Below are 56,383 nucleotides of genomic sequence, written 5' to 3'. Positions count from 1 at the left end.
GCGGCCGCTCTGAAGGCCATCGGGATCGACCTGGCCGCCGTACGGGAAGCAATCGAGGCGAACTTCGGTGAGGGTTCGCTGCGGCTGCCGCGCCCGGCCAAGAAGAAGCGCGGCCTGTTCGGGAAGTTCCATGCGGGCAGCGGGCACATCCCGTTCACCAACCGCAACAAGAAGGTGCTCGAGCTGTCGCTGCGCGAGGCCATCCGGCTCCGGCAGAAGTTCATCGCCCCCGAGCACATCATGCTCGGCCTGCTGCGCGAGGGGCAGGGCCTGGCCATGCTGATCATGGCCGACCGCGGCATCGACTTCGACCGCGTCCGCGACGACATGGAACGCTCGGTCGGCGCGACCACCGCCTAGGGTCTGTTTCGCCGCAGCCCCGGCCCCGCTGCGAAACAGACCCTAACCGCGGTAATAGACCCGGAGCTGGTGACCGTCGGCGGTGTGATGCCAGCCGACGTCGCCCAGCACGGTGATGTCCGGCCGTCGCTCGAGCCAGGCGGCGGCCATCGCGAACGCCTCGGCCGGCGTCTGCCCGACGAAGACGACCCGGCGCTCCCACTCCTCCCAGACGGCCGGCGACGGGCCCGAGACCACCGCGGTCGGCCCGATCCGCCGGCCGTTGCGCACGCCGCGCACGTACCAGTCGTTGAGCTCCTCGTCGTGCTCGACCGACCAGCCGTCGATGCGCCCCAGGTCGTTGACGATCGCGTTGCGCGCGCAATCGAGCGCCGCGTCCAGCACCGTGAACTCGACGACTTCGCCCTCGTACTCCACCCGGTACGCCATGCATGTGCCCCCACCGGCCGACCCAGGGGCACGATCTTAGGCGACTTTCCGAGTAAGTTTCAGATCATGCCTGCTCACGTCCTCGTCACCGGGGCGGCCGGCCTCATCGGCGCCGCTGTTCTCGACGTCCTGACCGCCGACGGCGTCGCCACCACCGCCCTCGTTCTCGAACCCTCCGACACCCGGGCCGGCCGCACCCTGGTCGGCGACGCCCGCGACGTCGCGCTGGTCGACGACGCCCTCGACGACTGCGACGCGGTGATTCACCTGGCCGCGATCCCGCAGCCCGGCCACGACCCCGACGAGGTGGTCTTCGGTCACAACACGCTGGCCACCTTCACGGTCCTCGACCGGGCCGGGCGGCGGGGCATCCGCAACGCCGTGATCGCGAGCAGCTATGCGATCGGCGGCCTACCGTTCGCGCGGCGGCCGCTGCGCATGCCGTACCTGCCGGTCGACGCCGCGGCGCCGTTGCAGATCACCGACCCGTACGCCCTCTCGAAGCGCACCGACGAGGCGACGGCCGACATGATCCATCGCCAGTACGGCACCACCGTGGTGGCGCTGCGCCTGCCGTTCGTGGGCGCGGCCGACGACCGCCTGGGCCCGATGGCCGAGCTCTTCGCCCAGGACCCCGGCCAGGGCGCGGCCGACGTGTGGAGCTACCTGGACGTCCGCGATGCCGCTCGCGCCCTGGTCATGGCGTCGCAGCCGGCGTTGCCGGGCAATCACGTGCTCTACGTCGCCGCCCCGGACACACTCGCCCCACAGCCCACCGAGTGGCTGCTCGACAAGTTTCACCGCGGCGTGCCCCGCCCCGCCTTCCCCGGGCGCGCGGTGCCGATCGACCTGCTGCCGGCCCGCGAGCTGCTGGGCTTCACCGCCGCGTACGAGTTCCCGGTCGCATGAGCGCGCCGACGATCACCGGTCTGCGGGTGATCGTGACCGCCCCGGAGGGGGTCAACCTCGTCGTCGTGCGCATCGACACGTCCGAGCCCGGCCTGTACGGGCTGGGCTGCGCGACCTTCCACCAGCGTTTCGCCGCGGTGGTCGCCGCCCTCGAGACCCACATCGCCCCGCTGCTGGCCGGGCGGGACACGTCGCAGATCTCCGACATCGGCCGGTCGCTGCACTACTCGTCGTACTGGCGGGGCGGGCCGGTGCTCAACAGCGCGCTCTCGGGCGTGGACATGGCGTTGTGGGACATCGCCGGCAAGCGGGCCGGGCTGCCCGTCTACGACCTGCTCGGCGGCCGGCTGCGCGGCGCTGTGCCGGTCTACCTGCACGCCTCCGGGGCCACGGTCGAGCAGACGCTGGACGAGGCGGAGGCCCTGGTCGAGGCCGGCTACCGGCATGTGCGGCTGCAGACCGGGCAGCCCGGCCTGGGTACGTACGGGGCCCCCGGCGCCCCGAACGGCTACCCCGGCACGCCGTACCCCGACGGCTGGAACGTCCACCACTACCTGGCCCGCACCCCACGGCTGTTCGAGGCGGCCCGCGACCGCCTCGGCGAGGACGTGGAACTGCTGCACGACGTGCACAGCCGGCTCACCCCGAAGCAGGCGGTCCTGCTGGCCCGGGCGCTCGAGCCGTACCGCCTGTTCTTCCTGGAGGACGTGGTGGCGCCCGAGCACTACGACCGCCTGCCCGAGGTGCGCGCGGCCTCACCCGTGCCGCTGGCCGTGGGTGAGCTGACCGCCTCGGTGACGGACGCCGCCCGCCTGGTCACCGCGGGCGGTGTCGACCTGCTGCGCTGCCACATCTCGGCGATCGGCGGTGTGACGCCCGGCCACAAGCTGTCGGTGTTGTGCGAGCTGCACGGCGTGCAGACGGCCTGGCACGCCCCCGCCGACGTCTCCCCCGTGGGCGCGGCGGCCAACCTGGCGCTCGACCTGACGAGTCCGGCCTTCGGCATCCAGGAGGGCCACGTCTACCCCGAGGTCGTGCACGAGATCTTTCCCGGTACGCCGGTGATCGCAGCCGGCTACGCCCGGCCCTCCACGGCCCCGGGCTGGGGCATCGAGCTGGACGAGGCCGCCGCGGCCGGGCATCCCCCGGTGCTGCACGCCCACGAACGCTGGGCGGCGACGGTCCGCCGCCCGGACGGCTCGATCGAAGCTCCCTGACCGGGCTTCAGCCGCGGCCGCGCAGCAGGTCCAGGACCTTCGCGGCCGCCGCCGAGTCGGGCAGGCGGATCTCGCGGCCGGGCTCCGCGCTCGCCGAGACCGCGACGGCGACCTCGCCGATGAGGTCGGCCGAGATCCAGCCGGGAGGGGCGTCGCCGGCCGATCGGGTGCGTACGGGCCCGAGAACCAGGGCGAAGACGCGCTGCCGGTCCGCCGCGTCGATCGCCTGGAGCGGGCGCCCGCCCCAGTACCCGCCGATCGGGGCGACGACGTCGTCGAGCGGCTCGCCCAACCCGGCCACCAGCCGCTCGGCCCCCTCCAAAGTCGTGTAGTCGTGCACGACGACCTGCAGCCGGTCGCTCGCGGCAGCGCCGAGGATCCGCCGGAACTCCGCCGCTCGCCGCTCGCTCCGGGTGGGCACGACAACCTGGGCGCCGGCGGCCAGACAGGCGCGGACGACGCCCTCACCGACTCCTCCGGTGCCGCCCGGGATCAGAACTCGCCGGCCAGCCGACATGGCACTCCTCCGTCGCAATTCGTTGGTCAAACCAACGTTGGTTTGGCCAACGTAGCACTTACTGTTGGTCCGGCCAACGGCTAGGATGACGGGATGCCCGAGACGGACGACACACCGCAGCCACCGGCCCGGCTGCGCGCGCTGGCCAGCTGGCAGGCGAACAAGGTGTCGACCCTCGGCGCGCGGCTGTTCGCCCGGCGGATGAAGCTGAGCGCCCGCGCCGACTTCGCCGTCCTGGCCGCGCTCGAGGAATGCGGGCCACTGAGCCAGGCCGACATCGGCCGGCGCCTGGGCCTCGACCGCAACGACGTCAACGGCATCCTGAACCGGCTCGAGGAGGACCGTCGCGTCGGCCGCGCACCCGACCCGGCCGACCGCCGCCGCAACGTCGTCACCCTCACCGGCGACGGCCGCCGCTACCTGGACGAGCTCCAGAAGCACACCGACGTCGTCCAGGACGAGCTGCTGACCGCCCTCAGCGCCGCCGAGCGCCGCCAGCTCGAGGCCCTGCTGGCCAAGCTGCTCGGCGCCCACCGCCCGGAACCGGCGTGACCGGCGGCACTTGTTATTTCAGATTTGAAAGAGTTATCGTTCTTCCATGGCCGACCCGCTGACCGAGAGCCAACAGCTCGCCTGGCGCAGCTTCGTCGAAAGCTCGTGGGCGCTGCACACCCACCTCGAAGACGACCTCCGCGCGCAGACCGGCCTCAGCATGAACGACTACCACGTGATGGTCACCCTCTCCGAGGCCCCGGAACGCCGCCTGCGCATGGGCGAGCTGGCCAGCCGGCTGGTCTTCTCCCCCAGCCGCATCACCTACCAGATCAGCTCGATGGTCAAGCGCGGCCTGGTCCGCAAGCAGCCCTGCCCCGAGGACGGCCGCGGCCAGGAGGCCGTGCTGACCGACGAGGGCATGGCCGCCCTCGAGGCCGCCGCCCCCATGCACCTGATCACCGTCCGGGACAGCTTCATCGACCGCCTCGACCCCGACGAGCTGGCCGTGATCCACCGAGTCTTCGACAAGGTCCGCAAGGCCTGACATCGGCCGGCCCGGACGAGGTTCGCCTCACCCTGGTATTTCAGTTTTGAAAGAGTTACGGTGTAGCCAGTCCAAGCCTGGAGGCCTGCCATGCCCGCCATTACCGTCGACGACGTTCTGGTCCTGCCGCGGGTGCCGCAGCTCGACCCGAGCACCAGCTTCCGTCCCGTCCGCCGCCTGACCACCGCACCCAGCGGTTACGAGGGCGAGGGCTTCCCGGTGCGCCGCGCCTTCGCCGGGGTGCCGCTGAACGAGCTCGACCCGTTCATCCACCTCGACCAGATGGGTGAGGTCGACTATGCGCCCGGAGAGCCGAAGGGGACCCCCTGGCACCCGCACCGGGGGTTCGAGACGGTGACTTACATGATCGACGGGATCATGGACCATCAGGACTCGCTGGGTAGCGGGGGCACCATCGCCAACGGGGACACCCAGTGGATGACCGCGGGGCAGGGCATTCTGCACATCGAGGCGCCGCCGGAGCATCTGGTGACCAGCGGTGGGCTGTTCCACGGGCTGCAGCTGTGGGTCAACCTGCCCCGGGCGGCCAAGATGATCACGCCGAAGTACCAGGACATCCGTGGGCGCGAGGCGGGGCTGCTCACCACGTCCGACGGGGGCAGCCTGATCCGGGTCATCGCGGGTGAGGTCGGCGGGCACGCCGGGCCGGGCTCCACGTTCACGCCGATCAACCTGGCCCACGTGACGTTGCAGCCGGGCGCCCAGCTCGACCTGCCCTGGCAGCCCGAGTACAACGCGCTGGTGTACGTGCTGGCCGGCCGGGGCACGGTCGGCGCCGAGCAGCGGCCGATCCAGATCGGGCAGCTGGCGAGTCACGGCAAGGGCGACGCGATCCGGGTGACGGCCGACGCCACCCAGGATTCCAACATCCCGGCCATGGAGCTGTTCATCATGGGCGGCCGCCCGATCCGCGAGCCGGTGGCCCATTACGGCCCGTTCGTGATGAACACGCAGGCCGAGCTCAAGCAGGCCTTCGAGGACTTCCAGAAGGGCCGCCTCGGCGTCATCCCGGCCGAGCGCGTTCCCCACACCGACTGATCAGCCATGCGAAAGGCCCCGCTCGGAATTTCCGGGCGGGGCCTTTTCGGTACGGAGGTCAGGCGCGCGAGCGGGGCAGGCAGTCCTTCTTGTATTTGAGGCCCGAGCCGCACCAGCAGGCGCCGTTGCGCTCCGGGGGCCAGGGAATCTGGTTGGGGGCCGTGGTCAGTTCCCGGGCGTACGCGGTGCGGGTGCCGGCCTCGGCCGGGTCGCCGTGCTTCGACAGGCCGTCGACCGTGGCCGGGAGGACGGCCAGGCCGGTGCGGCCGGTGCCGGTGAGGCGGACCAGCTCCTTCTCGAGGCGGGCGCGGTGCTCGTCCCAGTCGGCGCCGTACTGCTCGGCCAGGGCCGGCCACTGCTTGAGCAGGCTGTCGAACTCGGCCTGGGGCCAGAACACGAGCTCGGTGGTGGCGGCGGCCGCGGGGGCGGCGCCGGCGTTGGCCAGCCTGGTCTCGAGGCGCTCGGCCAGGTTGTCGTGGTGGTCGTGCTGCAGGCCGAGGGCGTGGCGGAGGCGGTGCCGCTGCTGCAACAGGAAGAACAGCGTGCCGGCGTCGTCGGCGCTGGCCGGCTCGTCGGGCTCACCGGGCGTCGCGGCCCGCTCGGCCAGGGACAGCTTGACCGCCTCGGTCAGCCATTCCTCGGCCTGGCGGGAGCGCTTGCCGACGACCAGCGCGGCCGTGATGAACGCGGCCGCGTCGGGCTGCGTGGTCAGCTGGGGGCGCAGGGCGTCGAGCTCGGCCGCGGCCTCGTCGTCGCGGCCGGCCCGGAACAGGATGCGGGCGCGGACGGCGCGGGTGTTGGCGACCTGGCTGTCGTCGCGGTCACCGAACGCCTCGATGGCGCGGTCGGCGTAGCGGAGGGCGGCGTCGAGCTTCGAACGGCTCTCCGCGATCTCGGCGGCCAGCGTCAGGGCCTGGCCGGCGTCCTCCGGGTCTTCGAGGCGGCCGGTCTCCACCGCGTCGGCCACGTCGGCTGCTACGCCGAGGGGGTTGGCCGCGCCCAGGGCGGTCTGCCGGATCTCTTCTAGGTCTGCGCTGGTCAGCACCGTTTTAGTCGACACGCCGTCAATGTACTGCGACTTGTGCATCTGTGGCTGTTGATCTGAGTCTCACTTACGACCCCCCGAACGCGGGGCTCCGAAAACTGCCCGAAGCATCTAACCTGCTCCGCATGGCGCTGATCGAGCGATTCGCGGAGCTTGTCGTCCGGGGCGGCATCAATGTTCAGCCGGGTCAGGGCGTGGTCCTGCACACCGACACGGCCCATCTGGAGATCGCCCGGGCGGTCACCGAGGCGGCGTACGCGGCCGGCGCGGCCTGGGTCGAGCCGGTGTGGAGCGACGGCCCGATGCGCCGGTCGGCGGTGACCCATGCGAGCGTCGAAGAGCTTTCCGCCGTACGCCCCTGGGCCCTGACCCGCATCGACGAGTGGCAGCGGGCGGGCGTCGCGTGGATCCGGCTGCTCGGCGAGGCCGACCCGCATCTGCTCGACGGTCTCGACCCGGCCCGCGTGGCCGCCTCCCCCACCGAGGAGGCTCAGGCCATGCGCCGGGCGGTCTTCGGCGGCATGCGCTGGACGGTGGTGGGCGCCCCCAACCCGGGCTGGGCCCGCGAGGTGTTCGGCGAGCCCGACGTCGACCGGTTGTGGAAGGCCGTCGGCACGGCGATGCGGCTCGACCTCGACGACCCGGTGGCCGCCTGGCAGGAACGGTCGGAGGTGCTCGCCGGTCGTGGTCGCCGCCTCGACGCGCTGAGCCTGACCGAGCTGCGCTACCGGGGTGAGGGCACCGACCTGACCGTGGGCCTGCTGCCGGACTGCCGGTGGACGGGTGGCGGCCTGGTCGACGCGGCCGGCATCCCGTACCTGCCGAACATCCCCACCGAAGAGGTCTTCACCAGCCCCGACCGTCGCCGGGCCGAGGGTGTCCTGCGGGTGACCCGGCCCGTGGTGATCTCGGGCCAGGTGATCACCGGTTTGCGGGTGACGCTGACCGGCGGGCGCATCACCGAGGTGTCGGCCGACGAGGGGGCCGAGGTCGTGCGGGCCCACCTCGAGACGGACGAGGGCGCCCGCAGCCTGGGTGAGGTGGCGCTGGTCGACCGGGACAGCCGGATAGCCCGTACGGGCGTGGTCTTCCACAACATGTTGTTCGACGAGAACGCGGCTTGTCACGTGGCGTGGGGGCAGAGCTTCCCGTTCGCGGTCGACGGCGCCGCCGCGCTGACCGAGCAGGAGCGGGCCGCCCTCGGCCTGAACATGTCGAGCGTGCACACCGACGTGGTGATCGGCGGCGAGGGCATCACGGTCACCGGCCGTGGCCCGCACGGCACGGTAACGATCATCCGGAACGACGAATGGGTGCTGTGAGTACGGCTACACCATGAACAGCATGGCGCCGACGCCCAGCAGCACGAGCAGCAGCACCGCGATGAGCAGGCCCTTTTCGGCGGCGGCAGCGGGGTCGGCGGTGGTCACGACTTCGGTGATCGGCTCGGCGCTCATGGATGGATCTCCTCCGGATGCGGCGTGGCGCGACGCTCCTCGGCGTGCGCAAGCGGTGTCGGCGGCTTACATTCGGGGGCGTGCCTCTGCCGGACTGGTTCCTCTCGCAGGAGGAGCGGGGCAACCCGGACTCCTCCATACCCACCTGGTCCACCGGAAACGCGGCCAAGCCACTGATTCACGGCAAAACATATTTTGACCGTCTGGTAACGGAGGTGGAAAGCCTCCGCGAGGGTGACCACCTCTTCTTCACCGACTGGCGTGGCGACCCCGACGAACTCCTGCGCGACGACGGCCCCACCATCGCCGAGCTGTTCTCGACCGCGGCCAAGCGCGGGGTGGTCGTGAAGGGTCTGCTCTGGCGGTCCCACCTCGACAAGCTCGCGTACAGCGAGGAGGAGAACCGCACCCTCAGCGACGACATCCGGGCCGCCGGCGGCGAGGTGCTGCTCGACCAGCGGGTGCGTCGCGGCGGCTCGCACCACCAGAAACTCGTCGTGCTGCGCCACCCGGGCCGGCCCGAGCTCGATGTCGCCTTCGCCGGCGGGATCGACCTGTGCCACAGTCGCCGCGACGACGAACGCCACCTCGGCGACCCGCAGGCGGTCGCCATGGCCAAGGCGTACGGTCCGAATCCGCCCTGGCACGACGTGCAGCTCGAACTGCGCGGACCGGTGGTGGGGGTGCTCGACCTCACCTTCCGGGAGCGGTGGAACGAACCCGACGATCTCGACCAGCACGGTCCGATCTCGACGGTGACCGACAAGTTGAAGCACGCCGACATGAGCGCCGACCGCCTGCCGCCGCAGCCACCCGACCCGCCCGAGTGCGGACCGATGGCCGTACAGACGCTGCGGACCTATCCGTCGATGCGCCCCACGTACGACTTCGCGCGCAACGGCGAACAGACCGTGGCCCGCGGCTATACCAAGGCAGTCAAGCGGGCCCGGCGGCTGATTTATCTCGAGGACCAGTATCTGTGGTCGACCGAGGTGGCCCGGCTCTTCGCCGACGCGCTGCGGGCCAATCCCGACCTGCACCTGATCGCGGTGGTCCCCCGGTATCCCGACGTCGACGGCCGGTTCGCGCTGCCGCCGAACCAGGTCGGCCGCGAGAAGGCGATCTCGCTGTGCTCGAGGGCCGCGCCCGACCGCGTGCACGTCTTCGACCTCGAGAACGAGGCCGGCACGCCGATCTACGTGCACGCCAAGGTGTGCGTGGTCGACGACACGTGGTGCAGCGTGGGCAGCGACAACTTCAACCGTCGCTCGTGGACCCACGACAGCGAGCTCTCCAACGCGGTCCTCGACGAGACGCCGGACGAGCGGGAGCCGCGCGACCCGGCCGGGCTGGGCGACGGCGCCCGTCGTTTCCCGCGCGAGCTCCGTCTCGCCCTGATGCGCGAGCATCTCGATCGTGCGGATCTCGACGTGCTCGACGCCGAGGACGCCGTACGGGAGATGACCGCCGCCGCCGACCGGCTGAAGGACTGGCACGACTCGGGGCGGAAGGGGCCCCGCCCACCGGGCCGGCTGATGCCGCACTCGACCGAGAAGCTGCCCTGGTTCCATCGGTGGTGGGCGACCCCGGCCTACCGGCTGATCTACGATCCGGACGGGCGGTCGTGGCGCGACCGGTGGGCTAACCGCTGGTGAGCTCCCAGCCGCACGGCAGCAGGATCGGAGCGTCCGGGTCCCCGCCCGCCGCGAGACTGAGCCGCCACGCCTGCATCGGCGGGCGTCCGGCGTCGAGCCAGCGATCGAGCACAGCGGTCGCGTCGGCGGCGTAGCGGCTGGCCTCGTCGCCCCCGGCAACCACGCTGCCGTCGGGCAGGATGGCCGCGCCGCCCGTGCGTTGCTCGTCGAGCAGGACGAGGCAGTTCTGCTCGCGGCGGGGCACGGCGGCGTAGGTGGCGCGCCGGTGCCAGACTCCGGCCGCGTACCAGAGGTCGCGATAGACGAGGGGCTCCAGCGGCGGGTCGAAACGGCTTTCGGCGTACGGGACGAGGCGCTTGATCGTGCGGGGCGGAGCCGGCGCCGGGAACGGGTGGGCGGCCGTGAGCGGTCCGGCCGCGGTCATGAAGCTGGACGGGCTGACCACGCGCGCCTGCCCGTCCCGGGTGACCCGCAGGACGGGGTGGGTGCCCGCGTGCTCGACCGGGACCACCACCACGCCGTCCGGCGTGCCGTCCAGCTGCTCCAGCCAGCGCGGCGAGACACCGGCGACACCGACCGTGACGATCACCCGATCCACCCGTACGCCGGGAATGCCCTGGTAGCCGTCGCCGAGCACCACCCGTACGCCCTCGATGCCCGCCCGCGCCAGCGCCGAACGCGCCCGCGAGGCGACGTCCTGCTGAACATCCACACTGATCACGGACGCGCCCAGCCGGGCCAGCAGGGCCGCGTTGTAACCGGTGCCGGCCCCGATCTCGAGAACCGTCTGCCCCGGCCGCACATCCAGCGCCTCGATCATCAACGCCATCAGCGACGGCTGGCTCGACGAGCTGACCGGCGTGCGGCCCTCCACCTTGGTGACCAGCACGTCGTCGTCGTACACGAGCTCGAGGAAATCGGCGTCGGCCGGCTCGGCCCAGGTGCCGTCGCGCCGCTGGAACCCGTCGGGAACGAAAACCTCGCGCGGCACCTCGGCGAAGGCCGCGGCCAGCCGCGGCGAGAGGTCCACTCCCCCGCGCCGGATCCGTTCGAGAAACGCCTCCCGCGGCCCCATCCTGTTCACCATAGATCCGGCAGCAGGGAGGTCCGCGAGATCAGTGGCTCCAGCCCGTCGCTCCGCGGTGACCGCCGGGCCACCCCGGCCAGCAGATCGGCCAGCTGAACCCGCGGGTCGTCGCGGGAATCCACCATGATCAGACCGGCCAGCGGTGACACACCGCCGACGGCGAGCGCCCGCTGCAGGCGGGTCAGCCGGTCGGCGGTGAGGGCGCTCTGCTCATCGTGGGTGACCAGCACCCGCCGCCGCCCCGCACTCCAGAACAGCACCGTCTCGGCCAGCGCGGGCAACAGCGGCTCCAGCGGCGGCGGGATCGTGCGGTCGTCGTCCTCGAGCCTGGTCAGCAGGTCGCGCACCCGCTGCGCGGTGATCCCGTCGAGGCCGGCCGGCGTCTTCCGGGCCCGGTCGCCGGGCGGCGTTTCTTGGGCTCGGTCGCCGGCCAGTGCGTCGCGGGCTCGCAGGAACCGTTCCACGGCCTGGTTCGCGGGCCCGCGCCGTTTGGCGCGGACCAGGTCGGTGAAGCTCGCGAGGAACGTATTGCCGTCCTGCCCGGCGTCGCGCAGGGCCCGATGCAGCGCGACGGCGGCCGGCCGCCGATCCTGGGTCAGCCGGGTACCGGCGGCATACGACGGCTCGGCCAGCAGCAGGTCGATGACGCGAGTGACCACGAAGAACTGCTTGTCGATGAGGTGCACGAGCGCGCGCCCACGCAAGGCGCCGAGGAAGAGCTCCAGTGCCTCCCGCGCCCGCGGCCCCCGCAGGAACGGCCCGGACTTCAGCTCGTGGGAGCTCGACCGCAACTCGGCGATCAACTGCCGGGCCGCGCCGGAGCTCAGGTCGACGCTCGCATGCGTGATCATCGGGGTCGACGGGTCGAGCAGGTTCGTGCCCGAGAACCCGGACTCGTCGCAAGCGATCTCCACCACAGGACCGGCCACCGCACCGGGCGGCGGCAGCCCTCCCTGCAGCGGCGTTCTCATCCGCGGGCGGTAGCCACGGCCGCGGTCAGGCTCTCGGGCACGTCGGTGGCGTGGTAGGGCCACTCGGTGGGCTCGATGTTCTCGAGGAACTCGGAGTAGATGAGCGCACTCCGCAGATCCGCGACCGGGCGCATCAACTCGACGGCCCGTTCCGGGTCGGAGCCCGGCACCGTCTCGCGCCAGCGGTCGGCCCAGGCGGCCAGCAGCCCGTCACGTCCGGGTAGACCAGGTCCGCGCTCGCTGCCGTTGGTGTCGGCGTCGGTCAGGCGCAGGATGTCGAGGGCCGGGTGGCCGAGGACGCAGTCACCCCAGTCCATGATCGTGATCCGGCCGGCGTCGTCGGTGCGCACGTTACCGGGGTGCAGATCGCCGTGGACGAGCGTGTCGGGCAGGCCGCAATCGGCGATCTCGGCGAAGCGCCGGGGCAGATCGGCGATGAGCTCCCGCAGCCCCGGGATGCCGTCGTAGTAGGGCTCGGCGATCCGGACGTATTCGCCGAGCGTCTTGTCGAGGCGTGCGTCGGGGATTCGCGCCAGCGCGTCCGTGTCAGTGGCGAAGTGAGCCTGGATCGGGTGGAACGCGGCGGCGATCCGGGCGCAGAGGTCGGCGCCGGCGCCGTAGCGGTCGTCGCCCGGGGCGTGGGCCAGCAGCATGCGGCCGTCCTCGCCCTCGGCGATCAGCCGCGGCACGAGGCCGGGCGCGACGCCGTCGATCAGCCGGATGGCGTGGGGCTCGTGCGCGAAGAACCGCGGGACCTGTTTGAGCCAGGCCACGGGGTTGCCGTGCTCGTCGTCGAACCGCCAGATCGCCGACAGGTTCCAGGTGCGGCATTGGTGGGCGGTGGTGCCGGGGACGATGCCGGCGGCCCACTCGATCGACGCGGTGGGCCCGCCGAGCTCGGCGTAAGGGGCGCGCTTGGCGTGCGGTTGGCGCCAATCCCCGTGGTACGCGCGGTCGCCCCGGCCCGGCGTCGCGCTGCTGGACGGCGTCGCGCTGCCTGCGCCGCTCGACATCGTCGCGGGGGCTGCGCTGTTCGGGCTGCTCGGGATTGTCGCGGTACTGCGCTCTTCCGACGTACGCGGCCTGATTTTTCGGATATTTGCGGCTTCGTCGGTGAGTTCGGCGAGATAGGTGACGTGGCCGCCCGGCGGACCGGCGGTGTCGCTGTGCAGCAGGCGCAACACCTGCAGGCCGGGACCGAAGTCGTCGACCGGTTGCCACCACGGACTGGCCGGCTTGAACGGCTCGGTCTCGCCCAGCAGCTCGCCATCGGGGCTGACCAGCACTAACGTCACGGTTCTCGTCACGAACGCCAACCGTAGCCCAGCGTATCGATTCGTTCGCGCGAATTTCCGTCCGTCGGTACGATGCGCGAATGTTCGGACGCGCCGCCACCACCCTGCCCGAGCTCTGCACCGGCCTGGCCGAGGCGGTGATCCGGCTCGACACGAAGGCCTCGACCAGGAACTATCGCGCCATTGTGGACCGCCTGCTCCAGGCCGAACCGGGCGAACTGAACGAGGCCCTGCCGCCGCTCCTCCCGGCCCTCGAACAGGTCGCCTTCGGCAACGGCGCGCTGCTGGCCACGCTGGTCGCGGGCCTGATCGAGCAGGGCGCCGACCCGCTGCCGGTGCTGCCGGTGCTGGCCGACCGGGTCTCGACCGGGCTCGAGCTGGCCGCCCAGTTCGGCGTGCTGTCCGAGAAGCTGGACGGCCCGGTGACCGCCCCGACGTCGGCCGACGAATACAAGGAGCTGCGCGAACGCCTCGTCCGGGCCGCGCCCCAGGCCGGGCTCAGCGTCGGCGAGGCCGGCGAGATCGCGCAGGCCTGGTTCACCGTCAACGACTGGATCCCCAGCCTGCTGCTGCCGCTGCAGCAGAAGGGCGCGCGCCAGGCGCTGCCCGGCCGCGACCGGCTGACCGCCGCCGCGGCCTCGATGACGACCCACGTCGAGGACGCGGTCTGGCTGTTCGGCCTGCTCGAGGTGCTCGACGACGAGCCGCTGCTGGTGCTGCACCGCCCGACCAGCCGGGCCTACGACCTGACCATCAGCGGGGTGAGCGACAACTTCCAGCTGCACACGCTGCTGGCCGCGACGCTGATCGGCGACGAGTCCCGTGGCCTGCTGCCCGGCGAGCCACCGGAGGCAGCCTGGATCGCGGCCGCCACCGACGGCGACCTGATGCCCGCGAACGGCATCCGCGGCCAGTTCTACCTGGCCGACGCGACCGGCGAGACCATCTGGAACGAGGGCCGACCGGCCGACATCCCGCTGCTGGGCGACCACCGGTTGATCGTGCTCGACCCCCCGCCGTACGAACGCAGTTGGAACCTCGGCCGCGCCTACCCCTTGATGCTTCCCGAGGTGGTGCTCAACCGCATCCTGCCGGCCGACGAGGCTACGCAGTGGGCGTCGCGGGTGGCTCCGGCGGCCTGAGCTCCCGCCCCGCCGTGCTGTGCACGTGCGCCGGGATCTCCCCCTCGTGCCGGTCGCCGGTGGTGACCGTGCCCGAAGGCTCGAACATGAGAATGGACCCGCCCGACGACGACGGTCGATGCTCGACCCCCTTGGGGACCACGAACACATCCCCGGGCCCGAGAGACACAGTGCGCTCCCGCAGCGCGATGTCGAGCTGCCCGTCGAGCACAAGAAAGAACTCGTCGGTGTCTTCGTGAACATGCCAGACGTGCTCACCGCGAACGTGCGCGATCCGCACGTCGTAGTCGTTCATGCGCGTGACGATCCGCGGGCTGTAGACCTCGTCGAAGCTCGCCAGCGCCTTGGTCAGATTGATCGGCTGATCCATCCACTCAGCCTGCTCCCCCCGAAGCCGCCGCGCCAGGCCACAGCCCCGACCTTGACGCGGTCGAGCACCTTCCCCAAGCTTGCCGCGCCGGGCCACAGCCCCTGAGCGTCACACGCTCGATCACCGTCCCGAAGTCGCCGCGCTGTCAAGCGTCCCGCGGTCCTGCACCTTTCGAAGCCGCGTCAGGCCACAACCTCGAGCGTCACGCGGTCGAGCACCTTTTCGAAGCCGAGCGCCCGGTGAGCGGCGACGTCCGCCGTCAGCACGAGGACGTGCTCCGCGACCTGAGCCGCCTCCGCGCAGGCAGCGGCAAAGACAGCGCCGGTGTCACTGTCCGGCGCATAGGACGCACTGACCCGGGTCATGCCGGCGACGACGCGGCTGCGACCGGCCATGGCCACGGGCCGGCCATCGACCTCCCACAGCGTCAGGCCGCCGTAGCGCAGCGGTTCGTCGATGACGTACGCGAGATCGCTGGTATCCCCCGGACTGGCCGCCATCAGCTCGTGGAACCACCCGACGACCAGCTCACGGTCGGCCTGGGTGGCCCGGCGCGATCGTCCAGGCTCCCGCACGCCTTCCCGCAGCCCGATCAGCCGGCAGAGCGCAACCCGGAACCGTTCCTCGAGCACCACACCCGTGCGCTCCCGCCAAGCGGATGCGACCCGCTCAGCGTCCCGCCCATCCACACCGAGACAACGAACCCCGGCCAGCACATCGACCAAGGACGGCAAAGCCTCGTCCGGTACGAGCGTGAGAACCGGCGGATGATTCGGCGCTCGCACAAACGCCGCTCCGACCACTCCGAACTCGTCAGTCCACCACCCGAAACCACGGTCGTCACCAACCGCCGGCCGACGCCCCTTCCCAGCCCCGACACCCCCGCCCTGGCCCGCAACACCGCCGTCAACTCCGGCCGCGCCACGTCCCGCGGCCCCGCCGTCAACTCTCGCCGCGCCGCGGGCCGAATTTCCGCCGCCGGGTGTGGTCGCTTCCAGGTAGGCGGCCTCGGTCAGCAGGATGGTGTGGCCGACCGGGTCGGTGGCAAGGAAGTCACTGGCGGCAGCCAGAAACACGCGCACGTCGAGGCAGGTGGACCAGGGCACACCCCATCCTGGATGGCCGGAAGTCCCCGCGCAACGGCCTCGCAAGTCGCGTCCGGCCCGCACACGCGGCACTTGCCGCCGGCCCGCCACGCTCCCCGGCGCAACGCCTCCGACCGCCCCCGCCTGCCAGCCGCCCAGGTCGAGAAACGCCGTCGGCCGCTTGCCATCCGGGTCGAGGAAACGCCGCCACCCGCCAGCCGCTCCAGTCGACGGAACGCCGCCACCCGCCGACCGCTCGGGCCGACCAAACGCCGCCACCCGCCGACCGCTCGGGCCGACCAAACGCCGCCACCCGCCGACCGCTCGGGCCGACCAAACGCCGCCACCCGCCGACCGCTCGGGCCGACCAAACGCCGTCGGTCGGTCAGGAATCGAGAAGCGTCGCCCGGGCCCTCTCTCCTAGCGTGACCTGCACAGACAACGCTTCGAGGAGGAGTCACTGATGAACAAGTGGATCCGGCAGTTCCACCGCTGGGTGGCGGTCGCTTTCACCGTCACCGTGCTGGCCACCGTGGTCGCGCTCGCCCAGGAGGAGCCGCTCCTGTGGGTCTCTTACACTCCGCTGCTGCCGCTGGCCCTCCTTTTCTTCTCGGGCGCCTATCTGTTCGCGCGCCCCTATCTGGTCAAGCGCCGCGCCGCCGCTTCGCAGGGCTGAGGCTCTCTTTCGGCGGCAGCGTCGCGACGTGGTCGTACGCCTCGGCCAGCCACCGATCCAGTTCGGGATCGTCGAGCCGGTCGCCGGCGACCAGGATCCAGCCGGGCATCGAGCGACCACCCGACTCGAACGGCCGCACACCCACCCGTTGCAGCGCCGCCGCCACTCCCTCGGGCCCGAGGCGCACGATCAGTTCGTCGCCGGAGACGCCCACCGTCATGTTGCCGTTGGTGAAGAACGCCAGCCCGCCGAACATCTTGCGCTCGGTGACGGCGGGATCGGTCAGCTTGTCGCGGAGCCGCTGCGCCAACGTCTCGTCATAGGCCATCCGCGTGTCTCCGGAACTGGTCTTCGAGGTAACCCGCGACCGGGCGGCCGTGCAGGCGCAGGCGGGCCATGCCGCCGTCGGGAAAGATGTCGAGCCGGACGTGGGCGGCGACGCGCCCCGCGCGTATCGGGAAGCGGTGTGGTGTGTCGGGGCGCAGCGCGACCCGGGGCAGCAGGTCGAACCATTCCTGACCGTCCTCGCTGCCGCGCAGCGAGGCCCAGCCGGGGGCGTTGCCCTTGAAGTGAGTGGTGTCGAGGTCGGCCAGCACGATCTCGGCCGGCGCGGCCAGGCCGACCGTCACCCAGTCGTTGGCGTCGTCGCGGCGGCGCGACGTCTCCCAGCCGTCGCCCATGTGCTGGGCCAGGCCGGGCATCAGCATGTGGCCCGGATGGCCGTAGAACATGTTGCTGCACCCGGTTATGCGGGCGCCGTGGGCCAGGGCCGCGACGTCGAAGACCTCGGGCAGCAACCGCGGGTCGGGCACCGAGGTGCCGTGGACGCGCAACCGGGCGACGCCGCCGTCGGGGAAGATCGTGAGCCGGACGTGGGTGAAGCGCCGCTTCTCGGTCACGGCGAACAGGTTGCGGCTGTCGCCCTGCAGCGGCGACCTCGGCACGAGCGGCGTCCATTCGGCGGCGAGCAGCTCGGCCGGGCTGGGATAACCGTCGACGGCCAGCCCGTCGACCGCCGCGTGGGGCGGGTAGTTGCCGGTGAAGAAGGCGGTGTCGATGTCGACGCCGCGGATGACGCCGGGCGCGCCGAGCCGCACGACGGCCGTGTCGTGGCCGGGTTCGCGGCGGCGCCGGGTCTCCCAGCCGTCGTACACCTGGCCCTTGTGGTCGAAGGTGCGCGGCGCGAAGACCGGCGGCTGCGGGAGGACCAGGTGGTCGGCCGCGGCGAAGAACTCGTCGTCGGCGTGGACGACACCGCCGCCGAGCGCCCGGGACGCCAGGTCGGGCAGGGTGACGAACTCTTCCATCAGGCAACCCTCCGGCTCAGGAACCGGCCGCGCGCGGTGCCGCCGGTGACGGCCTGGCCGCGCAGCCAGGTGGTGCGGACGACGCCGTGCAGTTTCTTTCCCGCGTACGGCGTCACGGGGTTCTTGTGGTGCAGCCGGGCCGGCTCGACGACGAAGGTGTCGTCGGGGTCGAACGCGACCAGATCGGCGTCGGCGCCGACCGCGATGCGGCCCTTGTCGTGCAGCCCGACCAGCTCGGCCGGGCGCCGGGCCATCCACTCGGCCACCGCCGCCAGTGAGTGACCCCGCGCGCGGGCCGCGCTCCAGATCACCGGCAGGCCCAGCTGCACCGACGCGATGCCGCCCCAGGCCGCCGCGAAGTCGCCGGTGTCGCGCCTCTTGAGCTCGGGCGTGCAGGGCGAGTGGTCGCTGACGACGCAGGTGATCAACCCGTCGGCCAGGGCCAGCCAGAGCTGGTCGGCGTTGGCCGCGTCTCGGATGGGTGGGCAGCACTTGTACTCGGTCGCGCCGTCGGGGATGTGGGCGGCATCGAGGGTCAGGTAGTGCGGGCAGGTCTCGGCGGTGACGCGCAGGCCCTCGGCCTGCGCGGCCGCGATCAACGGAAGGGCCGACGCGGCCGAGAGGTGTAGGATGTGCACGCGGCCACCGGTGGCGCGCGCCGCCTCGACGGCGGTGGCGACCGCCGCGTGCTCGGCCTCGGCCGGCCGGGAACCGAGGAACGCGGCGTAGCCGGCCGGGCCGGACAGCTCGCCGAGATGCTCGGGATCCTCGGCGTGGACGACGAACTGGGCGTCGACCGCCTCGATGGCCTGGCGCAGCTCGGCCGCCGACACGGGCGGGAACTCGGGCACGCCGGAGTCGGCCAGGAAGGCCTTGAACCCGAACACCCCGGCCGCGTGCAGCGCCGGCAGCTCGGCCGCATTACCGGGCACGGCGCCGCCCCAGAAGCCCACGTCGACGAACGTCTGCCCGCTCGCGGCCGCCTGTTTGATCCGCAGGGCCTCGACGTCGACGGTCGGCGGCAGGCTGTTGAGCGGCATGTCGACGATCACGGTGACGCCCCCGGCCGCGGCGGCCCGGGTGGCTGAGGCGAAGCCCTCCCATTCCGTACGCCCGGGCTCGTTGACGTGCACGTGCGTGTCGACCAGCCCGGGCAGCAGCGCGGTCTCGCCCAGATCGGTGTCGACGGCCGCCTCGAACTCGTCGTCGTAGCCGCCCACCGCCACGATCGTGCCCGCCGCGACCGCCACGGCAGCCGCCCGCTCACCACCCTCGGTAACCACCCGCCGCGACCGCAACACCAGCTCGACCATGAGCAGAAGCCTAACTTTCCCGTACGACAGAAAAGTGGAATTCAGCGGCGACTCTGTCGGATCACCACCACTCCATTGAGGACGGGAGGAGCGCGGACGATGCCAGCGGTGAGATCCGCGGAACGTGGTGACCGGTGGTGGTCGAGGCCCATCTCATGGACCTGCGGGGCAAGGCCGAGAAGCATGTCTGCACCTGCCCGGAAATCCGGCCGCTACCGTGTGACCATGCGAGCACCCATCCACGTCGGCGAGTGGGACGGGCCGGCCACGGCGTTGCCCGCAATCCTCGTGCACGGCACTTTGAGCTGGGCTTCCTGGGCGTTCGCAGGGCAGCGGCCGCTCGCGCGCGACCGGCGGATTCTGCTGCCGGACAGGCGTGGCTTCGGCGACAGCCCGGAGCCGGCTGGAGGCACGAGCGACTACGCGGTCGACGCCGTGGACCTGCTCGAACTGATGGCCGCGGCCGCGCCGCACGGTGTGCACCTGGTCGGGCATTCCTGCGGCGGCACGGTCACGATGCCGGCCGCGGCGGCCCGGCCCGACCTGGTGCGGTCGCTCGTCCTGGTCGAACCGTGCGCGCACACCGTCGCCGCTTCGGTGCCGGTCGTCGCGGCTACGATCGAGGACGGCCGTCGTTTCATGGCCGGGGCGAAAGAGCACGACCCGTCCGCGTACGTCGAACTGGCGTACCCCACCGGCCCGCGCCCCGAGCCGGCGTCGTCCCTGCTGCGCGCCGCCCGCACCGCCCTGAGCGAGCGCCCCTGCTGGCTGGCCGAAGTGCCGGTTCAGGCGCTACGTACGGCTGCCTTCGGAAAGCTGGTGATCCTCGGCGGCTGGGAGTCGGAAGCGCCCGGCCACCGGCCGGGCATGGCAGCGGTGATGCGCGCGGTGTGCACCTCGGTGGCCACCCGAATCGGCGCCCGCCTGGCCGAGGTGCCCGGCGCCCGGCACGAGCCGCAGCGTGAGCAGCCCGCAGCCTTCAACGCCCAGCTGCAGGCGTTCTGGAAGTCGCACGAAGGTCCGTAGACGGCGCCGAGCTTCCGGGCGTCAGAGGAACGCCAGCAGCTCGTCCCGGCTGAAGGTGACGTCGGTCAGCGCGCCGCAGTTGAGGCCGCGTAGCAGATAGGTGGCCAGCGCGCGGGCGGTGGCGGGCTCGTCGGCGATGCCGCCCTCCTGCCGGTCGAGGTAGCGCCGCAGCCGGGTGACCGCGGCGTCGCGGCCCTCGCGGAAGAACGTGTACGTGGCGGCGTAGCGGGTCGGCAACTGGGCCGGGTGCAGGTCCCAGCCCTGATAGAAGCCGCGTTCCAGGGAACGGCCGACCAGGCGGTGGTGGACCTCCCAGGCCGACTGCACCTCTTCGCGCGAGCCGACGGGCAGGATGTTGGTCGAGCCGTCGGACAGGCGAACCCCGGTCTGCGCGGCCGCGACCTGCATGACCGCCTTGGCGTGGTCGGCCACCGGATGGTCCATGGCCTGGTAGGCCGCGGCCACCCCGGCCGCGGCGCTGTAGTCGTACGTGCCGTAGTGCAAGCCCGTGCAGCGGCCGCCGGCCGCGGTGAGAAGCCGCGCCACGGTGGCTGTGCCGTCGGTCGCGAGCACGGCGGCGGGCAGCTCGATCTGGATCTCGAAGCGCAGCGTCCCGGCGGCCAGGCCGTACCCGTTCTCGAGCCGTTCGAGCAGCGTGACCATGGCCGTCACCTGGTCGGCGCCGCTCACCTTGGGCAGCGTGACGATGAAATCGGCGTCCTGATAGGACGACAAAAACAGGTCGAGCGTCCGCAGCGACCGCCGTCGGGTCGCGGCCTCGAGCGACTTGACGCGCAATCCGAGGAAGGGCGGCCGGTCACCCGCGCGCAGGATCGTCGCCGCCTTGCGGACAGCCGCATCCTCCTGGTCGTCGTCGCGGACGCCGTAGCCGTCCTCGAAATCGACTCGCAGGTCTTCGATCGGCTCACTCGCCAGCTTGTCGCGGACGCCGGGCACCGACCACGGGAAGTCGTGCAGCTTCATCACCCGCAGCGCCTCGGCCCCCCACTCGCGGAAGCCGTCGAGGCGGTCGGCCGGGATGTAGACCGTGTGCACGGGCTGCCGATCGGCGCTCTCGCCCGGGTAGCGCGCGGCGAGGAACGCGTCGTGCGCTGCCAGCAGCCCGTCGGCCTCGTCGTAGTCGGCGCCGGTGAGCCGCATCAGCCGGCCGATCCGACGGGGGCGGTGGTGGCTCGCATCAGTCGATCGAGTCGTAGGCGGCGGTCGTCAGGAAGTCGGCGAAGTCGTCGGCCAGCGCGACCCGCTCGAACAGCTTGCGGGCGTCGTCGAAGCGGCCGGCGGCCCACGCGTCGTCGCCGATCGCCGCCCTGATCCTGGCGAGTTCCTCGTCCTCGATCCGGCCGACCAGACCGGCGGTGATCTCGGTGCCGTCGGGCAGGCGGACGCCGTTGTGGATCCACTGCCACACCTGCGACCGCGAGATCTCGGCGGTGGCCGCGTCTTCCATCAGGTTGTTGATCGCGACAGCGCCGTTGCCCCGCAGCCACGCCTCGAGGTATTGCAGCGCGACGGACACATTGGACCGCAGTCCGGCCTCGGTCACCTCCGGAGTCGCGCCGACATCGAGCAGTTGCTCGGCGGTGACGGTGACCTCGGGCCGTAGCCGGTCGAGCTGGTTGGGCCGGTCACCGAGCACCCGGTCGAAGATCTCGAGACAGACCGGCACCAGGTCGGGGTGGGCCACCCACGAGCCGTCGAAGCCGTCGCCGGCCTCGCGTTCCTTGTCCTCCCGCACCTTGGCCAGCGCGACCTCGTTGACCGCGGGGTCGCGGCGGCTGGGGATGAACGCCGCCATGCCGCCCATGGCGAACGCGCCCCGGCGGTGACACGTGGAGACCAGCAGCTCGGTGTAGGCGCGCATGAACGGCGCGGTCATCGTGACCGAGGCGCGGTCGGGCAGCACCATCGAGGGGTTGTCGCGGAAGTACTTGATGATGCTGAACAGGTAGTCCCACCGGCCGGCGTTCAGGCCGGAGATGTGCGGGCGCAGCGCGTACAGGATCTCGTCCATCTCGAACGCGGCCGGGATCGTCTCGATGAGCACGGTGGCCCGGATCGTGCCGACCGGGATGCCCAGCGCCTCCTGCGCGTACGTGAAGACGTCGTTCCACAGGGCGGCCTCGCGGTGGGATTCCATCTTGGGCAGGTAGAAATACGGACCGCTGCCGCGATCGAGCAGCTCCTGGGCGTTGTGGAAGAAGTACAGCCCGAAGTCGACCAGGGCGCCGACGGCCGGCTCGCCGTCGACCGGCAGATGGCGCTCGTCGAGATGCCAGCCCCGCGGACGCATGACGATCGCCGGGTAGGGGCCACCGTTCAGCTCGTACGTCTTCTGCGGGGTCTCGAGCGTGACGGTGCGCCGGATCGCGTCGTACAGGTTCTGCTGGCCGTCGACGACGTTGGACCAGTGCGGGGTGTTCGCATCTTCCAGGTCGGCCAGCCACACCTTGGCCCCGGAGTTGAGCGCGTTGATGGTCATCTTCCGCTCGGTCGGACCGGTGATCTCGACCCGGCGGTTCCGCAGGTCGGCCGGGGCGGGCGGCGCGCTCCACTCGGCGGCGCGGATGTCGGCCGTCTCGGGCCGGAAACCGAAGGATCCGCCGGCCGCGATCTCGGCCCGACGGGCCGCCCGGGCCCGCAGGAGGTCGTCCCGCCGGGGCCGGAAACGCCTGTTCAGCTCGGTGACGAACGCGACGGCCTGGTCGGACAGGATCTCGGTCATCGTCGGCGGCTCCCCTCGTTGGCGGCTGCTCCCCCAAACCGTAGTGGAGGCGGAAGGCTGCGCAACCGCTTGTGGATAAACCGGTGCGCCCACCCCCGCGGTCCCTGCGGGGGTGGGCACACCGGGGGACGAGTGCGGTCACGGCTGGGGACGGGTGGCCGTGCCCGCACTCGCGATCAGAAGTTTCCGTACGAGTCGCACTTGGCCTTCTGGACCAGGCAGTCCTTGACCCGGTGGCCGAGGGCGGCGTCGTCCCACGCGAGGAAGGCGTCGCCGTGCATCGAGCTGGCGTTGCCCGAGCTCAGCTTGAAGCCGGCGCTGGAGCCCGAGGTCGGGTAGCCGATGACGAAGGCGATCGACGGGATCGCGACCGGGAACTTGCCGCTGCACTTGCCGGACGAGTCGGCGCCGCCGGTGTGCGACTTGTGGTCGGGGCTGTCCAGGTGCACGCCGTCCCAGCAGTCCGGGAAGGTCAGGTGGAACGTGAGCTCGGCCGTCTTGGCGCAGACCGGCCAGTTGCCGTCCGCGCTGCGGCCGATCTCGCCGCCGGCGCCCGCGCACCAGAACTGGCCGTTGGCGCCCTTCGGCGTGGCGACCTGCCGCTTGGCGTCACCGACGACCATCCGGAAGCCCTGCGGCAGCGGCATGGTCTTGCTCGGGTCGGGCAGCCGCGAGCCGTAGTAGACGGTCACGCCGTGCGGCTCGATCTTCTCGCCGTTCTCGTAGAGGCTCGGGATCCAGTACGACGAGTGGTCCTCGTCCGGCTTGCAGCTGGAACCGGTGTTCTTCAGCAACGTGTCGGTCGTGGTGAACGCGTCGGTCGACTTGTTACCGAGGAACGAGTGCATGTGCGAGCCGCCCGGCAGGCCCGGCAGCACGATCGGGTCGTCGGCCAGCGCGTGGCTGACCTTGCAGGAGGCGTTGAACTCGGCGACCCGCACCGGGTTGCCGGTGACCGGCTTCATCTTCATGGCGTTGAACTCGGCGACCTGGGCCTGCCACTTGGCCTGGTCCATGACGACCCAGCCGGCGCCGGTGTTCGCCGGCGGAGTGCTGGCAGTGGGGGCGGTCGTGGGAGCGGTCGTCGGCGGCTTCGTGGCCGGAGCGGTCGCGGGCGGCGTTGTCGTCGCCGTCGCGCCCAGCGTGAACCAGTTGATGTTGACGAAGTCGCCGCCCTGCTTGCTCTTCATCACCGCGAAGAGCTTCTGCTTGCCGGCCGGCGCCTTCACCGTGGCGGTCGTGGTGACAAACTTCTGCCAGCCGCCGGTCCGGGCGACCGGGATGGTGGCGAGCAGCGTGCCGGTCTGCGAGCCCAGGCGCAGCTCGACCGAGCCGCCTGCCGCGCTGTCCGACGCGATCCGGGCGGTGACCGTGCTGCCGATGCTCACGCTGTCGTAGCGCAGCCAGTCGCCGTTGGCCAACCAGCCGACGTTCTTGCCGCCGTCCTGGTCGCCCGTGTTCTCGGTCTGGGCGCCGGACTGGGCCGCGAACGCCTCGGCCTGCAGGCGCCCGGCGACGACGGTCTCAGCCGCGTTCGCGTTGGCGATGTAGATGCCGCTGGCGCCGAGCGCTACGGCGACGGCCGCGCCGAGGGCGGCGCGGGTCACGCGGCGACGGGTCTTGGGGTTGGGCGGGGCGACGTGGAGGGGTTCCGTCCGCATTTCTGAATCTCTCGTCTCTGCCGTTCTGGTGATTCGTGGGGGGCGGCTTCACCAGGAGTATGCACAGCTCAGAGACTTGTTTCAATCCGCGGAGAAAGAACTAGGAATGGCATTCGAAAGCGCCGCAGGTAGCCGCGATTCCTATTCTCGATAACGCTTTTCGGGGGAATCTTCCTTAAGTGTTTCTTAAATTCGCTGAGGTTTCCCCCGGTCGCGGGGCGTGATGGAGCTCAGGTGACCCGCTCCATCAGGCGCCGGTGGGCGCGGACGGCCTCACGCGCGAGCGTTCCGGCGTCGGCGTGCACCAGCTCGCCGCGTTCCACCACCGGACGCCCGCCGACCAGCGCCAGCTCGACCGGAGCGGCCGGGCCGAACACCAGCGCGGCCAGCCGGTCGTCGATGCCCGCGTGGCCGAGGCCGTCGAGCCGCCACAGCACCAGATCGGCCAGCTTGCCGGCCTCGATCGAGCCGAGGTCGTCCTGCCGCCCCAGGCAGCGGGCGCCGCCCATCGTGCCCAGCCGCAGGGCCTCGCGGGCGTTCAGGGCGCCCGGGCCGCCCCGGGTGCGGGCCGTGTACAGCGCCTGCCGGAGCTCCTCACCCAGGTGGCTCGCCTCCTGCGAGGCCGAGCCGTCTACACCGAGGCCGACCGGCACGCGGTGGTCGAGCAGCTCACGCACCCGGGCCGCGCCCGCGCCGAGCCGGGCGTTCGAACTCGGGCAGTGCGCCACGCCCGTTCCGGTCGCGCCCAGCTTGGTGATCGCCGAGTCGTCCAGATGCACGCCGTGGGCGAGCCAGACGTCGTCGCCGAGCCAGCCGAGCCGCTCGGCGTACTCCGTCGGCGTGCAACCGAACCTCTCCCGGCAGAAGTCTTCTTCGTCGTCGGTCTCGGCCAGGTGGGTGTGCAGGCGGACGCCCTTGCGCCGGGCCAGTTCGGCGGCCTCGCTCATCAGGCGCTCGGTGACCGAGAACGGCGAGCACGGCGCCACCGCGATCTGGAGCATCGCGCCGGGCGACGGGTCGTGCCAGCGGTCGATGGCGTTCTCGGTGGCGATCAGGGCCTCGTCGGTGCTCTCGACGATGTTGTCGGGCGGCAGGCCGCCGTCCTTCTGTCCCAGGTCCATCGAGCCACGGGTGGGGTGGAAGCGCAGGCCGACGCGCCGGGCCGCCTCGATCTCGGCCTCGAGCACGTCGCCGCCGTCGCGCGGGAAGACGTAGTGATGGTCCATCGACGTGGTGCAGCCGGAGAGTGCCAGCCAGCCCAGCCCGGCCCCGGCCGCGGCGCCGACCACCTCGGCGTCGAGCCGGCCCCAGATCGGGTAGAGCGTCTTGAGCCAGCCGAACAGGGTCTCGTCGACCGCCAGGCCGCGGGTCGCCCACTGGTAGAGATGGTGGTGGGTGTTGATCAGGCCGGGCGTGACCAGGCAGCCCGCGCCGTCGACGCGCCGCCCCTCGCCTTCGGCGGCCGGCCCCGCACCGACCGCGGCGATCCGGCCGTCGTCGCCGACCACCACGTGACCGTCGGCGTGATAGCTGTCCGACGCGTCGACGGTCGCGACGGCGACGTTCTCGATGACGATCACGGGTACCACTCCGTGATCGCGGGCGGGACGTCGTCGCGGGTCACCGTGCCCTCGATCAGCCCGTACGGCCGGTCGCCGGCGATGAAGACCTCGTTGTCGTTGGCGAGCTCGAACGGCGAGAGGTCGACCAGGTAGTGGTGCTTGTTGGGCAGCGCCAGGCGGATCTCGGCGATCTCGGGCTGATCGGTGAGCACCTGGGTGCCCATCGCGTACAGCGTCTGCTGCAGCGAGAGGCTGTGCGTGGTCACGAACGCCTTGGTCAGCGCCTCGACCACCCCCGTGTACGACTTGTCCCAGTCGGTGTCGTCGTCCAGGTGCCGCCAGCGGGCGTCGACCGCGGTCGCGAGGATGCGGTCGGTGGTCTCGGGCAGCGTCGTGTAACGGTCGCGCTGGAAGCCGTGGAACTCCGAGTTCGCCGAGTTCAGCAGCACCAGGCCGGCGAGGCCGGTCACCACCTGGGCCTGCTCGACCGTGACGGTCACCTCGGCCGTGCGGGTGTGGTCGCCCTGGCGGCGGAACGAGTGCGGGCCGAGCCTTTCCCAGCTGAACGACTCGATGCCGACCCGGGCCGCCCGGATCTGCGTGTGCGTCTCGACGAAGTGGCGGGCCAACAGGAGCGCGAACTGCTCGGGCGCGCCGACGCCGTGCTCCTTCGCGAAGGCGTACACCGTGTTCTTCATGGTGTCGGTGGGCAGCACGCCCGAGTTGTCGCCGGTCAGGTGGGTTGCCACGAGGTCGCCGGAGAGCGCGACGCTGACGTTGAGATCGGCCAGCGTGTGCGTCTCGCCGTCGCGGGTGACACGGACCAGCCGCGTCTCGGCCTTGCCGTAACGGTTTTCTCCGAGCACGATCGCCACGCGCGTTCAGCTCCCTCGATAGGTCGTGTATCCGTAGCGGCTGAGCAGCAGCGGCACGTGGTAGTGCCGCTCGGGGTCGCGGACGTGGAAGGCGACCGTGATCTCCGGGAAGAAGCAGTCGGCGCCCAGGTAGGGCTCGACGTAGAAGGACAGCCGATAGCCGCCCGCCTGCCACTCGTGCAGCGGCACCCGGTAGCGCAGCCGGCCGTCGTCGTCCGTACGCCCCTCGGCGATCGTCCCCCACCCCTGCGAGTCGCGTCGCTCCAACCGCACATAAACATCGCGGGCGGGCTCGCCGCTCACCGTGTCGAGGATGTGCGTCGAGATCTTGGCGTGGAACTCGGGGGCCGTGCCGTCGTCAGAGGGCATCGAGCACCCGTTCGAGTCGCAGCAACGCGATCAGGCGCAACTGGTCGGCGACGATCGCACGCTCGGTCGTCTCGTCATGGGTCAGACGTTCCCGCGCGGCGGCGAGGATCTCGTCCTGCGTGCGCCCGCTCGCGAAGATCAGAAAGACGTGGCCGAACTTTTCCTCGTACGCCCGATTGGCCTCGATCAGCGCGGCCCGGGTGGCCTCGTCAGCGCTCCGGGCGGCGGCGGACTGCTCACGGCGGGACCACGCGGCCTCTTGCGACTCGCCGGCGGCGCGCTCGCCTATCCGCGGGTGGGCGGACAGGCCGGCCAGCACCTCGGCCCAGCTCAGGGCGCGGGCAGCGGCATCGGCCGCGGCCAGCAGGTCGGCGCGCGACTCGTAAGGCCGTTTCGCGGTGATCGCGGCGCCCCAGGCGGGCGCGGCGCAGCACGCCTGCAGATCGTGCTCGAGACGGGCGGCGGGCAGCGAGTTGAACACCTCGACCGCGTCCATCGGCACCCCTTCCTGTTTCTGTCGATCAGTCAAGCAGCCGGGCCGGGACTCCGTCGTGCACTTTGTGTTCCGCCCACCCTGCCACGCCGGCCCGACAGTTTCCCGTTGTCCACAGTCCGGCGTTGTCCACAGGCGCCGGGCCGGTCCGGCGAAATTGTCGGACCGGTAGGCCAGGATGGTCCCGTGCTGATCGCCGACGACGCCCTGCCCGACCTTCCGATCCGCGAGGTGCTGCCCCGGGTCCGGGCCGCGTTGTCCGGCGGGGGCGCGGCGGTGCTGGTGGCGCCGCCCGGCACGGGCAAGACGACGCTGGTGCCGCTCGCCCTGCCCGGGCGCGTGGTCGTGGCCGAGCCCCGCCGCCTGGCCGCCCGGGCCGCGGCCCGGCGCATGGCGTCGCTGCTGGGCGAGCGCCCCGGCGAGCGGGTGGGCTACACCGTGCGCGGCGATCGTCAGGTCTCCCGCCGCACCCGGGTCGAGGTCGTCACGACCGGCGTCCTCGTGCGCCGCCTCCAGCGCGATCCCGAGCTCGCGGGCACGGCCGCCGTGATCCTCGACGAGTGTCACGAGCGCCATCTCGACACCGATCTGGCGCTGGCCTTCCTGGTCGAGGCGCGGGCCGCCCTGCGTCCCGACCTGCAGCTGCTGGCCACCTCGGCCACGGCCGACGCCGGCCGGCTGTCCGAGGTGCTGGGCGGCGCCCCGGTGGTGACCGCGACGGCGCCCCTGTTCCCGGTCGACGAGATCTGGGCCCCGCCGGCCGGGCCGATCACGCCGCCGCTCGGCCTGCGCGTCGACCCGCGCCTGCTCGACCACGTCGCCGCGACGACCCGGCGCGCGCTGGCCGAGGGCGAGGGCGACGTGCTCGTCTTCCTGCCCGGCGCCCGCGAGATCGACGCGGTCGCGGGCCGCCTGTCCGGGGCCGCGGCCGAGGTGATCCCGCTGCACGGGCGCCAGCCCGGTGCGGTGCAGGACGCCGCTCTGCGGGCGGGTCCGCGGCGCCGGGTGGTGCTCTCGACGGCGGTCGCCGAGAGCAGCCTGACGGTTCCCGGCGTCCGGGCGGTGGTCGACGCCGGGCTCAGCCGGGTCCCGCGTATGGACCATGCCCGCGGCCTCGGCGCCCTGGCCACGATCCCGGTGTCCCGCGCGGCCGCCGTCCAGCGCGCGGGCCGGGCCGGCCGTGAAGCGCCCGGCCGGGTCTACCGCTGCTGGTCCGCCGCCCAGCACGACCGTCTGCCGGCCCAGCCCGAGCCCGAGATCGCCGCGGCCGACCTGACCGGGTTCGCGCTCGATCTGGCCCTGTGGGGCCATCCCGACGGCTCCGGGCTGTCGCTGCCCGACCAGCCGCCACCGGGGGCGCTGCAGGCGGCCGTGACGACGCTGCGCGACCTGGGCGCGGTCGACGCCGGCGGCCGGGTCACCCCGCGCGGCCGGGCCCTGGCCGACGCGGGCCTGCATCCACGGCTTGCCCGCGCCCTGCTCGACGGCGCGCCGCTGGTCGGGCCGCGCCGGGCGGCCGAGATCGTGGCCCTGCTCGACGACGAACGCTCCCTGACCGACGACCTCGCCGCCGCCTGGCGCCGGGCCCGCGGCAGCCGGGACCCGGCCTGGCGCAGCGAGGTGAGCCGCCTGTCGGCCGCCCTGACCCGCAACCCCGCCGACGAGACGACTCCCGACGTCGCCGACGCCGCAGCCGACGCCGAATCGGGCGCCTCGTCGAACGACGGCGGCAAAGCCCGCGCCGGTGCGGGCGACGACGAGGTTCACGCAGCGGCGAACAACGAAAGGCCCACTCTCGCGGGCGACGTCCGCCAGTCGCGCGCGGGGGCCGACCGCGGCCGATCGCGTGCGGGGACGGCCGGGTCAGGGAATCTGCCGGACGATCTGGCGGCGGGGCTGGTGGTCGGGCTGGCCTATCCCGAGCGGGTGGCTCGGGTTCGCGAGGCGGGCGGCCGGGATTACCTGATGGCGGGCGGAACGGCGGCCGAACTGACCGGCGGCAGCGGGCTGGCCGGTATCGAGTGGCTCGCCATCGCTTCGGCCGACCGGGCGGCGGGGGCACGGACGGCGCGCGTCCGGGCCGCGGTGCCGCTCGACGAGGCGACGGCGACCGAGGCGGCGGCGACGCTGCTGACCGAGGCCACCGAGATCGGGTGGGTGGACGGTGACGTCGTGGCCCGCACGGTGCGGCGGCTCGGCGCGATCACGCTGGTGGAACGGCGGCTCGCCAACCCGGATCGGGAACTGGTGCGGGCCGCCCTGGCCGAGGGTCTCCGGCGGGAGGGGCTGGGGCTGCTGACCTGGTCGCGCGGCGCTGTCGAGCTGCGGGAGCGACTGGCCTTCGCGCAGGCGGCGCTCGGCGATCCCTGGCCCGATGTATCCGACGAGGCCCTGCTCGACCGGGCCGACGACTGGCTCGAGTTCGGTTCGGCCCGCCGCCGGGCCGACCTGGGCCGGATCGACGTGGCCTCGGGGCTCCGTCGTCTGCTGCCGTGGTCGGTGGCCGGTCGGCTCGACGAGGTGGCGCCCGAGCGGCTGCCGGTGCCCAGCGGGTCGCGGGTGCGGGTCGACTACTCCGACCCCCAGTCGCCGGTGCTGGCCGTCAAGGTGCAGGAGGCCTTCGGGTGGCGGGACGCCCCGCGGCTGGGCGACGGACGGATCCCCGTCCTGCTGCATCTGCTCTCCCCCGCCGGGCGGCCGGTCGCCGTCACCCGCGACCTGGCGTCCTTCTGGGCGCAGGGCTATCCCCAGGTGCGCGCCGAACTGCGTGGCCGCTATCCCCGGCACCCCTGGCCGGAAGACCCGACCACGGCCGAACCCACCCGCCGCACCAAACCTCGAGCACGTTGACGCCGCGCGGGATGGGAGTGCGATGAGCTTTCTGGTCGAGGTGGAGCATCGGTTCCGGGCTGTGCAGGGGCTGCCGTCGCCGGTTCGCGCGCTGAAAGGACTGCCACTGCTCGCGCCGGGCGCCGGGGTGGAGGTGATCGTCCGGGCCGGGGTCGCCTTCGAGGACGAGCAGCTGACCGAACGCGGATGGTTCTTCGACACCGACGCGGCTACAGCCGAGGTGGTGAACTGCTGTTCCGGGCTCGACGAGCGCCCATGGACCGAGTTGTTCGAGTTCCGGCCGACTTTCGAACTGGTGGCCCGTCATCTGTTCGCCCGCCTCGCGCCGCGGCTGCCACAGCTGGCCCACGTCGCGATCCGGGACGTCGACTTCGGCGTCACGACGACGTACCGGCCGCCGGGACCGTGAGCCGACGGTCGATTCCCAGCGCTGAAACCACCATCGAGGCGGCAGTGAACGGGCGGAACGGTCAGTTGGCCAGGTGGGCAGCCGACGAGGGCGGCACGGGCTGGGCCGGGATCATCGAGGGCTTCAGCCGGTGCAGGGGGCCGGGCTGGCCGAACAGGTAACCCTGGCCCACCAGGCAGCCGAGCTCGGCCAGCGCGTGGGCGCGGGACGGGGTTTCGATGCCCTCGGCGACCACGACGATGTTCAGGTCGGTGCAGATGGTCAGCACCGACCGGCACAGGGCGCCGGCCCGGTCGGGGGCGATGTCGACGTCGGTCAGGGTGGCGTCCAGCTTCACGATGTCGACCGGCAGCGAGTGCAGCTGGGCCAGAGCGTTGAACCCGCTGCCGAAGTCGTCCAGCGCGATCCGTACGCCGTAGGAGCGCAAGCGCTCCACCACGGCCGCGGCGGCCGCCAGGTCCTGGATGCGGCGGGTTTCGGTGATCTCCAGGACCAGGCGGGAGGCGGGGACGCCGCTGCGGGACAGGGCGGTCACCACCGATTCCTCCAGGCCGGTCTGGCCCAGGCGGGCGGCCGAGACGTTCACGTGCATGTCGATGGGACGGCCGTAGACACCGGCCAGGGCGGCGGCGTCGGTGCAGGCCTGTTCCAGCACGAAGTCGTCGATCGCGGCCACCAGGCCCGTGCGTTCGGCCACCGAGACGAAGACGTCGGGGTGCACGGGGCCGGCCACCGGCGAGGTCCAGCGGGCCAGGGCCTCGACCGCCACCGTCGCGCCGTCGGCGAACCGCACGATGGGCTGGTAGAAGACCTCGAAACCGGCCGCGGCGGGGTTTCCCGAGGCCAGGGCCTGGGCCAGCAGGTGTGGCAGGTCGGCGTTCGGGCCGCCGTCGTTCGTGCCGGCATAGCGGGCCATAGCGCCCTTGCCGCGGCGCTTGCTCGCGTACATCGCGGCGTCGGCCCGGCGCAGCAGCGCGTCGGCTGTCATCGGCTCGCCGGGCTCGGGCACCACGAGGCCGATGCTGGCGCCGACGCCGACCGTGTGGCCGTCGATCATGAACGGCTCGCGCAGCGCGGCCAGGATGCGGTGGCCGGTCGGTTCCGCCTCGGCGGGCGTCCGGTCGAGCAGCACCGCGAACTCGTCGCCGCCCAGCCGCGCCACCAGGTCGTCGGGCGACACGCAGCGCTGCATGCGTTCGGCGATCGCGTGCAGCACCCGGTCGCCCATGGCGTGCCCGAAGCTGTCGTTGATGAGCTTGAAGTCGTCCAGGTCGGCGAAGAGCACCGCGACCGGTCGCGAGCCGAGCGACTCGGACAGCCTCTCGCGGAACAGGGCCCGGTTGGCCAGGCCGGTCAGCGGGTCGTGATAGGCCTGGTGGCGCAGCCGCCGCTGCCCCTCGGAGACCCGCTCGAGCAGCACGGTGTTGTCGACGATCGTGAACATCTGACGGGCCACGACCAGGCCGAGACCGAGCCAGCCCAGGTACGCCTCGAACGGCGACAGCGGCTTGCCGGCCCCGCTGTTGATCGCGATCATCACGCCGGTCGCGGTCACCGGCACGTACGGAAGAAGCAGGTGCAGCCACTCGCGCTCCCCCGCCTCGACGGGCGCGGGCAGGTCGGCCGGCCGCGACGACAACGCCGCAACAGCGAGCAGCGCGGGACCGAGCAGATGCCCGGCCGACTGCCACGGCGACAGCGGCCCATCGGCCAGGTGCACGAGCCGCAACGTGTCCGAGACGCCGAACGCGACCAGGGCCAGTCCGCCCAGCGCGAGCGGACGGCGAGCCACCCGCGAGTCGGGCCGGGTGAGCAGCAGCAACATCACCATGGTGGCCAGCACCAGGTCGCTGATGGCGTAGCCGGCGGCGGCCACGATCAGGCCGGTGGGTTGCCCGGACCAGTGGAACCAGTCGCGCGGCACCGTCGACCAGACCAGCGCGAGCAGTGAGCCCGCGATGAGCACGCTGTCGATCAGCAGGGCCACCTGGTCGCGGCGGGCCGAGGTCGGCACCGGACGGGGCCGGGTGTACGGCGCCTGCAGCAACGCGACCACCAGGCAGGCGGGCAGCAGGAAGAACCCGATGTCGGACAGCATGGTGACCGGCCGATCGGGAAGCATGACGTCCTGCAGCAGCCACCACAGCCGGATCAGCGCCCAGCCGGCGAGCCCGAAGCCGAGGAGCAGCCGCCACCGCCGCTGCAACCCGTCCCGGCTGCGCGCCGCCGCGAAACAGATCCACGCCGCGGCCGCCCCCGCGACCAGTTGCGTGAGATCCGCGTACAGACGCCGGCCCGACGGCTCGATGAGCTCGCCGGCCGCGGTCACTCCCAGGACGATCGCCAGCGTGACGAACAGTCGCGCCGTCATCATCACCACCCAGTTGAGCCGCGGGCCCCCCGGTCCGCGACCGGTGTAACCTACCGCAGCTCCCGGCGCGGCAAAGAGCGCTCAGTCGACCGAAGTCAGATCGGCGACAATCACCGTCACGTTGTCCGGCCCGCCGCCCCGCAACGCCAGGTCGATCAGGCGCTCACAGCACGACTTGGGGTCGGCGGCGGCGAGCATCTCCTGCTCGATGGTCTCGTTGGTGACCACGGCGGTCAGGCCGTCGCTGCACAGCATCCACCGGTCGCCGGCCTCGGGCTCCACGATCACGTAGGCCGGGCTGACCGGCTCGCCCTGCAGCACCCGGGTGACCACGGAGCGTCGCGGGTGCCCGGCGGCCTCGTCGGGCCGGATGAGCCCCTGGTCGACGAGCATCTGGACGTACGTGTCGTCCTTGGTCAACTGGTTGAGGCGGCCCTCGCGCAGCAGGTAGGCGCGCGAGTCGCCGACGTGCGCCATGGCGGCGCGGGTGCCCGAGAACAGCACCGCGGTGAGGGTGGTGCCCATGCCCTGCAGGGAGTTGTCGGCCTCGACCTGCTCGGCGATCCGCCCGTTCGCGACCTCGAGCGCCTTGTGCAGCGCGTCCATCTGGTGGTCGTTGTCGATCGGGACGTCGAGCGGCGTCATCGCCTCGATGGCGAGCCGGCTCGCGAGGTCGCCGGCGGCCATCCCACCCATGCCGTCGGCGACGACGAGAAGGCGGTCACCGGCGTAGTAACAGTCCTCGTTGTTGCTCCGGACATGTCCTTGATCGGTGCCGGCGGCCCACCGCAGGTGCAAGGTCATGGCGTGCAGCTTCCCAGATCATCGCAACCCTGTCTGCACGCGGTCCGCGGCGTTTCGCCGGAAAAGGGCATCAGCTGGGGCTCAGTGGTCGCCCGAGGCATCGTGGATCGACCTCCGTCACGCGGCGTGTCGGTGCGATCCATGACAAAGCGGAGTCGGTCACCGCCCACCCGCGGACCGCGACAGCGCTGTCGGGCGGCCGTACCGGTTCGGGGCAGAGAGTCTTGGATCGCACCTGATCATTGGGGATGAACTTAACCAGTCCACCATCTTCGAGCACTGTCGTCGAGGTGTCGTCGACGGCGATCAGCTGTCCGCGTAAAACGTGAGTCGGTTTGCCCGGCTCCTCGACCTCGACGGCGCTGTTCGGCAGCACCGGCGCCCGCAGGAAGACGACGCCGATGGCCAGCGGCGCGAGCAGGGCCGCCCCGACCGCCGGCCAGTGCGTGACCAGCCGCGCGGCCCGCGCCGGCACCGGCCCGGTCAGCAACGGGCCGAACAGCGGCGGCAGCCCCAGCAGCAGGGCCGTCGACGTCTCACCGATCCGGAACGCCTGCACCATGCCCGGCCAAACGAAGATCAGAATCAGAGCGCCCACCAGCACCGGTACGCCGATGGTGATCCACACCATCAGCCAGCGCTCAGTGTGGAAACGCTGCGCGGCGGTCAGCCCGAGAATCGCGACGATGAGCATGCCGAGCAGTGGGAGCAACCGCAGCTGCCAGGTCAACGCGGCCAGCATCGCGGCCAGCAGCACCACCCAGTCCGGCATGCGCAGCGCGGTCACGGCCAGCAGCGAACGGCCCGCGTCCTCGGGCGCGCTCACCAGCAGCACGCTGCCGAGCAGCCGCAGCACCAGCACGACCGCCGGCACACTCCAGATCAGCGTGATGAAGAGCGCGCTGATCATGCCGAGCGGCGAGATGTACTGCACCAGCAGCAGCATCGTCGGCAGATCCTGCCGGCTCAGATACCAGAGCCGCAGCACCAGCAGCACGAGCGGGAACGCGGGCAGGATCGTGAGCAGGTAGTTGAGCTGCGCTCGACGACGCCGCGCCGGGATCGGCCCACCCTTGACGTAGATGCTGTTCTCGCTCATCCGAAGACGTCCTCCCAGGGCAGCTCCCGGATGTCCGGCCGCACGACCCGGGGCTGCTCGGCCACGGCGATCGGCGCCTTCTTGTTCTGGTCCACCTCGGACTGCAGATTGCGGTCGTAAGCCTCCTCCCACCGGGCGTCCTTCGGATCGGTGTACGAGCGGTAGAGGGTCAGATCGACCAGCTTCTGCAACGCCGGGTTCTCGCCCGCGTTGACGCCGTACGCCTCGGTCGGGTCCAGTCCGACGTCCCAGTGGTCGAAGTCGTCCGGGAACCTGTCCTTGAAGCCGGCCAGGATCGCGGCGTCGGTCGTGACCGCCTGCACCCGACCCTCACGCAGGTCGGCGATGCACTCGCTGATCCTGTTGCGCGGCACGACGACCGCCTCCTCCTTCTTGGGAGCGTCGAGGCTCGTCGACGACGAGATCGAGCAGACCCGCTTGCCCATCAGGTCGGCGATCGACGAGACCTGGGGCAGGGCGCCGCGCATCGTCAGCACCGACTGTTCGGTGTAGAGATAGGGCGCGGAGAAGCGCACGCCGTCCGCGATGCGCTTCGGCGTGATGCTGAAGCTGGCGATCACCAGCTTGACCGGCACCCGCTCGCCCTTGGCGTTGGTCGCCTGCATCCGCGGCCGGTCCTCGCTCTCGATCGAATAGAACTTGACCTCCGACCGACGGAAGCCGAGATCCTCGGCGATCATGTAGGCGATGTCGATGTCGAAGCCGCTCCAGCGCCCGTCCGCGCCGCGAAGAGCCAGACCGGGTTGATCGTCCTTGACCCCGATCGGCAGCTCGGTCCACGTCTCCACACCCGCTTGTTCCCGCAGGTCGGCCACGGACGGTGGCCCGCCGACGAAGAGCCGCACCATGGCCAGCCCCAGCGCCAGCACAATGGCCAGCCCCAGCGCGGCCAGCCGGAACGCGGCCAGGTTGAACCGCGGCGGCTCGATCAGCGGCTCCGGCTCGGGCGGCGGCAATCGCTGCTCGGCGGCCTCGCGCTCGGCCAGATCCTGCACGGCGATGTCTTCCGCCGTGCCTTCCGGCCCTGGTGGCGTACGCCGCCGCACCGGCCACGTGAATCGGCCGGCCACCCCGCTGCGATCGGAACCCATGGGCGCCTATCGTGCCGCATGAATGTCACGGCCGAGCACCCCTGTCGGGTTTCACCCGCCCGTTCCGGGTAGTCGAACGGCCATGAAGGGTCCCCTGCTCGCCGCGGTCGTCGCCGTAGCCGTCGGCGTCCGTGTCATCCGCTCCCGTCACCGGCGCTTCCTGCACCCCGACGGCCGCTCGTTCACCGGCGAGCTCATCGTCTGGGGGACGGGCCGCACGGAGGGCGCAGGCCTGCTCGACCGCCCCGGCCGGCACTCCGCCGTCGTCCGGATCTCGAAGGGAGCGGGCACCCGCGGCGGCCGGGCCGACATCCGTGGAGTGGCCGTGCGGGTGACCGGCGACCATCCCATCGACCTGCTGCTCTCCACGTCCGGCGAGGGCCGCTTCACCCGGCACCTGCCCGCTCCACGCCGCACGTTCGACACGTTCTACGGCTCGATCGTCGCCTACCGGACCGGCAGCACCCGCAAGATCTATCTGGGCGCCCGCGCCGACGAGCCTCTGGGCCGCGCCCTGGCTGAGATCGACGGCGGCTCGCTCGTGCTCCTCGCCGACGACCGCCCGTTCGGCCGGGTGACCTTCGGCGGCCGGCTGCCCGCCCGTACGGACGCCGCTCTGGCCTTCGACCCGATCCGCAACACAGCCCCCGACCTGTACCCGACCGGCGCCATCCACACCACCCGAGCCCTCGCCTACCGCTGGAGTCAGCGCTGGCGCGGCGCCACCCCGGCGGCCCCCGACGCCGACGCAGTCGAACGAACCGCCCTGCATCGCTGAGCACCCGGTCGTGGGCCTTGCTGCCGGGCGAGCGCAGGCGCACGGTGAGCACAGGTGTGCCGGGAAGTCTGGTCGGCGGTCATATCCGCGTCGGCTGACAAGGGCTCCCGATGAATGCTTCTGCGCTGCGTGCCGTCAATCTGACCAAAAGGTACGGTCGTGTCACGGCCGTCGACGACCTGTCTTTCCAGGTGCCCGCAGGCGAGGTGTTCGGGTTCCTGGGCCCCAACGGCGCGGGGAAATCGACCACCATCCGGATGCTGCTGGGTCTGGCTCGCCCGGCCGGGGGCCGTGCCTGGGTGTTCGACACCGACGCGGCGGATGTCGCCGCGGCGCACCGGCTGCTGGCGTACGTGCCGGCGGACGTGGCGTTGTGGCCGCAGCTGACCGGGGCGGAGATCTTGCACCTGCAGGCGTCCACCGGCCCCGGCACCGACCTGGCCTACCGCGACGAGTTGGTGGAGCGGTTCGCGCTGGACACCGCCAAGCTTTCCCGCACCCATTCGACCGGGAACAGGCAGAAGATCGCGCTCGTAGCGGCGTTCGCGACCCGCGCGCCGTTGCTCGTCATGGACGAGCCGACCAGCGGTCTCGACCCGCTGATGGAGCGGGAGTTCCGTACCGCCGTCGCTGAGGCCCGGAAGCGCGGGCAGACCGTGTTCCTCAGCTCCCACCAGTTGGCCGAGGTGGAGGCGGTCTGCGATCGTGTCGCGATCCTGCGGGCCGGCCGGCTCGTCGAGATCGCCTCGATCGGTCAGCTGCGGGGGCTGCACCGCGCCGAGGTGACCGTCTCCTACACCGGCGCACCACCACCGGGTCTCGGCGCCGTTCCCGGTGTCGACGGGGTCGAGCTGATCGGTGCCGGCCGGGTGCGGTTCTCGCTGATCGGTGCGCCCACGCCGGCGCTGCGGGCGCTCGCCGCGGCCGAGGTCACGGCCCTGGCAATCCGCGAGCCGAACCTCGAGGAGATCTTCCTCGAGTACTACGGCGCGCAGGATCCCCGATGACTGTCGCGACGACGCCCGCCACCGCCTCCCGATCCGGTGTGGTCACCACGCCTGGTACCGCGGTCAGCCGATTGGCACTTCGCCTGCTGCGCCGGAGCGGTCCGATCGTGCTGGGCCTCTGCGCTCTCATGCCGGCGCTGGTGGCCGGCACCTACGCCGGTGTCATGGCGGATCCGGCCGCGGCAGGAAGCATCGAGAAACTCGCCGGCAACCCCGCGATCCGGACCTTGTTCGGTGAGCCGGTCGCGCTCGATCAGGCCGGCGGATTCACCGTGTGGCGGGTCGGCACCTTCGTCGCCGTCCTGCTGGCCGCCTGGTCGGTCCTGGCCACCACGCGAATCACGCGGGGTGAGGAGGAGGCCGGCCGGTGGGAGGTCCTGCTGGCCGGCCGGCTTCGGCTGCGGTCGGTGGTGGCCCGCCACCTTGCCGCCGCCGTGACGATCCCGGTCGCCGCCGTCGTCGTGTCCGGCCACCGCGACGTGCGCGGTGGTCTGGTCGCAGCCTGCCGCCACGTGGACAGGCATCACCGCCACCGGAGGCGACCTCCGGCTGTCCGCCGCGCTGGCCGGGGCCTGGAACGCCCTGCCGATCGTGCTGCTCTGCCTGGGCGCCGCCGCCCTCGCCGCCGGATGGGCGCCCCGGGCAGCCTCAGTCGTCGGAGGGTTGCCCGCCACCGGCGGTTTCCTCTTGCTGGTGATCGCCGACAGCATCGCGGCGCCGGGGTGGCTCCGCGAGATCTCACCCTTCGCTCATCTGGCAGCGGTTCCGCTGACCGCCACCGACTGGACTGCCACGCTGACCATGACCGGCCTCGCCGTCGTCCTGATCGCGGCGGGAGCACTGGGCTACCAGCGACGCGACCTGCAAGGCTGACCCGTCCGCGGCCGAGAGGACCGTCAGGCGGGTTCGGGGCGGGTGGTGGTCTCCTGCTGATAGACGTCCGGGATGTCGTCCTGGTTCGCGTCGATGTTCTCGGCCTCGTGGATCCGGCGGTAGGTGCGGTTACGCACCCGCAGGATGACCGTGGCGAGCAGGGCGGCGATCAGGGAGCCGGCCAGCACGGCCACCTTGACGTGCTCGTCGCGTTCGCTGTCGGGGCCGAAGGCCAGCTCCCCGATGAGCAGCGAGACCGTGAAACCGATGCCGCCCAGCACGGCCAGGCCGAACACGTCGATCCAGGCGAACCCCGAGTCCATCTTCGCCCGGGTGAACCGGGTGACGAGCCAGGTGGCGGCAGTGATGCCGACCGCCTTGCCCACGACCAGTCCGGCGATGATGCCGATGGCGACCGGGTCGGTCAGCGCGGTGCCCAGCCCGCTCAGCCCGCCGATCGTGACGCCGGCCGACATCAGCGCGAAGATCGGGACGGCGACGCCCGCGGACAGTGGCCGGAAGCGGTGCTCGAAGTGCTCGGCCAGGCCGGGGCCGGCCTCGGGGCCGCCGGCCTGGCGGCTGCGCACGACGGGGACGGCGAAGCCGAGAAGGACACCGGCCACGGTGGCGTGGATCCCGGACGCGTGCATCAACGTCCAGGTGGCGAAGGCCAGCGGCAGCAGCAGCCACCAGGAGCGGATCCGGCGTTGGACCAGGACGGTGAACAGGGCCAGCGGGACGAGCGTGCCGAGCAGGGGCAGCACGGACAGGCTGGAGGTGTAGAAGATCGCGATGATGACGATCGCGAGCAGGTCGTCGACGACGGCCAGGGTGAGCAGGAAGGTTCGCATCGCGTGGGGCAGGCAGCGGCCGATCACCGCGAGCACCGCGAGCGCGAACGCGATGTCGGTGGCGGTCGGGATGGCCCAGCCCCGGCCCGCGCCCGACTGCAGGTTGAACATCATGTAGATCACCGCGGGTGTGATCACCCCGCCGACCGCGGCCGCGATCGGCACCGCCGCCCGGCGCGGGTCCCGCAGATCACCGGCCACGAACTCACGTTTGAGCTCCAGCCCGGCGACGAAGAAGAAGATCGCCAGCAGGCCGTCGGCGGCCCACGTCGCCACGCTCAGGTTCAGATGCAGCCACTGCGGCCCGAACGTGAACGCGCGGAGCGCCTCGTACCCCGATGACCAGGGGGAGTTGGCCCAGATCAGGGCGATGACGGCGCCTGCGAGCAACAGGATGCCGCCGATGGTCTCCTTGCGGAGAATGTCGCCGATGCGGCGGGCCTCGAGCCACGAGCCACGGCCGAACAAGGGAGAGCCGTTCGGAGGGGCGGCCGTCATGAGTCTCCTATTTTCGGGGTCGGGTCGGACGTTGCCGACCAGACTTCCCGGCGCACCTGAAACTCACCCTACCTGCCGCCACCTTCCGGCGCTGCGTCATGACGTCACCGGTAGGCGACGATCACCGCGCTCTCGCCCGGCAACTCGACCCGATCGCGCTGCAACACGACGCCTTCGGCCGACGTGGCGAGCAGAACCTTCGAAGGCACGTCACGCAGGGAGACAGTCTGAGCAACCCCGGCCAGATTCACTGCCACCGCGATCTGCCCACGACGCATGACCAAATGCTGGTCGCCCTGCCACACCTCGACTTTGTCGAGCCAAGGATCCGTCAGTTCCGGGCGGCTGCGGCGCAGAGCGATCAGGCGCTTGTAGAGATCCAAGATCTCCGCGTGCTCCGGCTTGGACCTCTCGTCCCAGTCCAGTTTGGACCTCAGGAAGGTCTCCGGATCCTGCGGGTCGGGCACTTCGGCCTCGGCCCAGCCGTGCTCCGCGAACTCTCGTCTTCTTCCGTTCTGCACCGCCGCCGCCAGTTCGGGCTCGGGGTGGCTGGTGAAGAACTGCCACGGGCTGCTGGCCGCCCATTCCTCGCCCATGAACAGCATCGGCGTGAAGGGAGACGTCAGCAGCAGCGTTGCCCCGACCTTGAGCAGGCCCGGCGACAGCGTGGCCGAGATGCGGTCGCCGGTCGCCCGGTTGCCGATCTGGTCGTGGTCCTGCAGGAACGCCACGAAGCGGTGGCCGGGCGTCCGGGTGCGGTCGATCGGGCGGCCGTGCCGGCGGCCGCGGAAGCTCGACCAGGTGTTGGCGTGGAAGTAGGCACTCGTGAGCACCGTTTCCAGGCATTCCAGGCTGCCGAAGTCGCCGTAGTAGCCCTGTCGTTCGCCGGTCAGGGTGGCGTGCAGGGCGTGGTGGATGTCGTCGTCCCACTGGGCGTCGAGCCCGTAGCCGCCGGCCTCGCGGGGGGTGATCAGCCGGGGGTCGTTCAGGTCGGACTCGGCGATCAGGGACAGGGGGCGGTTGACGTGGGCCGACAGCGACTCGACCTCGACCGCCATCTGTTCGAGCAGGTGGATCGCGGAGTGGTCGGCCAGGGCGTGGACGGCGTCGAGCCGCAGGCCGTCGACGTGGTAGTCGCGCAGCCACATCAGGACGTTGTCGATGATGTAGCGGCGGACCTGTTCGGAGCCCGGACCGTCGAGGTTGACCGAGGAACCCCACGGGTTGGCGCCGGCCGCGCTCAGGTAGGGGGCGAACATGGGAGCGTAGGCGCCGCTGGGGCCGAAGTGGTTGTAGACGACGTCGAGCACCACGCCCAGGCCCTTGCCGTGCGCGGCGTCGACGAAGCGCTTCAGGCCGTCGGGGCCGCCGTACGCCTCGTGGGGCGCGAACCAGGCCACGCCGTCGTAGCCCCAGTTGTACTCGCCGTTGAACGAGTTGACCGGCAGCAGTTCGACCAGGTCGATGCCGAGCTCGACCAGGTGGTCGAGCCGGTCGACGGCCGCGTCGAAGGTGCCCTCGGCCGTGAACGTGCCGACGTGCATCTCGTACAGCACCGAGCCGGGGAGTTGCCGGCCCGTCCAGCTCTGGTCGCTCCATGGGAAGGCGGCGTGGTCGTAGACGCGGCTGGGGCCGTGCACACCCTGGGGCTGCCAGGGTGAGCGCGGGTCGGGGCGCTGCTCGCCGTCCAGCACGTACGCGTAGTCGGCGCCGGGGCCGGCCGACGGCACGTCGAGCCGCCACCACCCGTCGGCGCCGCGTTCCATCTCGTGCTCCTCGCCCTGAAGAGACAGCCGTACGGTCTTCTCCGGAGCCCACACCTCGAAGGACGTCATTTCTCTTTCACCAGGAGTGCGACGGGGTAGGTACGCAGGATCTCGGCCACCGGGAGGCGGTTCCCGCCATAGCTGGTATTGGTGAACACTTCCGTCCAGCTGTGGCCGTCGAGTGACACCGAGGTGTCGCCCCAGCCGCCGTGGCGTGACAATCCCACCGGCAGCCGCGTTGCGATCGTGACGGCGCCGCCGCGGTCGAAGGCCAGCACATGGTCACCGCACCGGCCCTCGCCGAAGACCGGGCGGTAGCCGCCGAACAGTTCGGGGCGCTGCCGGCGCAGCCGCAGGGCACGGCTGGTGACGAGCAGCTTGGCCGCGCCGGTCTCGTCGACCGGGGGCACCCAGCCGTCGTCGATGCGGGCCAGCAGTTCGCGACGGGCGGCGAAGTCGACCGGGCGGCGATTGTCCGGGTCGACCAGCGAGAAGTCCCACAACTCGGTGCCCTGATAGACGTCGGGGACGCCGGGCATGGTCAGCTGCACCAGCTTCTGGCCGAGCGAGTTGGACCAGCCGGGCGGCGTGATCGACGCCGCGAAGCCGGACACCTCACTGGTGAGGGCCGGGTCGTCGTAGATGCGGTCGACCATCGCGCGCAGGGCCGTCTCGAACTGCTCGTCCGGCTTGGTCCAGCTGGTGACGTTGGCGGCCTCCTTGGCGGCTTTCAACGCGTACGCCTGAAGCCGCTCGCGCGAGATCGGCCAGGCGCCCACCGCGGCCTGCCACACCAGGTGGGCCAGCGCCGGGTCGGACAGTGGAGCCGTACGCACCCAGCGGCGCGCCACCTCTGTCCAGTCGCCGGGCACCTCGGAGAGGACCGCGAGCCGCGCCCGCACGTCCTCGCTGCGCTTGGTGTCGTGGGTGGAGAGGGTGGTCATCGCGTCGGGCCAGCGGCGGCGGCGCTCGTCGTTGGCGTCGTGGAAGGCGTCGGTGGCGACCCCGAAGTCGGCCGGGTCGTTGCCCACCTCGTTGCGCGCGGTGAACCTGGTCCAGCGGTAGAAGGCGGTGTCTTCCACACCCTTGGCCATCACCGCGCCGGTGAACTGCTGGAACCGTGCCGCCAGCTCGTCGTCGGGGTTGCGCAGCCGGGCCGTGAGCTGATCGAGCACCGGGATCAGCGGGGGGCGCCGGCGGCCGGCCTCGGCCCGGGCCCGGGCCAGGTGGCGCGAGCCGAAGGGCAGGTAGGAGCGGTAGACCGGGAAGCACGCGGCCAGTTCGGCCAGGGCGCGCGGGGCGGCCTCGATCTCGGGCGCGAGCCGGGACATGCGGGCCAGCTCGGCGGCCAGCAGGGTGGTCGCGGCGTGCAGCTTGGTCTGGTGCACGAGGTCTTGCCAGGAGGTGTCGCCGCCGGTCAGGTGGTGTTGCAGGGTGTCGAAGAAGGCCTCGGTGCCGGTGTCGACGAAGACGCCGCCGACCTCGGCCAGCGCGTCGTAGCCGGTGGTGCCGGCGACCGGCCAGTCCGGCATCTCCTCGCCCGGTTCGAGGATCTTCTCGACCACCAGCCAGGTGTCGGGCGCGGCACGGTGGAGGCGTTCGAAGTAGGCGCCGGGGTCGCGCAGGCCGTCGGGGTGGTCGATGCGGATGCCCTGCACGAGGCCCTCGTTGACCCAGCGCAGGATCTCGGCGTGGGTGGCGTCGAAGACCTTGGGGTCCTCGACGCGCAGGCCGGCCAGGTCGACGATGGCGAAGAAGCGGCGGTAGTTGAGCTCGCTGTCGCCGCGGGTCCAGTTGACCAGCTCGTAGTGCTGCCGGTCGTGCACCTCGCGCGGGGTGCCCTCGCCCGTGCCGTCGGCGATCGGGAACCGCTTGTCGAAGTAGCGCAGCTCGCCGTCCTCGACGCGCAGGTCGTCGAGCGCCTCGGGCGAATCGGCCAGCGTCGGGATCAGCAGCCGGCCGCGCGACCAGTCGATGTCGTAGAAGTCGGCGAACTCCGACTCCCGTCCCCGGCGCAGCACGTCCCACCAGGTCGGATTGGCGGACGGCACCGCGACGCCGGCGTGGTTGGGAACGATGTCGACCACGAGCCCCAGGCCCGCGTTGGTGAGCGCGGCCGACAGCTCACGCAGGCCCTCGGCGCCGCCGAGCGCCGGATTGACCTGGGAGTGGTCGACCACGTCGTAGCCGTGTTCGGAGCCCGGAGTCGCGGTGAGCAGCGGCGCCGTGTAGAGGTGACTCACGCCCAGGTCGGCCAGGTAGTCGGCCAGCTCGGCGGTCGTCTTCAACGGGAACTCGGGGCGGACCTGGACTCGATACGTTCCAGTCGGGGGCATCAAACCGTCCTGTCCAACACGATGAGTGATCTGTCCGGTACCCAGAGCTTGTGACCGGCTTCGACGACCGACGGGCGATCCGGGGACGGCTCGGCGGTCTCGATGACCTTTTCCCACTTCTCGCCGTATTCCGCGGGCGGAGTGGCGAATTCGATGGGCGCGTCGTGCGCGTTGAAGAACAGCAGGAACGAGCTGTCGACGTGCCGCTGGCCGTACTGGCCGCGCTCGCGGATGCCCTCGCCGTTGACGAACAGCGCGACCGCCCGGCCGAAGTCGTTGCCCCAGTCGTCGCCGGCCATCTGGCGGCCGTCGGGGGTGAACCATTCCAGGTCGGGCAGGGGGTCGCCGCCACCACGGGCGGTCACCGGCAGACCGGTGAAGAAGCGCCGCCGCTGGAACACCTGGTGACGGTGGCGGAACGCGGTGAGCCGGCGGGTGAACTCGAGCAGTTGCTCGTCGGCGCCGCTCCAGTCGATCCAAGCGAGCTCGTTGTCCTGGCAGTAGGCGTTGTTGTTGCCCTGCTGGGTGCGGCCGAGCTCGTCGCCGTGCGAGATCATCGGCACGCCCTGCGACAGCATCAGCGTGGCCAGGAAGTTGCGCCGCTGCTTGGCCCGCAGCTCGAGCACCTTCGCGTCGTCGGTCGGCCCCTCGATGCCGCAGTTCCACGACCGGTTGTGGCTCTCGCCGTCCCGGTTCTCCTCCCCGTTGGCGTCGTTGTGCTTGTCGTTGTACGAGACCAGGTCGTTGAGCGTGAAGCCGTCGTGCGCGGTCACGAAGTTGATCGAGTGGAAGGGCTTGCGGCCGTCGTCCTGGTAGAGGTCGGCCGAGCCGGTGATCCGGGAGGCGAACTCCGCGAGCGTGGCCGGCTCGCCGCGCCAGAAGTCCCGTACGGTGTCGCGGTATTTGCCGTTCCATTCGGTCCAGTTGGGCGGGAAGTTGCCCACCTGGTAGCCGCCGGGCCCGACGTCCCACGGCTCGGCGATCAGCTTGACCTGGCCGACCACCGGGTCCTGCTGGACGACCTCGAAGAACGTGGAGAGCCGGTCGACGTCGTAGAACTCGCGGGCCAGCGTCGAGGCGAGGTCGAACCGGAAGCCGTCGACGTGCATCTCGGTGACCCAGTAGCGCAGCGAATCCATGATCAGCTGGAGGCTCTGCGGGCTGCGCACGTTGAGGCTGTTACCCGTGCCGGTGTAATCCATGTAGAACTGGGGCTGATCGTCCACCAGACGGTAGTAGGTCCGGTTGTCGATGCCCTTGAGGCTCATGGTGGGGCCCAGGTGGTTGCCCTCGGCGGTGTGGTTGTAGACGACGTCGAGAATCACCTCCATGCCCGCCTTGTGCAGGGCCTTGACCATGCCCCGGAACTCCTGGGTCTGCTGGCCGAGCGTGCCCGTCGACGAATAGCCGTGGTAGGGCGCGAAGAAGCCCAGCGTGTTGTAGCCCCAGTAGTTGCGCAGGCCCAGGTCGTGCAGGCGGTTGTCGTGCACGAACTGGTGTACCGGCATCAGCTCGACCGCGGTCACGCCGAGGCTCTTGAGGTGCTCGATGATCGCCGGGTGGCCGATCGCCGAGTACGAGCCGCGCATGTCCTTCGGGACCTCGGGGTGCCGCTCGGTCAGGCCCTTGACGTGGGTCTCGTAGATCACCGAGTGGTGGTAGGGGATGTCGGGCCGGCGGTCGTTGCCCCAGTCGAAGTAGGGGTTCACCACCACCCCCTTGGCCATGTAGGGGGCCGAGTCGAGATCCGACATCTGGTCGGGGCTCTCCATGTCGTACGCGTAGAGCGACGGGTGCCAGTCGATGTCGGCGTCGACCGCCCGCGCGTACGGGTCGAGCAGCAGCTTGTGCGGGTTGTAGCGCAGCCCGCGGGACGGGTCGTACGGCCCGTACATGCGGTAGCCGTAGCGCTGCCCCGGCTCGACCCCCGGGAGGTAGGCGTGCCAGACGAACGCGTCCTGCTCGTGCAGCTGGACCTTGCGCTCGTTGCCGGACGGGTCGAACAGGCACAGCTCGACCGCCTCGGCCCCCTCGGAGAAGATCGCGAAGTTCGTGCCCGTGCCGTCGTACGTGGCACCCAGCGGGTACCGGTGACCAGGCCAAACCTGCATGTCGTGCTCCCACCCCTCGACCGTCGGTGCTGTGCTGCGCACAGTCGGGTCACTACGGCCGGAGCCCATTTGCCCGGGCCGCCGCCGAAATAACCTCGGGGGTCATTCTCGCGGATGGCACTGACGACGTCCCCGCCGAGGGACAGCGTCACCGCGACGGGTTTGACTTTCCGCAAATTGAGCATAGATGCCGCGTGCCGATCACCCTCGGACCGCACGATTGCGGTTCCCCGGACCGCGAATGGCTGGTGACGGACGGTCTAGGCGGCTATGCCACCGGAACTGTCCCGGGCTTGCGGACCCGTCGCTACCACTCGCTGCTGACGCTCACCGACCCGGTGACAGCCGATCGGCGCCTGGCCCTGGCGGCCCTCGACCTCACCGTGACGCTCGCCACTGGCGCCAAGGTCCCGCTCTACACCCACGAGTGGGAATCCGGCGCCCGGGCTCCGCGGGGCGATCGCTACCTGGAGAGCTTCGCCCTGGTGGACGGCGTTCCCCGGTGGCGGTGGCGGATCGGCGACGTGGTGATCGAGCGCGAGGTCGCGATGCGTCACGGCCACCCCGGTGTCGCCGTGACCCACCGGGTCGTGTCGGCCGCGGAGCCGGTGAATCTGGCCGTCGCGGTCATGTGCACCTGGCGCGACGCGCACGACGAACGCCGGGCCGGCGACGGGCCGCTGCGGGTCGACCAGGTCGCCGGGGGTGTGATCGTCGAGAACGCGTACCGGGTCGCCGGGCCCGGCTGGCAGCCCGGCGGCGGCTGGCACCTCGGGGCGTACGCCCGGGAGGAGGCCGCCCGGGGCCTGCCCGCGATCGAGGACCTGTGGCACGCCGGCACGTACGTCGAACGGGTGGGCCCCGGCGACGTGCTGGAGATCACGGCGTGGGGCGGCGACCTCACCGTACGGCCGCCGGCCGCCACCGCGGTCGTCGCGGCGGCCCGGGCCCGGGCGCAGGAGCTGATGGCCGCGGCCAAGGCCGAAGGACCGGCCGAGACACTCGTGCTGGCCGCCGACACCTTCGTGGTGCGCGGCGCCGACGGGCCCGACGTGGTGGCCGGCTACCCGTGGTTCGGCAGCTATCTGGGCGACACCATGACCGCGTACGAGGGCCTGTTCCTCGACACCGGCCGGGCCGACGAGGGCCGCGAGCTGCTGCTGGCGCACACCCTGCGCGAGGCCGAGCAGATCGCCGAGCCCGGCGGCCCCTGGGCGCCGCGCAGCTCGCCGGACGCGCCGCTGTGGCTCGTGCACGCCATCGACCGGCACGTGCGCCGCACCGGGGACAGCGACCTCGCCGCGCGGCTGGTCGATCCGCTGGGCCGGCTGCTGCGCCGCCGCCTCGACGTCGACCCGGCCGACGGCCTGGTGCGTCTGAGCAACGCCACGAGCTGGATGAACGGCTGGACCGGGGACGGACCGGTCACCCCGCGCACGGGCAAGCCGGTCGAGATCAACGCGCTCTGGGTCAACGCCCTGGCCGCCCTGGCCGACCTGACCACGGAGGCCGGCCGCGACGACACCGAGGCTCGGGCCGCGCACGCCCGGGCCCGGGCCACGTTCCAGGCCCGCTTCCCCGCCCCCGAGGGCTGGCTGTACGACGTGATCGACGGCCCGGCGGCGACCTATCCGCTCGGCGCCGGGAGCCGGCACGACGATCCGTCGCTGCGGCCCAACCAGCTGTTCGCCTGGTCGCTGCCGCACGCGCCGCTGAGCGAGGGCCTCGACGCGCTGCACCGCATCGGCGCGGCGCTGCTGACCCCGCTCGGGCTGCGCACGCTCGCGCCCACCGAGTACGGCTACCAGGGCGAGCACCGCGGCGACCGGGACGAGCGCGACATCGCCTATCACCAGGGCACGGTCTGGCCGTGGCTGATCGGCCCGTACGCCGACGCCCGCACCGCCCTCGGCCTGGAAGTCGACGGCCTGTTCGCCGGCCTCGAGGCCCATCTGAGCGAGTGGGGCGCCGGTTCGGTCAGCGAGACCGCCGACGGTGACCCGCCGCACCGGGCCACCGGCAGTCCCTTCTCGGCGCGATCGGTCGCCGAGCTCCTCCGCGTGATCCGAAAGGCCGAGTCGTGACCCGCATCCTCATGCTGTCCTGGGAGTACCCGCCGCTGCTGGTGGGCGGCCTCGGGCGGCACGTGCACGCCCTGGCCACGACGCTGGCCGCCGCCGGCCACGACGTCACGGTGGTCACCCGGCACGCGCCGGGCGCGCTCCTCGAGGAGTACGCCGAGGGCGTCCGCGTCCTGCGCGCGGCCGACGACCCGGCCCGTTTCGAGGTGCGCGACGGCGATCTGCTCCCGTGGGCGCTGGCGTTCAACCACACGCTGACCCGGACCGCCCTGCGTGCCGCCCGCACCGGCGGCTACGACGTGGTCCACGCCCACGACTGGCTGGTCGCCCACGCCGCGATGACCGTGCGCGACCACCTCGACGTGCCGCTGGTGGCCACCGTCCACGCCACCGAGTCGGGCCGGCACCAGGGCTGGCTGCCGCACCCGCACAACCGCTCGATCGACGACGTCGAACGCTGGCTGGCCGGCGAGGCGTCGCGCACGATCGTCTGCTCGGACTACATGAGCGACGAGGTGCGACGGCTGTTCGACGTGCCGGCGGCCCGGGTCGACGTGGTGCCCAACGGCGTCGACGCGCTGGCCTGGAGCCCGCGACCGCGCGCGGTGGCCGCGGCCCGGCGCCGCTACGCGGGCGGGGACGGGCCGCTGATCAGCTTCGCCGGGCGGCTCGTCTACGAGAAGGGCGTGCAGCACCTGCTGGCGGCGGTGCCGGTCCTGCGCGAGCAGCACCCGGGGCTCCGCGTGGTCGTCGCCGGCGATGGCCCGTACAAGAAGGAACTCGAGGCTCTGACCACCGAGGGCGTCACGTTCGCCGGTTTCCTGGGCGGCCAGCACCTGACCGCGCTGATGGGCGCCTCCGACTGCTACGTCGTGCCCAGCATCTACGAGCCGTTCGGCATGGTGGCGCTGGAGGCGGCAGCCGCCGGGACCCCGGTCGCGGTCGCGGACACCGGCGGCCTGGCCGAGATCGTCGACCACGGCGTGACCGGTGTGAAGTTCCCGCCCGGCGACCCGGCTGCCCTGGCCGCGGCGGTCGGCTCGGTGCTGGCCGACCGGGAGCACGCCCGCGGGCTGGCCCGGCGGGCCCGGCGCCGGGTGCACGACGACTTCGCGTGGGCGGGCATCGCCGCCGCCACCGTCGCCACCTACGACCGGGCCCGCGACGAGGACGCCCGCCGGGTGACCCGCGAGGCCGAGAGCGTGCTGGCGACGGCGCCGGCCGCTCCCCGGGCGGCGCTGCCCGCACAGTGACGCATGTCCGAGCCACGGGTCATGCCTGGTCAGTCGCGGGACGTGCCCCTAGGATCTGCGGACATGGGCAAAGGCGTGCGCATCCAGGAGCTTCCGGGTCTCGGCACCCGTTACGATGTTGATCTTCACTCCAGCAGCGGCGAGCGCGTGTCGATCGTGGTGTCCCGGGACGGCAAGCGGCACCTCTACGTGTTCACCGCGGTCGGCGACGACCCGGCCGCGGTGCTGGAGCTGACCGAGGAGCAGGCCCGCAAGGTCGGCGCCGTGCTCGCCGGCACGTTCTTCTCGGACTGACCGCGTGCACGCAAATCTCATCGGGCTGGGCGCCCTGATCCTGGTGGCCGGCCTGCTCGCCCGTTTCGGGCGGCGGATGGGCCTGCCCACCGTGCCGTTCTTCATGCTCGCCGGCATCCTGCTCGGGCCCAGCACAGGCGGTCCGGTCGCCTTCGAGCACCCGGAAGACCTCGACATCCTGGCCCTGTTCGGCCTGGTCGTGCTGCTGTTCCACCTCGGCCTGGAGTTCCCGGTCGAACAGGTGCTGGGCAGCGGCAAGCGGCTCTACATCGCGGCCGGCGCCTATATCGGCATCAACATCAGCGCCGGGCTCGGGCTCGGCTTCGCGCTCGGCTGGGGCGCCAAGGAAGCGTTCGTGATCGCGGGCGCGGTCGGCATCTCGTCGTCCGCCATCGCCACCAAACTGCTGATCGAGATGCGCCGGCTGGCCAACGCCGAGACCCCGGTCATCCTCGGCATCATCGTCATCGAAGACCTGTTCCTGGCCCTCTACCTGGCCCTGCTCAGCCCGATCCTGTCCGGCGCGAGCTCGGCCGGCGAGCTGCTGCTGCGCATCGGCATCAGCTTCGGCTACCTGGCCGTGCTGTTCGGCGTGGCCCGCTGGGGCGCCAAGTGGATCGGCAAGGTGCTCGACAGCCGCGAGGACGAGCTGGTCGCGATCATCATGATCGGCCTCGTCGTGCTGGTGGCCGGCATCTCGGCCGAGATCGGCGTCTCGGACGCGATCGGCGCGCTGATGATCGGTCTGGTGGTGGCCCGCACGTCGATCCGCGAGCGGGCGGAACGCATCGCCGTTCCGCTGCGCGACGTGTTCGCCGCGATCTTCTTCATCGCGTTCGGCACCAGCATCGACGTCGGCGAGATCGGCTCGGTCGCCGTGCCGGTGCTCATCGCCGTCGGCATGACGGTAGTCACCAACGTCACCGCCGGTCTGATCACGGCCCGGCTGTTCGGGCTCAACCAGCGCGGCGCGGCCAACGTTGGCCTGACCGTGCTCGGCCGCGGCGAGTTCTCGCTGATCCTGGCCACCCTGGCCATCGGGGCCGGGCTCGACGAACGGGTCGGCCCGTTCATCGCGCTCTACGTGCTGATCCTGGCCGTGCTGGCGCCGATCCTGGCCGCCAACTCGAAATACCTGGCCCGGATCATCCCCGACCGGCTGCTGCACGACCGCTGGCGGTACGTGCGGGAAGAGACGATCAGCACCGCCTGCACCCACCTCGACCGAATCAACATCACCGAGACCGACGAGGACGAGTGCCAGGAATGCGTCGAGCTCGGCGACACCTGGGTGCAGCTGCGCATGTGCTTGACGTGCGGCCAGGTCGCCTGCTGCGACGACTCGAAGAACAAGCACGCCACGGCCCACTACGAGGACAGCCGGCACCCGCTGATCCGCTCGCTCCAGGAGGGCGACGGCTGGCAGTACTGCTACGACGACCAGACCCTCGTGCGCGAGCCCGCGGGATCGAGCCGTTCCTGAGCTGCGTGAACGCGGGCATAACCGGGGTCGCGTACGCCCTGCCGGCCCGGACCGAGCTGACCGACGACCTGCAGCAGCGGGTGGCGGGTGGCCTGCCGGTGCCGGCCGGGCTGTTCCGGCGTACGACGGGAATCCGGCAGCGGCAGGTCGCGGCCGACGACGAGTACGCCTCTGATCTGGCCATCGACGCCGCGACCAAGGTGCTGGCCGACACCGGCACCGACCCCCTCGACGTCGACCTGCTGCTGTTCGCCAGCGCGACGAGGGACATGACGGAGCCGGCCACCGCGCACGTCGTGCAGGCTGCGCTGGGCAGCCGGGGGCACGCGCTGGACGTGACGAACGCCTGCAACAGCTTCCTCAACGGCATCGACCTGGCCCGCTCGATGATCCTGGCCGGGCGGGCCGGCAAGGCGCTGGTGGTGACCGGCGAGACGCCGACCCGGGCCATGCGGCCGCGACTGCGCGGGCTGACCGAGGCCCGGACGGCGTTCGCGGGCTACACGTTCGGCGACGCGGGCGCGGCCGTGCTGGTCGAGCCGGTCACCGGCGGCGGCATCCTCGACGTGGACACCGAGACGCACTCCGAGCACTGGGCGGTGGGCGGCATCTTCGGCGGCGGCTCACGGCACCCGCGCAGCGAGGAGCACACCTATTTCAGCGGGGACGGCCGCCGGCTGCGCGAGGTCTTCGAACGGATCGGCGCCGGCCTGATCGAGCGGGTCTCGGTTCGTACCGGCCTCGGGTGGGACGACTACGCCAAGGTGCTCGTGCATCAGGTGACGCTTCCCTACCTGGAGAGGTTCGTCGCGGTCACCGGGGTGCCGCGCGACAAGCTCGAGGTGACGGTGGACGAGCTCGGCAACATGGCATCGGCCTCGATCGGGGTGCAGCTGGGCCGCGTACGCCCGGGACTGAACGCCGGCGACCGGGTGCTGATGGTCGGGCTCGGCGGTGGCGTCAGCCTCATGACGATGGTGTGGCAGGTCTCGTGACCGCCCCGCTCTGGGTGATCGTGCCCGCCTACAACGAGGCCGCCCGCCTCGGCGCCACCCTCGAGGCCCTGGCGGCGCAGACCGACACCGACTTCACGCTGCTGGTGGTCGACAACAACTCGACCGACGCCACCGGCGAGGTGGCCCGGCGATTCCGCGCCCCCTTCCCGGTCCACGTGATCGTCGAGCCCGAGAAGGGTGTGGGCTGCGCGGTCGACACGGGCTTCCGCCACGCGATCGCGGCCGGGGCCGAACACCTCGCCCGCACGGACGCCGACTCCCTGCCCGCCCCCGGCTGGGTCGCGGCGGCCCGCGTCGCCCTCGTGCGGAGCGGGGGCCTGGCGTGTGGGCGCATCACCGCCCGCAGCGACGAGCACGGGCCCTTCGGGCGGGCGTTCTTCAGCCTGCTGGTGACGCTGGCCGCGACCTTCGGGCGGGTGCGCCCGGCCCACCGCGGCGCCGAGTTCAAGGCGCCGTACCGCATGCACGCCGGCAACAACATGGCGATCACCGCTGCCCTGTACGAGGCGTGCGGCGGCATGCCGAGGCGGCCCTCCCCCACCGACCGCGCCTTCCTCAACCGGGTACGCCGCACCACTACGGCGATCGTGCACAGCCGGCACATGGTGGTGGCCAACTCCACCCGGCGGATCCGGGCGTACGGCGTCGTCGGCACCGCGAAGTGGTACCTCGACAAGGGCAGCGGCGCGCGCACGGCGGATCCTCGCTGATGCTCACCGAGCTGATCGCGAGCCTGCACGAGGACGACAACCGCCCGGCCCTGCCCGGCACCACCCGCGGCGACCTGGCCCGTCTGGTCCGCGGCTACGCGGTGGCGCTCGCGGCCGAGGGCCTGGTCGCCGGCGAGACGGTGGCTCTGGCCGTACGCCCGGGGGCGCGCTCGCTGGCGACGCTGCTCGCGGCGTACCACCTGGGTCTGCGCATCGCCGTGGTCGACCCGACGGCCGGGCCCGAGGTGGTGCTGGCCCGGCTGGCGCTGGCGTCGCCCCGCCTGGTGCTGGCCGACGCGGCGGCGCAGGCGGTGGCCGGATGGGCGGCGCCGCTGGCCCGGCGCGCGCACCTCGCCCTGCCCGACCTGAGCGCGATCGCGCCGGTCCGCACCATCGGACGCCGTCTCCCCGGTGCACAACCGGCTCTGTCGCCCCGCCGAGGCCGGCTTCCCGCCGCGTACGCCGGGGAGGGCGACGCCGTGGTCGTGTTCACCTCGGGCACGACCAGCCGGCCGCGCGCCGTCGTGCACACCCGGGCCTCGATCTCGGCCGGGATGACCGCGGTGCGCGACCTGGTGCGTCCCCAGCCCGGCTCGCCGGTGCTGGGCGGAACCTTCTTCGTGCTGCTGCCGTCGCTGGCCAGTGGGGCGCCGGTCGCCCTGCCGGCCCGCCGCGGGCTGCGACGGCAACTGCGTTCCCTGCAGCCACAGGCCGCCTATCTGACCCCGCCGCAGTTGCGGGCCGCGCTGGCAGACCGGTGCCGGTTCAGCGGGCGCGTCTACAGCGGGTCCGCCCCGGTCAGCGCCTCGCTGCTGGCCGCTGTGCGCCGGGCCGGGGCACGGGAAGCGTGGGGGGTCTACGCGCTGACCGAGGTCTTCCCGGCCGCGGCCGTCGAGTCGGCCACCAAGAGCGCCTACGACGGCGACGGCGATCTGGTCGGCTCGTTGCTGCCCGGCGTCGAGGCCCGGGTGTCCCCCTCGGGTGAGGTGCTGCTGGCCGGGCCCACCGCCGCCGACCGCTACCTGGGCGAGGAGCCGTTCTCGTGGGTGGCCACCGGCGACATCGGCCGGGTCGAGGGCCGCACGGTGACACTGGCCGGCCGGGCGAAGGACATGATCCTGCGCGGCGCCGAGAACATCTACCCCGGCCTGTACGAGCCGGCGCTGCACGTGCCCGGGGTCGAGCTCGCCCTGCTGGTCGGCGTGCCCGCCGAGGACGGCGACGAGCGCGTGGTGGCGGTCGTGCAGGCCGCCCCCGGCGCGGCCGAGAGCGACGTGCGCGAGGCCCTGCGCGAGCCGCTGGCCCGGATGGGCTCGGCCCGGCCCGACGCGGTGGTCTTCCGGCCGATCCCGTTGGCCGGCCGATCCCGCAAGCCCGACCGCGCCGCCACGGTCGCCGCGCTCGCCGTTCCCTCTCGCGGGGCCATTGTGCCCGAGCGGCATCCCGGCGGCGGGAAGTTGTCCACAGGTGACGTTCCGGGGGTGCCGCGGCAACGACGCTTATCCACAGACGAGCCGTCGGCCGACGAAAAATCGCGTACTGTCCGCTACCCAGGGTGGGCGGGGGAGGCGGCGGCTGCTTCCGAGGAACTGCAAGATCGTCGTGAGGCGGGCGAGTGAGCGGCGGCTCGGCCCGGGGGCGGGATCGGCGGGTCTATCTGCGGAGCCATCCGGTGTTGTTCGCGCTGCTGGCGGCCACTCGGCGGTGGCCGGCGCTGCGGCTGGGCGGCACGGTGCTGGTGCACGAGCGTGAGGCGTTCCGGGCGGCTTTGACCCGGGTGCCGCTCGATCGGACGGCGGCGGGCACCACCGGGGGCGCGGCGGGAGAACTGGGTGGTGCCGGGGCACTGTTCGACCAGCAGGGGGACGAGCATCGGGATGCCCGGCGGGAGACTGCGGCCATGCTGGGAACGGCCGCGGTCGCGAAGCTGCGGCCGGTGTGGGCCAAGCTGCTCGACGACCGGCTTCCGGTGCTCGGGGCCGGGGGCACTGTCGACCTCGTGCCGCTGACAGCCGAGATCGCGGGGGCCACGGCGGCGGCGCTGCTCGAACTCGACGTCGATCCGGTGCGGCTCGCGGACGTGGCCCGGTCTTCGGCGGCCGCGGCGGCCCGGGCGCATCTGCCGGGGCTGGGTGGGCGGCGGGCCCAGCGCTCGGCGTCCCGCGCGGCCGACCAGCTGCTCGACCTCGTCGCCCCACACGGCTCGGACTCGGAGTCAGGCTCGGCCTGGCAGTCGGGCGCGGGCTCAGGCTCGGAATCGGGCTCGGACTCGAAGCCGGGCGCGGGCGCGGGCTCGAAGCCGGGCTCGGACGCAGGCGCGGGCTCGGACGCGGGCTCGGACCCGGGCGCGGGCTCGGACCCGGGCACGGGCTCGGACCCGGGCTCGGACCCGGGCGCGGGCTCGGACCCGGGCTCGGGCGCGGGCTCGGACCCGGGCTCGGTGGAGGCTGCCTTCGGTTGCGCGCGGGATTCGGCCGTGCGGCCCGCTGACGCGGGGTTGAACGCGATGCTCGCGGTGGCGGCGATCAACACCACGGTGGCTGCGCTGCCCCGGGCGGTGGCCTGGGTCTGCGACGACCGGCTGTGGGAGCACGCGGAGAGCCCCGTGCTCGTAGACGAACTGTTCCGGGTCGTTGCGCCGACTCCTCTGCTGCCGCGGGTGGCGGCGACGGACGCGGAGGTGGGTGGTTGCCCGGTGAAGTCGGGCGATCGGCTGCTGCTGATCGCGCGGCACGCGGCCGACGCCCACCGGCGGGATCCCAGCGTGGACGACCCGGCTCCGGCCCGTACGGCTCAGCTCGTCTTCGGCGTCGGGTCGCACGCCTGCCCGGGAGCCGGACTGGCCCGCGCCCAACTTGCCGACCTGCTGGCCGCGCTGGCGCCCTACCGGCCGGTGGTCGTGCGGGCCCGCGCCGATGGCCGGGCCGCGCTGCCGGGCTGGCGTTCGCTGATCGTCCGGGGCACATCATGAGCAGCGCCGCGAACAACCACCGGCACAGCATGAGCGCCGCGAACAACC

At 72.0% G+C, this 56,383-nt stretch carries 51 protein-coding genes and 1 pseudogene (1 of these 52 cut by a window edge); 25 read left to right on the top strand and 27 right to left on the bottom strand.

Annotation, left to right across the window (positions count from 1 at the left end):
* Positions 1-360 carry the 3' portion of a Clp protease N-terminal domain-containing protein gene (locus KXC43_RS53570; protein ID WP_221377915.1) on the top strand. It extends 243 nt beyond the left edge of the window, so 360 of the gene's 603 nt are visible here — the last part of the coding sequence; its start codon lies beyond the left edge, outside the window; the stop codon is at positions 358-360.
* Positions 361-402: 42 nt separating this feature from the next.
* Here KXC43_RS53570 and KXC43_RS21525 read toward each other — a convergent pair whose 3' ends face one another.
* The gene (locus KXC43_RS21525) at positions 403-789 is read right to left on the bottom strand and encodes a hypothetical protein (RefSeq protein WP_221377914.1); all 387 of its coding nucleotides are present in this window, start codon (positions 787-789) and stop codon (positions 403-405) included.
* Positions 790-855: 66 nt separating this feature from the next.
* On the opposite strand from KXC43_RS21525, the gene KXC43_RS21520 reads away from it, so the two are divergent.
* A complete protein-coding gene (locus tag KXC43_RS21520) occupies positions 856-1,698 on the top strand; it encodes an NAD-dependent epimerase/dehydratase family protein (protein ID WP_221377913.1) in 843 nt (280 codons plus the stop codon).
* Positions 1,695-2,915 carry an enolase C-terminal domain-like protein gene (locus KXC43_RS21515; RefSeq protein ID WP_221377912.1) on the top strand — a complete coding sequence of 407 codons (1,221 nt, stop codon included), beginning with the start codon at positions 1,695-1,697 and terminating at the stop codon, positions 2,913-2,915. Before KXC43_RS21520 ends, KXC43_RS21515 begins: the two co-directional genes overlap by 4 nt.
* A gap of 7 nt (positions 2,916-2,922) precedes the next feature.
* Here KXC43_RS21515 and KXC43_RS21510 read toward each other — a convergent pair whose 3' ends face one another.
* Positions 2,923-3,432, bottom strand: a complete 510-nt coding sequence (locus tag KXC43_RS21510; protein ID WP_221377911.1) for an SDR family NAD(P)-dependent oxidoreductase — start codon at positions 3,430-3,432, stop codon at positions 2,923-2,925.
* A gap of 93 nt (positions 3,433-3,525) precedes the next feature.
* On the opposite strand from KXC43_RS21510, the gene KXC43_RS21505 reads away from it, so the two are divergent.
* The 3 genes from KXC43_RS21505 (at position 3,526) to KXC43_RS21495 (ending at position 5,530) form a co-directional block, all read left to right on the top strand.
* On the top strand, positions 3,526-3,984 hold the full coding sequence (locus tag KXC43_RS21505) for a MarR family winged helix-turn-helix transcriptional regulator (protein WP_221377910.1): 459 nt from the start codon (positions 3,526-3,528) through the stop codon (positions 3,982-3,984).
* 46 nt (positions 3,985-4,030) lie between these two features.
* The gene (locus KXC43_RS21500; RefSeq protein ID WP_221377909.1) at positions 4,031-4,471 is read left to right on the top strand and encodes a MarR family winged helix-turn-helix transcriptional regulator; all 441 of its coding nucleotides are present in this window, start codon (positions 4,031-4,033) and stop codon (positions 4,469-4,471) included.
* A 90-nt stretch (positions 4,472-4,561) separates the two neighbouring features.
* Positions 4,562-5,530, top strand: a complete 969-nt coding sequence (locus KXC43_RS21495) for a pirin family protein (protein ID WP_221377908.1) — start codon at positions 4,562-4,564, stop codon at positions 5,528-5,530.
* A 58-nt stretch (positions 5,531-5,588) separates the two neighbouring features.
* Here KXC43_RS21495 and KXC43_RS21490 read toward each other — a convergent pair whose 3' ends face one another.
* Positions 5,589-6,590 (bottom strand): SEC-C domain-containing protein, encoded by a 1,002-nt coding sequence (locus KXC43_RS21490; RefSeq protein ID WP_308129184.1) that lies wholly within the window; start codon positions 6,588-6,590, stop codon positions 5,589-5,591.
* A gap of 110 nt (positions 6,591-6,700) precedes the next feature.
* On the opposite strand from KXC43_RS21490, the gene KXC43_RS21485 reads away from it, so the two are divergent.
* Positions 6,701-7,897, top strand: a complete 1,197-nt coding sequence (locus tag KXC43_RS21485) for an aminopeptidase (RefSeq protein ID WP_221377906.1) — start codon at positions 6,701-6,703, stop codon at positions 7,895-7,897.
* Positions 7,898-7,903: 6 nt separating this feature from the next.
* On the opposite strand, the gene KXC43_RS51075 is transcribed toward KXC43_RS21485, so the two are convergent.
* A complete protein-coding gene (locus KXC43_RS51075; protein ID WP_255644516.1) occupies positions 7,904-8,032 on the bottom strand; it encodes a hypothetical protein in 129 nt (42 codons plus the stop codon).
* Positions 8,033-8,112: 80 nt separating this feature from the next.
* On the opposite strand from KXC43_RS51075, the gene KXC43_RS21480 reads away from it, so the two are divergent.
* Complete coding sequence (locus KXC43_RS21480; RefSeq protein ID WP_221377905.1) at positions 8,113-9,687, top strand: phospholipase D family protein; 1,575 nt, start codon at positions 8,113-8,115, stop codon at positions 9,685-9,687.
* Here KXC43_RS21480 and KXC43_RS21475 read toward each other — a convergent pair.
* Genes KXC43_RS21475 through KXC43_RS21465 form a run of 3 tightly spaced genes read right to left on the bottom strand, consistent with a single transcriptional unit; the run spans position 9,674 to position 13,052 of the window.
* Positions 9,674-10,762 carry a protein-L-isoaspartate O-methyltransferase family protein gene (locus tag KXC43_RS21475; protein ID WP_221377904.1) on the bottom strand — a complete coding sequence of 363 codons (1,089 nt, stop codon included), beginning with the start codon at positions 10,760-10,762 and terminating at the stop codon, positions 9,674-9,676. The genes KXC43_RS21480 and KXC43_RS21475 overlap by 14 nt on opposite strands.
* Positions 10,763-10,767: 5 nt before the next feature.
* On the bottom strand, positions 10,768-11,745 hold the full coding sequence (locus tag KXC43_RS21470; RefSeq protein ID WP_221377903.1) for a hypothetical protein: 978 nt from the start codon (positions 11,743-11,745) through the stop codon (positions 10,768-10,770).
* Positions 11,742-13,052 carry a phosphotransferase family protein gene (locus KXC43_RS21465; protein ID WP_308129183.1) on the bottom strand — a complete coding sequence of 437 codons (1,311 nt, stop codon included), beginning with the start codon at positions 13,050-13,052 and terminating at the stop codon, positions 11,742-11,744. The genes KXC43_RS21470 and KXC43_RS21465 overlap by 4 nt, the downstream gene beginning before the upstream one ends.
* A 68-nt stretch (positions 13,053-13,120) precedes the next feature.
* On the opposite strand from KXC43_RS21465, the gene KXC43_RS21460 reads away from it, so the two are divergent.
* Entirely contained in the window at positions 13,121-14,182 is a 1,062-nt protein-coding gene (locus tag KXC43_RS21460; RefSeq protein ID WP_221377902.1) for a hypothetical protein, read from the top strand.
* Here the strand turns inward: KXC43_RS21460 and KXC43_RS21455 are convergent.
* Positions 14,145-14,552 (bottom strand): cupin domain-containing protein, encoded by a 408-nt coding sequence (locus tag KXC43_RS21455; RefSeq protein ID WP_221377901.1) that lies wholly within the window; start codon positions 14,550-14,552, stop codon positions 14,145-14,147. The two genes, KXC43_RS21460 and KXC43_RS21455, sit on opposite strands and share 38 nt — an antisense overlap.
* A gap of 182 nt (positions 14,553-14,734) precedes the next feature.
* Positions 14,735-15,940: a hypothetical protein gene (locus tag KXC43_RS21450; RefSeq protein ID WP_221377900.1), complete on the bottom strand. Its 1,206-nt coding sequence runs from the start codon at positions 15,938-15,940 to the stop codon at positions 14,735-14,737.
* 160 nt (positions 15,941-16,100) lie between these two features.
* Here KXC43_RS21450 and KXC43_RS21445 point away from each other — a divergent pair, with 160 nt between their 5' ends.
* The gene (locus tag KXC43_RS21445) at positions 16,101-16,313 is read left to right on the top strand and encodes a hypothetical protein (protein WP_221377899.1); all 213 of its coding nucleotides are present in this window, start codon (positions 16,101-16,103) and stop codon (positions 16,311-16,313) included.
* Here the strand turns inward: KXC43_RS21445 and KXC43_RS21440 are convergent.
* The 3 genes from KXC43_RS21440 to allB are packed head-to-tail and all read right to left on the bottom strand — an operon-like array spanning position 16,282 to position 18,933.
* Positions 16,282-16,641: a TfoX/Sxy family protein gene (locus KXC43_RS21440; RefSeq protein ID WP_221377898.1), complete on the bottom strand. Its 360-nt coding sequence runs from the start codon at positions 16,639-16,641 to the stop codon at positions 16,282-16,284. The genes KXC43_RS21445 and KXC43_RS21440 overlap by 32 nt on opposite strands.
* Positions 16,631-17,620: an allantoicase gene (alc, locus tag KXC43_RS21435; protein ID WP_221377897.1), complete on the bottom strand. Its 990-nt coding sequence runs from the start codon at positions 17,618-17,620 to the stop codon at positions 16,631-16,633. The genes KXC43_RS21440 and alc overlap by 11 nt, the downstream gene beginning before the upstream one ends.
* Positions 17,620-18,933 (bottom strand): allantoinase AllB, encoded by a 1,314-nt coding sequence (gene allB / locus KXC43_RS21430; RefSeq protein WP_221377896.1) that lies wholly within the window; start codon positions 18,931-18,933, stop codon positions 17,620-17,622. Before allB ends, alc begins: the two co-directional genes overlap by 1 nt.
* A 225-nt stretch (positions 18,934-19,158) precedes the next feature.
* Here allB and KXC43_RS21425 point away from each other — a divergent pair, with 225 nt between their 5' ends.
* Positions 19,159-19,959 (top strand): alpha/beta fold hydrolase, encoded by an 801-nt coding sequence (locus tag KXC43_RS21425; RefSeq protein WP_221377895.1) that lies wholly within the window; start codon positions 19,159-19,161, stop codon positions 19,957-19,959.
* Between the two features lie 21 nt (positions 19,960-19,980).
* Here KXC43_RS21425 and KXC43_RS21420 read toward each other — a convergent pair whose 3' ends face one another.
* The 7 genes from KXC43_RS21420 to uraD all read right to left on the bottom strand — a co-directional run bounded on the left by KXC43_RS21420 (position 19,981) and on the right by uraD (position 27,665).
* Positions 19,981-21,120, bottom strand: coding sequence for a DUF6986 family protein (locus tag KXC43_RS21420; protein WP_221377894.1), 1,140 nt, complete (start codon positions 21,118-21,120; stop codon positions 19,981-19,983).
* A gap of 37 nt (positions 21,121-21,157) precedes the next feature.
* Positions 21,158-22,702, bottom strand: a complete 1,545-nt coding sequence (aceB, locus tag KXC43_RS21415; protein WP_221377893.1) for a malate synthase A — start codon at positions 22,700-22,702, stop codon at positions 21,158-21,160.
* A gap of 176 nt (positions 22,703-22,878) precedes the next feature.
* Positions 22,879-24,363: a DUF1996 domain-containing protein gene (locus KXC43_RS21410; RefSeq protein ID WP_221377892.1), complete on the bottom strand. Its 1,485-nt coding sequence runs from the start codon at positions 24,361-24,363 to the stop codon at positions 22,879-22,881.
* A 230-nt stretch (positions 24,364-24,593) separates the two neighbouring features.
* Positions 24,594-25,943, bottom strand: a complete 1,350-nt coding sequence (locus tag KXC43_RS21405; protein WP_221377891.1) for an 8-oxoguanine deaminase — start codon at positions 25,941-25,943, stop codon at positions 24,594-24,596.
* Complete coding sequence (pucL, locus tag KXC43_RS21400; protein WP_221377890.1) at positions 25,940-26,800, bottom strand: factor-independent urate hydroxylase; 861 nt, start codon at positions 26,798-26,800, stop codon at positions 25,940-25,942. The genes KXC43_RS21405 and pucL overlap by 4 nt, the downstream gene beginning before the upstream one ends.
* A 6-nt stretch (positions 26,801-26,806) precedes the next feature.
* Positions 26,807-27,169: a hydroxyisourate hydrolase gene (gene uraH / locus KXC43_RS21395; protein ID WP_221377889.1), complete on the bottom strand. Its 363-nt coding sequence runs from the start codon at positions 27,167-27,169 to the stop codon at positions 26,807-26,809.
* Positions 27,159-27,665 carry a 2-oxo-4-hydroxy-4-carboxy-5-ureidoimidazoline decarboxylase gene (gene uraD / locus KXC43_RS21390; protein ID WP_221377888.1) on the bottom strand — a complete coding sequence of 169 codons (507 nt, stop codon included), beginning with the start codon at positions 27,663-27,665 and terminating at the stop codon, positions 27,159-27,161. The genes uraH and uraD overlap by 11 nt, the downstream gene beginning before the upstream one ends.
* Before the next feature lie 189 nt (positions 27,666-27,854).
* Here uraD and KXC43_RS21385 point away from each other — a divergent pair, with 189 nt between their 5' ends.
* Positions 27,855-30,512: an ATP-dependent RNA helicase gene (locus KXC43_RS21385; RefSeq protein ID WP_221377962.1), complete on the top strand. Its 2,658-nt coding sequence runs from the start codon at positions 27,855-27,857 to the stop codon at positions 30,510-30,512.
* 22 nt (positions 30,513-30,534) lie between these two features.
* Positions 30,535-30,921 (top strand): 6-carboxytetrahydropterin synthase, encoded by a 387-nt coding sequence (locus KXC43_RS21380; protein ID WP_221377887.1) that lies wholly within the window; start codon positions 30,535-30,537, stop codon positions 30,919-30,921.
* A gap of 61 nt (positions 30,922-30,982) precedes the next feature.
* Here KXC43_RS21380 and KXC43_RS21375 read toward each other — a convergent pair whose 3' ends face one another.
* The 4 genes from KXC43_RS21375 to KXC43_RS21360 all read right to left on the bottom strand — a co-directional run bounded on the left by KXC43_RS21375 (position 30,983) and on the right by KXC43_RS21360 (position 36,307).
* Positions 30,983-33,292: a putative bifunctional diguanylate cyclase/phosphodiesterase gene (locus KXC43_RS21375; protein WP_221377886.1), complete on the bottom strand. Its 2,310-nt coding sequence runs from the start codon at positions 33,290-33,292 to the stop codon at positions 30,983-30,985.
* An 81-nt stretch (positions 33,293-33,373) separates the two neighbouring features.
* Complete coding sequence (locus tag KXC43_RS21370) at positions 33,374-34,096, bottom strand: PP2C family protein-serine/threonine phosphatase (RefSeq protein WP_221377885.1); 723 nt, start codon at positions 34,094-34,096, stop codon at positions 33,374-33,376.
* A 70-nt stretch (positions 34,097-34,166) separates the two neighbouring features.
* Positions 34,167-35,195, bottom strand: coding sequence for a hypothetical protein (locus KXC43_RS21365; protein ID WP_221377884.1), 1,029 nt, complete (start codon positions 35,193-35,195; stop codon positions 34,167-34,169).
* A complete protein-coding gene (locus KXC43_RS21360; protein WP_221377883.1) occupies positions 35,192-36,307 on the bottom strand; it encodes a transporter substrate-binding domain-containing protein in 1,116 nt (371 codons plus the stop codon). Before KXC43_RS21360 ends, KXC43_RS21365 begins: the two co-directional genes overlap by 4 nt.
* A gap of 82 nt (positions 36,308-36,389) precedes the next feature.
* On the opposite strand from KXC43_RS21360, the gene KXC43_RS21355 reads away from it, so the two are divergent.
* From KXC43_RS21355 to KXC43_RS21345, 4 genes and pseudogenes are all read left to right on the top strand, one after another.
* On the top strand, positions 36,390-37,085 hold the full coding sequence (locus KXC43_RS21355) for a hypothetical protein (protein WP_221377882.1): 696 nt from the start codon (positions 36,390-36,392) through the stop codon (positions 37,083-37,085).
* A 110-nt stretch (positions 37,086-37,195) separates the two neighbouring features.
* Positions 37,196-38,092, top strand: coding sequence for an ABC transporter ATP-binding protein (locus KXC43_RS21350; protein ID WP_221377881.1), 897 nt, complete (start codon positions 37,196-37,198; stop codon positions 38,090-38,092).
* Positions 38,089-38,553: pseudogene (locus KXC43_RS53670) on the top strand (efflux permease Rv1217c-related protein); the annotation flags it as partial. The gene KXC43_RS21350 and the pseudogene KXC43_RS53670, both read left to right, overlap by 4 nt.
* A gap of 25 nt (positions 38,554-38,578) precedes the next feature.
* Entirely contained in the window at positions 38,579-38,965 is a 387-nt protein-coding gene (locus tag KXC43_RS21345) for an efflux permease Rv1217c-related protein (protein WP_221377880.1), read from the top strand.
* A 23-nt stretch (positions 38,966-38,988) separates the two neighbouring features.
* On the opposite strand, the gene nhaA is transcribed toward KXC43_RS21345, so the two are convergent.
* The 4 genes from nhaA to glgX form a co-directional block, all read right to left on the bottom strand.
* Positions 38,989-40,314 carry a Na+/H+ antiporter NhaA gene (gene nhaA, locus KXC43_RS21340; protein WP_221377879.1) on the bottom strand — a complete coding sequence of 442 codons (1,326 nt, stop codon included), beginning with the start codon at positions 40,312-40,314 and terminating at the stop codon, positions 38,989-38,991.
* A gap of 104 nt (positions 40,315-40,418) precedes the next feature.
* On the bottom strand, positions 40,419-42,149 hold the full coding sequence (gene treZ, locus KXC43_RS21335) for a malto-oligosyltrehalose trehalohydrolase (RefSeq protein ID WP_221377878.1): 1,731 nt from the start codon (positions 42,147-42,149) through the stop codon (positions 40,419-40,421).
* Positions 42,146-44,416 carry a malto-oligosyltrehalose synthase gene (treY, locus tag KXC43_RS21330; RefSeq protein WP_221377877.1) on the bottom strand — a complete coding sequence of 757 codons (2,271 nt, stop codon included), beginning with the start codon at positions 44,414-44,416 and terminating at the stop codon, positions 42,146-42,148. The genes treZ and treY overlap by 4 nt, the downstream gene beginning before the upstream one ends.
* The gene (glgX, locus tag KXC43_RS21325; RefSeq protein WP_221377876.1) at positions 44,416-46,527 is read right to left on the bottom strand and encodes a glycogen debranching protein GlgX; all 2,112 of its coding nucleotides are present in this window, start codon (positions 46,525-46,527) and stop codon (positions 44,416-44,418) included. The genes treY and glgX overlap by 1 nt, the downstream gene beginning before the upstream one ends.
* 248 nt (positions 46,528-46,775) lie before the next feature.
* Here glgX and KXC43_RS21320 point away from each other — a divergent pair, with 248 nt between their 5' ends.
* The 8 genes from KXC43_RS21320 to KXC43_RS21285 all read left to right on the top strand — a co-directional run bounded on the left by KXC43_RS21320 (position 46,776) and on the right by KXC43_RS21285 (position 56,335).
* A complete protein-coding gene (locus KXC43_RS21320; protein ID WP_308129182.1) occupies positions 46,776-48,611 on the top strand; it encodes an amylo-alpha-1,6-glucosidase in 1,836 nt (611 codons plus the stop codon).
* Positions 48,608-49,861: a glycosyltransferase family 4 protein gene (locus KXC43_RS21315; protein ID WP_438870906.1), complete on the top strand. Its 1,254-nt coding sequence runs from the start codon at positions 48,608-48,610 to the stop codon at positions 49,859-49,861. The genes KXC43_RS21320 and KXC43_RS21315 overlap by 4 nt, the downstream gene beginning before the upstream one ends.
* A 63-nt stretch (positions 49,862-49,924) precedes the next feature.
* A complete protein-coding gene (locus KXC43_RS21310) occupies positions 49,925-50,155 on the top strand; it encodes a cation:proton antiporter regulatory subunit (RefSeq protein ID WP_221377874.1) in 231 nt (76 codons plus the stop codon).
* Positions 50,156-50,159: 4 nt separating this feature from the next.
* The gene (locus tag KXC43_RS21305) at positions 50,160-51,638 is read left to right on the top strand and encodes a cation:proton antiporter domain-containing protein (protein WP_221377873.1); all 1,479 of its coding nucleotides are present in this window, start codon (positions 50,160-50,162) and stop codon (positions 51,636-51,638) included.
* A gap of 5 nt (positions 51,639-51,643) precedes the next feature.
* The gene (locus tag KXC43_RS21300) at positions 51,644-52,633 is read left to right on the top strand and encodes a 3-oxoacyl-ACP synthase III family protein (RefSeq protein ID WP_221377872.1); all 990 of its coding nucleotides are present in this window, start codon (positions 51,644-51,646) and stop codon (positions 52,631-52,633) included.
* A complete protein-coding gene (locus KXC43_RS21295; RefSeq protein ID WP_221377871.1) occupies positions 52,630-53,364 on the top strand; it encodes a glycosyltransferase family 2 protein in 735 nt (244 codons plus the stop codon). Before KXC43_RS21300 ends, KXC43_RS21295 begins: the two co-directional genes overlap by 4 nt.
* Positions 53,364-54,983: a class I adenylate-forming enzyme family protein gene (locus KXC43_RS21290; RefSeq protein ID WP_221377870.1), complete on the top strand. Its 1,620-nt coding sequence runs from the start codon at positions 53,364-53,366 to the stop codon at positions 54,981-54,983. Before KXC43_RS21295 ends, KXC43_RS21290 begins: the two co-directional genes overlap by 1 nt.
* Positions 54,980-56,335, top strand: coding sequence for a cytochrome P450 family protein (locus KXC43_RS21285; RefSeq protein WP_221377869.1), 1,356 nt, complete (start codon positions 54,980-54,982; stop codon positions 56,333-56,335). Before KXC43_RS21290 ends, KXC43_RS21285 begins: the two co-directional genes overlap by 4 nt.
* Positions 56,336-56,383 lie beyond the last annotated feature (48 nt).

This window comes from Paractinoplanes polyasparticus (assembly GCF_019710575.1).
In the GTDB taxonomy this organism is placed as follows: Bacteria; Actinomycetota; Actinomycetes; order Mycobacteriales; family Micromonosporaceae; genus Actinoplanes; species Actinoplanes polyasparticus.
Note: the sequence above shows the minus strand (reverse complement) of the source record. Positions and strands in the feature narration are given on the sequence as shown.

Bases quoted from the DNA above. Each gene is read 5' to 3' on its own strand.
- KXC43_RS21525 (WP_221377914.1), bottom strand. From the start codon at position 789: ATGGCGTACCGGGTGGAGTACGAGGGCGAAGTCGTCGAGTTCACGGTG.
- KXC43_RS21520 (WP_221377913.1), top strand. From the start codon at position 856: ATGCCTGCTCACGTCCTCGTCACCGGGGCGGCCGGCCTCATCGGCGCC.
- KXC43_RS21515 (WP_221377912.1), top strand. From the start codon at position 1,695: ATGAGCGCGCCGACGATCACCGGTCTGCGGGTGATCGTGACCGCCCCG.
- KXC43_RS21510 (WP_221377911.1), bottom strand. From the start codon at position 3,432: ATGTCGGCTGGCCGGCGAGTTCTGATCCCGGGCGGCACCGGAGGAGTC.
- KXC43_RS21505 (WP_221377910.1), top strand. From the start codon at position 3,526: ATGCCCGAGACGGACGACACACCGCAGCCACCGGCCCGGCTGCGCGCG.
- KXC43_RS21500 (WP_221377909.1), top strand. From the start codon at position 4,031: ATGGCCGACCCGCTGACCGAGAGCCAACAGCTCGCCTGGCGCAGCTTC.
- KXC43_RS21495 (WP_221377908.1), top strand. From the start codon at position 4,562: ATGCCCGCCATTACCGTCGACGACGTTCTGGTCCTGCCGCGGGTGCCG.
- KXC43_RS21485 (WP_221377906.1), top strand. From the start codon at position 6,701: ATGGCGCTGATCGAGCGATTCGCGGAGCTTGTCGTCCGGGGCGGCATC.
- KXC43_RS51075 (WP_255644516.1), bottom strand. From the start codon at position 8,032: ATGAGCGCCGAGCCGATCACCGAAGTCGTGACCACCGCCGACCCCGCT.
- KXC43_RS21475 (WP_221377904.1), bottom strand. From the start codon at position 10,762: ATGGGGCCGCGGGAGGCGTTTCTCGAACGGATCCGGCGCGGGGGAGTG.
- KXC43_RS21470 (WP_221377903.1), bottom strand. From the start codon at position 11,745: ATGAGAACGCCGCTGCAGGGAGGGCTGCCGCCGCCCGGTGCGGTGGCC.
- KXC43_RS21460 (WP_221377902.1), top strand. From the start codon at position 13,121: ATGTTCGGACGCGCCGCCACCACCCTGCCCGAGCTCTGCACCGGCCTG.
- KXC43_RS21455 (WP_221377901.1), bottom strand. From the start codon at position 14,552: ATGGATCAGCCGATCAATCTGACCAAGGCGCTGGCGAGCTTCGACGAG.
- KXC43_RS21445 (WP_221377899.1), top strand. From the start codon at position 16,101: ATGAACAAGTGGATCCGGCAGTTCCACCGCTGGGTGGCGGTCGCTTTC.
- KXC43_RS21440 (WP_221377898.1), bottom strand. From the start codon at position 16,641: ATGGCCTATGACGAGACGTTGGCGCAGCGGCTCCGCGACAAGCTGACC.
- alc (WP_221377897.1), bottom strand. From the start codon at position 17,620: ATGGAAGAGTTCGTCACCCTGCCCGACCTGGCGTCCCGGGCGCTCGGC.
- allB (WP_221377896.1), bottom strand. From the start codon at position 18,933: ATGGTCGAGCTGGTGTTGCGGTCGCGGCGGGTGGTTACCGAGGGTGGT.
- KXC43_RS21425 (WP_221377895.1), top strand. From the start codon at position 19,159: ATGCGAGCACCCATCCACGTCGGCGAGTGGGACGGGCCGGCCACGGCG.
- KXC43_RS21420 (WP_221377894.1), bottom strand. From the start codon at position 21,120: ATGCGGCTCACCGGCGCCGACTACGACGAGGCCGACGGGCTGCTGGCA.
- aceB (WP_221377893.1), bottom strand. From the start codon at position 22,702: ATGACCGAGATCCTGTCCGACCAGGCCGTCGCGTTCGTCACCGAGCTG.
- KXC43_RS21410 (WP_221377892.1), bottom strand. From the start codon at position 24,363: ATGCGGACGGAACCCCTCCACGTCGCCCCGCCCAACCCCAAGACCCGT.
- uraH (WP_221377889.1), bottom strand. From the start codon at position 27,169: ATGCCCTCTGACGACGGCACGGCCCCCGAGTTCCACGCCAAGATCTCG.
- uraD (WP_221377888.1), bottom strand. From the start codon at position 27,665: ATGGACGCGGTCGAGGTGTTCAACTCGCTGCCCGCCGCCCGTCTCGAG.
- KXC43_RS21380 (WP_221377887.1), top strand. From the start codon at position 30,535: ATGAGCTTTCTGGTCGAGGTGGAGCATCGGTTCCGGGCTGTGCAGGGG.
- KXC43_RS21375 (WP_221377886.1), bottom strand. From the start codon at position 33,292: ATGACGGCGCGACTGTTCGTCACGCTGGCGATCGTCCTGGGAGTGACC.
- KXC43_RS21370 (WP_221377885.1), bottom strand. From the start codon at position 34,096: ATGACCTTGCACCTGCGGTGGGCCGCCGGCACCGATCAAGGACATGTC.
- KXC43_RS21365 (WP_221377884.1), bottom strand. From the start codon at position 35,195: ATGAGCGAGAACAGCATCTACGTCAAGGGTGGGCCGATCCCGGCGCGG.
- KXC43_RS21360 (WP_221377883.1), bottom strand. From the start codon at position 36,307: ATGGGTTCCGATCGCAGCGGGGTGGCCGGCCGATTCACGTGGCCGGTG.
- KXC43_RS21355 (WP_221377882.1), top strand. From the start codon at position 36,390: ATGAAGGGTCCCCTGCTCGCCGCGGTCGTCGCCGTAGCCGTCGGCGTC.
- KXC43_RS21350 (WP_221377881.1), top strand. From the start codon at position 37,196: ATGAATGCTTCTGCGCTGCGTGCCGTCAATCTGACCAAAAGGTACGGT.
- nhaA (WP_221377879.1), bottom strand. From the start codon at position 40,314: ATGACGGCCGCCCCTCCGAACGGCTCTCCCTTGTTCGGCCGTGGCTCG.
- treZ (WP_221377878.1), bottom strand. From the start codon at position 42,149: ATGACGTCCTTCGAGGTGTGGGCTCCGGAGAAGACCGTACGGCTGTCT.
- treY (WP_221377877.1), bottom strand. From the start codon at position 44,416: ATGCCCCCGACTGGAACGTATCGAGTCCAGGTCCGCCCCGAGTTCCCG.
- glgX (WP_221377876.1), bottom strand. From the start codon at position 46,527: ATGCAGGTTTGGCCTGGTCACCGGTACCCGCTGGGTGCCACGTACGAC.
- KXC43_RS21310 (WP_221377874.1), top strand. From the start codon at position 49,925: ATGGGCAAAGGCGTGCGCATCCAGGAGCTTCCGGGTCTCGGCACCCGT.
- KXC43_RS21290 (WP_221377870.1), top strand. From the start codon at position 53,364: ATGCTCACCGAGCTGATCGCGAGCCTGCACGAGGACGACAACCGCCCG.